Here is a 57,671-nt window from a genome sequence, read left to right as displayed (position 1 = left end):
AAAGAACCAGCAGGGCATCGCACAGGCAGACCAACGAGCCGAGCAGATCGCCGCCGAGCTGGACAAAATGGACACGGGAATCACCTGCTTTGACGAATTGACGGTGCGGCAGCTCGTCGGCGCCATCAAGGTGCTGGGTGAAGATAAACTGCTTATCCGTTTCAAGGATGGAACGGAAATCGAGCAGCTCATGTAACGGAGGAACCGACCATGATTTATATTACAGGAGATACCCACGGTAATTTCCGCAGGTTTGAAAAGGAATACTTTCCCGCAGGACAGAGCCTGTGCCGGGAGGATTATATTATTGTCTGCGGCGATTTTGGGATATGGGATGAAACACCCCAATCGAACCGGGATCTGGACTGGCTGAATGACCAGCCGTTCACCACGCTGTTTATAGACGGCAACCACGAAAACTTTGACCTGCTGAACCGTTTTCCGGCCATGAAATGGAGAGGCGGCGATGTCCATCAGGTGCGGGAGCATATCCTGCACCTGATGCGCGGGCAGGTCTTTGAGATCGGCGGGATGACCTTTCTTACAATGGGCGGCGCCGCCTCCCACGATATCAGCGCAGGCATACTGGAGCCGGATGAACCCGACTTCCTGTATCGCAAGCAGGTGCTAGACAGGCACAGGGCGCTGTACCGTATCAACCATATTTCATGGTGGAAAGAGGAACTGCCCTGCGATGAGGAATATGAAACGGCCCTGAAGAATCTGGAGAGCGCCGGCTGGCGTGTGGATTGCATCCTGACTCACTGCGCTCCCGATAGCATTGCGGCACAGGTATGCCATCCCTACAAGCCGGACCGTCTGACCGGCTTTTTGGAAACAGTCAAGCGCCGATGCAGCTTCGACTACTGGTTTTTCGGGCACCACCATGATAACCGCACTATTGAGGGACGATTCATTCTGCAATGGGAGCAGATGGTGGAAATACAATGAGGAAACATATGGAGGAAAAGAGTATGACAAAGGAAGAAACGATTGCCAAGGCTGAAAGCCGCTGGTACGAGGGGAAATCCCCACAGGAAATTGTGGAGTTTCAATTATATGAAGATCGGCTGTGCATGCCTCTGGAGCTTTATCAGGAAGCGGTGGCGAAAGTGCTGGGCCGGCCCGTGTTCACCCATGAATACAAAGAGCCTGAAAAGCTGATAGCCGAATATGAGGCTATCAAGGCTGCGGACGGCAGCCAATCAAAACAGAGCCATGAGATGGCCTGATAGGAGGAATCGTGATGTTTATGGACCACAAGCAGGTACAACGTATCAAGGACCAATACCCGCAGGGAACCCGCATCCGTTTGATTGGAATGGATGACCCCTATGCCCCCATTCTGCCCGGTACGGAGGGAACGGTGAATGTTGTGGATGACATTGGAACGCTTCACTGTACATTTGACAACGGGCGCACTCTCGGCGTCATTCCAGGCGAGGACAGCTTTTCCGTGATCTCGCGTCCGGAGCAGCCTGAATTGCAGGAAAGCGAATCCGAGCAGTTCGGCATGAAGATGGAATGAGGGTGAAATAGAATGGAAGAAAAAGATTTGCGGGCGGTCTATATAGACCGCCTGAACGCTATGCTTCCGACAGTGGAGTTCGCAAAGCTGGACCACTCCTGCAATTCGGACGATTTCAGCTATGCCAAAGAGATACTGAAACGGATGCATGACCTTTGCATTGAGGTATATGGCACGGACTATTTCGACGACTACACCTATGAAATCGTTGATCTTCCCGCCGTCATTCGAGGTAGCAACACCGGCCATATAGGGTTGGGCATCGTAACCCTTGATCTGGAGTCCTCCGGCGAGCATTGGGGAACCTTCTTTTTGACGCCGAAGGGTGTCATTGAACAAGGTGGCGAAACCATCTCGGCCACAGAGTCCAAGTACCTGTCAACGGTATATATTCCTTACGAATACTGGTACACCATCCCTGTCGAGGGGGATATTCATGTGGATTTCGACAATGTCCCGTGGAGGGTGCAGGATCTTCTGAACCATTGCTCTCCGGAACAACCGGAAATGGAACAGGACAGCCAACAGGCCAATGACCTCAATGCAAGTCAGCAAAACGGGCCGACTATGAATTAGCGCCGTACTTTTCCACGATTAATTTCTTAACCTGCAAGGGAACAAATGGAGGAACGATATGAAGCGTATTAAAATAGACGAACTCCGCACCATGACAGACCGTGAAGGGCTTGTTATCCAAGGATGTGGCGGTAACCTCTCGGAATGGGTAAACGGCATCAATGAACTGCTGACGCAGGAGGGTATCCTGCAAAACGGCGATACGTTCAAGGATGTTTCGGTCTTTGAGCATAACGGCTGCACCAATCTGCTGTTTTCAATGGAAAATGTGGATCTGGACATAGGAAAGCTCGCCATGTGGCGGCTGCAGAGCCATGCAACCTTTGGCGGCACCTGGCTGAGTGATTATCTCCCTAACCGGCTGGGTGTCGACATGAACGGGCCGCCTGTTCAAAGGGAAAAGCCCGACTGCGCCCTCATCGGGCAGGACGGAAACATTTTCAACCTGATGGGCATCGCCGCCCGAACACTGAAGGAAAACGGACTTGGCGATCAGGCAAAAGAGATGCGGGAGCGGATCACCACCAGCGGCAGCTATGACAAAGCACTCTGCATCATCGGAGAATATGTCAACATCACCTCTGCCGAAGATGCCCAGGAGCAGGACTGCGGCTTTGAAATGGAGCAAAGCTACTGATATTCCCTTTAGATTTTCACCGGCAGGACCGACTCTGCCGGGTACATAATAAAACAGGCTCACAATGAGCCGGAAAGGAGAAGCCCGTGAAAGCACTGAAAAATGAAAGCTCCCTCTATATGGAGCAGATCGCATCTACCATAACCGATTGCTACGAAAGCAATGACAAGCCATCCAACCAATCTCTGATGGAGCTTTATACCCTAATCGGCCGATGCATCTGCCGCCAGGGGGAAAAAGCCTTTGTCCCTCACTTGGCCGAAACCCTTGCCATCCGGTTACCATTGCTGAAAGGCTTCTCCCTTCGCAATCTCCGCAGGATGCGTAACTTTTATCGCACCTACGCAAACGACCCGGCTCTCATGGAAAAAGCGCAGTCTCTGAGCTGGACGCAAAACGCCGTTATACTGGAGTGCTGTGAAAGCGATGAGCAGCGTTCTTTTTATATCAGACTTGCGGCAACGCAGAATCTTTCCAAGCTGGCATTGATGAAAGCCATTGAGGAAAACACCTTTGATGCTTTATCTAATGAAGAAAGTCCTGCTGAACCCGGTATCCCCCCTGTACGCAATATTTCACCCGATACGGGCGTAGACACCACGGCAACCATTGAAACGGCGTGTGCGCCGTTTGTACCCGCGTGTGAACCGCTCCGCCAAGGGATTGATATGCCCAGCAGCACGGACAGGTTATCTACTGCGGTTTCCGCATGGAGAGAAAGCAATTGGCAGACCAAACGCAAAGCAGATAACGATCCGTCTCTGCTCAGTTTCATCAATTACCATCCACCTGCTCCTCCGCCTCTTGTGTTATGGGTTGACAAGCTGAAACCGCTGCAAAACTTTCCGCCCGGTATGCGACCTCGAATGGAAAATCTCCGGGAGCTTTTTATAACCACAATAAAACAAAACGCCCCCGCCAAATTGACGAGGGCAGTTTTGTGCCAGAACAACTTGTGTCTTTGCACATTATTATAATCCGCAGAGCCAGGATCGAGGCTCACCGAATACAAAGCGCCTCTCTGCATTCGACACCACAAGCATATATAGTTTGCAAAAAAATGTCAACAGGTTCTCCTTCGGCATAACTGCTGAACAACTACCAATAATTTTAGATAAGGCCGTGAGTTGCTTATATTAGATCTTCCTGATATAATATTAAAAGTCTTTACTGGAAAGGATTCACAGTTTTATACTCAGAAGTAAAACTGCTACTTGATTTTTAACGAACAGCCATTTTTACGGGGGTTCGAAAAAATCTTTTTTCCACGGTTTTCACAAATCAAATACCATCTATCGATAAAGAAATTTATCGGCAGGTGGTTTTTTGTTTGCCCGAAAATCTGCTGTTTGCGGACTTTTCTGCGTTTGGGTTTTTATCTTGTAATTGTTTCATTTCTTGATTGCTTCAAGTATGTCTATTTGATGAAGTAGGGACTTGAACCAAACTGTTTTTTACCTTTTGGGGTTCTTACTTCACTCATGTGATATCCTCCTTTTTCACTTCGTTTGGTTTATGTATTAACGTGTCTTAATGCCACTTTTTGCGACCATATCTTCACAAACACATATTCGCATTGTATAATTATAGTGTGTTTGTCCAAGAGTGGCTAGAAGCAGATAAATGGATAAGGCCGGGGGATGCGTCTGACGAACCCACGAAGAAACAGGAGGATACTGACAATGGCTGATCATCGGAAAGAGCAGGAACGGGCTGAACTCCACCGTACTATATGGGGTATCGCCAACGACCTGCGCGGAAGTGTGGACGGTTGGGATTTCAAGCAGTATGTCCTCGGCATCTTGTTTTACCGCTACATTTCCGAGAATATAACGGCTTATATAAATGAAGGCGAACGCGAGGCGGGCAACGCCTCTTTTGACTATGCCAAATTATCGGACAAGGATGCCGAGCAAGCCCGCGAGGACATGGTCTCGACAAAAGGATTTTTCGTCCTACCGAGTGAGTTGTTTGAGAATATCCGTATCAGAGCGGAACGAGACAACGAATGGGCAAAAGACCACCTTAACGAGACGTTGGAGGCGGTATTCAAGGATATAGAAGCGTCCGCGCAGGGAACACCTTCCGAAGATAACTTCAAAGGGCTGTTTGACGATATCGACGTTAACAGCAACAAACTGGGCGGCACGGTAGCGAAGCGTAATGAGCGGCTCGTCAAGCTACTGAATGGCGTGGGTAATATGAAGTTAGGTGATTACCGGGAAAACACCATTGACGCTTTCGGCGACGCTTACGAATTCCTGATGGGTATGTATGCAGGCAACGCCGGAAAATCCGGCGGAGAATATTATACACCGCAGGAGGTTTCGGAGCTGCTGACCCGCCTGACAATAGTCGGTAAAACCGATGTCAATAAGGTGTACGATCCTGCTTGCGGCAGCGGGTCACTTTTGTTGAAGTTTGCCAAAATACTGGGTAAAGAAAACGTTCGCAACGGTTTTTACGGGCAGGAAATTAACATTACCACTTACAACCTTTGCCGTATCAATATGTTTTTGCACGACATTGATTATGATGAATTTGACATTGGACACGGCGACACCCTCACTGAACCGCTTCATTGGGATGATGAGCCATTTGAGGCGATTGTTTCAAATCCGCCTTACTCAATTAAGTGGGCGGGCGACTCTGATTCGCTTTTGATAAATGACCCACGCTTTTCTCCTGCCGGGGTGCTTGCACCAAAGTCCAAGGCTGATCTTGCCTTTATCATGCACTCCCTTTCCTGGCTTGCCACCAGCGGAACGGCAGCGATTGTCTGCTTCCCCGGCATCTTCTATCGCGGCGGAGCAGAACAGAAAATTCGCCAATATTTAATTGATAACAACTTTGTGGACTGCGTGATTCAGTTGCCGGACAAATTGTTTTACGGTACTTCCATAGCCACCTGCATTATGGTGCTAAAAAAAAGCAAGAGCGAAAACTCCACGCTTTTCATCGACGCATCCCGCGAGTTTATAAAGGTCACTAACAGCAACAAGCTGACTCAGGAGAACATTGAGAAAATCGTCAAGATTTATACCGAGCGCGCCGACGTGGACTATACTGCCAAAGTAGTGCCAAATGGCGTGATCGCCGAACAGGACTATAATCTTTCGGTTTCTACATACGTTGAACAGGAGGACACCCGTGAGGTCATAGATATTAAAGTGTTGAACGCCGAGGTTGAGCGCATCGTTGCCCGCGAAGATGTTTTACGGAAAGAGATAAACGCGATTATTGCGGAGATTGAGGGGGCGCCGCAATGAGCAAGTTGGAGCAATTGTTGGCAGAACTTTGTCCCGATGGGGTGGAGTATGTGAAGTTGGGCGATATCGCCCCACCAACCAGAGGTGTGCGCGTCATCAGAAGCCAACTTGCATTAGATGGTGAATACCCTGTTTATCAAAACAGTATGACCCCGTTAGGGTATTATGGGGAAAGTAACTGCCCCGCAAATACAGCTTTCGTCATCAGTGCAGGAGCGGCGGGCGAAATTGGTTATAGCTCTGCGGATTTTTGGGCGGCTGACGATTGCTTCTACTTTGTTTGCCCAGAAAATCTACAAAGTCGTTTCCTGTATTATGCTTTGATGTGTCAGCGAGAGTATTTGCTTTCAAGAGTTCGCAGGGCGAGCGTTCCGAGATTGGCGCGTTCTGTTATAGAGGGTTTAAAAATCCCCGTCCCCCCACTCCCAATCCAGAGCGAAATTGTCCGTATTCTGGACAATTTCGCAGAGCTTACAGCAGAGCTTACAGCAGAGCTTACAGCGAGAAAAAAACAATATGAATATTATCGGGATCTTCTGCTTTCTTTGCCTAATGTGCCGAGGATAATGTTGGGTGAGGTAGCAACGATAACGAGAGGTAACGGTTTACAGAAATGCGACTTTACCGAAAGCGGTGTGCCGTGCATCCACTATGGGCAAATTTACACTTATTACAGCACATTCACCAAAAAGACGAAATCGTTTGTTTCTCCACAACTAGCTATGGGTTTGAAAAAAGTTAGCAACGGTGATATTATCATTGCCGTGACGAGCGAAAATATTGAGGACGTTTGTAAGTGCGTAGCGTGGCTTGGTGATGAGGACATCGTAACAGGCGGACATACGGCCATCGTCAAGCACAATCAGAATCCGAAATACATAGCTTACTGGTTACAAACGATGGAGTTTTTTGGACAAAAACGCAGGATAGCTCACGGGACAAAGGTAATAGAGGTAACTCCAAGAAAACTGGAGAATATCGAAATCCCCATCCCGTCCCTCGAAGAGCAAGCCCGCATCGCCGAAATCCTCGATAAGTTTGATGCCCTGACCACCGATATCACCGCCGGACTTCCTGCTGAAATCGCGGCGCGGCAAAAGCAATATGAATACTACCGCGATAAATTACTGACTTTCAAGGAGAAAGTAGCTTAATGAAAAAGTATATTGCTTATGTATTGCTTTGCGATGATGGATCTCTCTACAAGGGGCATTGCAGCGATATAGAAGAAAGATACAAACGTCATTGTGCGGGATACGGGGCAAAGCATACAAGAGAGCATAAACCCATAAAAATTGTTCTGATAGAGGAGTTTTCCACAGAACAAGAAGCAATAGATAGAGAGAAATACTTGAAATCAGGTTCAGGGAGGAAATGGCTAAAAGCCAAATTTGCCAATGGATAAAAAATCACGTTTAAGCCTGCCTGCCGGCAGGCAGGGAGAAGGTTTCATGAGTACCTATAATATCGTTTCAAGTGACAACGACTCAACCGTCGTTGCTGAATATGCCGCAGAGTACCGCACCGGGAAGGATTACCAGTCCGAGGCACAGTTGGAGCGGGATTTTATCAAGCAGCTTGGGGAGCAAGGCTACGAATACATCAGCGTCACCGATGAGGCGGGGCTGGTCTTAAATCTGCGCCATCAGCTTGAAACTCTTAATGGATATATATTCACTGATTCCGAATGGACACAGTTCTTTGCCAATGCTATTGCCAACAAAAACGAAGGTATCGTAGAAAAGACCCGCAAAATTCAGGACGACTATGTGCAAATTCTCAAACGGGACGATAACACCACAAAAAACATCATACTCATTGATAAAAAGAATATCCACAATAACCGTCTGCAGGTGCTGAACCAGTACGAAACAGCAGACGGTATCCGCGCTAACCGTTACGACGTTACTGTTCTTGTGAACGGTCTGCCCCTTGTGCATATCGAATTAAAGCGGCGCGGCGTGGCAATCCGCGAGGCGTTCAATCAGATTAATCGCTATCAGCGCGAGAGCTTCTGGGCATCAAGCGGACTGTTTGAGTATGTGCAGCTATTTGTCATCAGCAACGGGACGCATACGAAATATTATAGCAATACCACCCGCTTTCAGCATATCAAAGAATCCGGCGGCGATACCCGAAGGAGCAAAAAGAAAACGAGCAATAGTTTTGAATTCACATCCTATTGGGCGGACAGCACAAACAAAGTCATCGCCGACCTTTTGGATTTTACAAAAACTTTTTTCGCAAAGCACACGATTTTGAACATCCTCACGCGCTACTGCGTGTTTACCGCTGAGGAACTTCTGCTTGTCATGCGTCCATATCAAATTGCCGCGACCGAGCGGATTTTGAACCGCATTGAGGTGGCGAACAATTATAAGAAATATGGCAGTTTGGCAGGCGGCGGCTATATCTGGCACACTACCGGCAGTGGTAAGACTTTGACCAGTTTTAAGACCGCGCAGCTTGCGACGGCTCTCACGTACATAGATAAGGTGCTGTTTGTTGTTGACCGCAAAGATCTCGACTACCAGACGATGAGGGAATACGATCGCTTTGAGAAAGGTGCGGCAAACTCCAACACGTCCACGGCAGTATTAAAGCGGCAGTTGGAAGACCCGACCGCCAAAATCATTATCACAACGATTCAGAAACTCGGCGTGTTTATCGGCAAGTATAAGAATCACGCAATTTTCGCCAAGCGTATCGTCCTTATTTTCGATGAATGCCATCGTTCCCAGTTTGGCGATATGCACCAAGGGATAACAAAAGCGTTCAAGAAATACCACCTCTTCGGCTTTACGGGCACACCAATATTCTCCGTGAACGCAGGGACCGGCGGCAATCCGCTTTTACGCACAACTAAGCAGGCTTTTGGCGATAAACTGCACACCTACACCATTGTTGACGCCATCAATGATGGTAATGTACTGCCCTTCCGCATCGACTACGTCAACACCATCAAAATGACCGATAACATTCAGGACGCGCAGGTTCGGGCGATCGACACTGAAAAGGCGATGGCGGCGCCGGGGCGTATCACTGAAGTGGTATCCTATGTCCTTGAACATTTTGACCAAAAAACCAAGCGGCAGAGTTTTTATTCCCACAGGGGGCGGCATGTAGCGGGATTCAACTCCATTTTCGCTGCCTCTTCTATCCCATTGGCGTGTCAATATTACGCCGAATTCAAACGTCAGCTTGAAGAGAGCGGACGCAATCTCAACATTGCCACGATTTACAGTTTCTCGGTCAACGAGGAAGAGCCGGATGAAGAATTTGACAACGATAAGTTGGATAAAACCTCACGAGAGTTTTTAGAAGCAGCTATCGCCGACTATAACGTGACATTCGCAACCAACTTTAATACATCAAGCGATAAGTTCCAAAACTACTACAAAGACCTCTCCCTTCGGGTAAAGAACCGTGAGGTGGATTTGCTTATCGTAGTTAATATGTTCCTGACAGGCTTTGACGCCACCACCCTTAATACTCTGTGGGTAGATAAGAACCTGAAACACCATGGACTGATTCAGGCATTCTCCCGCACCAATCGAATCCTTAACAGCGTCAAGACGTTCGGTAATATCATCTGCTTCCGTAATTTAAAAAAAGCCACCGACGACGCAATCGCCCTGTTCGGCGACCGTGAAGCGGGCGGCATTGTCCTTTTAAAAACATATGACGACTATTATAACGGATATGACCTGCCTGCCGCCCGCTTGCCGGACGGGCAGGGCGAGGCAGGGCAGGACGGCAAACATAAAGCAGGTTACAAAGAGTTAATCGAGCAACTCCTTGCGGAATACCCTCTCGGTATCGCCATACTCGGAGAAACGGCAAAAAAGGCATTCATTGCCCTCTTTGGTGCGATCCTGCGACTGCGTAATATCCTTACAGCATTTGACGAATTCGCGGGTAACGAAATTCTATCTGAGCTTGATCTTCAGGATTACCAAAGTCTGTACATCGACATCTATCAGGAGTTCCGCCCTAAGGACGACAGCGATAAGGAAAACATCAATGACGATATCATATTCGAGATTGAACTCATCAAACAGATAGAAGTCAACATCGACTACATCCTTATGCTTGTGGCAAAATATCACGAAAGCAACTGCACCGATAAAGAAATTCTTGCCGCCATCGATAAGGCTGTTAGTTCGAGCATCGAACTGCGGAGCAAAAAGGAACTCATCGAGGGCTTTATCTCCCGAGTCAATACATCCACGCAAGTGGACAACGATTGGCGTAAGTTCGTGGAGGAACAAAAGGAATCCGACCTCGCTGCCCTCATTACTGATGAGAAACTAAAGGAAGAGGAAACACGGCGATTTATCGGTAATTCCTTCCGCGACGGTGCGCTAAAAACAACCGGCACGGATATTGATAAAATCCTGCCCCCGGTGTCACGCTTCGGTGGCGGCAACAGGCAGGAAAAGAAGCAGGGTGTGATTGCGAAGCTGTTCGGATTCTTTGAGAAATATTTAGGGCTGGTTTAAGCATTGGACGAAAGCAACGGAGGTGCTTGCGACGTGGCATTTTGAATAAAACGCTGAGAGAAGCAAAGCCTTCTGCCTCAACTCGTGCCCGCAGAAAGTCTTTAAAAGGTTTAAAGGTGTGTACTTCAGCTAGAAAGTGAGACTGCATAGAAAGGGGGGATTAAGCTATGCCCTTTAACATCGTCCGGCAGGACATCACAAAAATGAAAGTTGATGCCATCGTCAACGCCGCTAACACCGGCCTGCAAAAAGGCGGTGGGGTTTGCGGAGCTATATTCAAAGCGGCGGGAGCGGCTCAACTTCAAGCTGCCTGTGATAAACTTGCCCCAATTAAGACGGGTGAGGCGGTTATTACACCGGGCTTCTCCCTACCCGCTAAGTTCGTCATCCATGCGGCTGGTCCCGTCTATCGGCATTGGAACAAGGAACAGAATGAGCAGCATCTCCGCGCCGCCTATACGAACTCGCTGAAAAGAGCCGTGGAAAACAAGTGTGATAGCATAGCATTTCCGTTGATTTCGAGCGGTATCTATGGTTATCCGAAAAATGAGGCGCTTCAAGTTGCAACCTCAGCCATTCAAGATTTCCTTGCTGACCACGACCTTGATGTGACACTTGTGGTGTTTGATAAATCAGCATTCACCATCAGCCGCGAACTACTCGGAGCAGTCGAAAGCTACATTGATGAGCATTATGTTGACACGCACCAATTAAAGCGGCGGCAACTGCTTGATGTAGAGCGGGAAGCCTTAGACGAAGCCGATGAGACTGTTAGCAAATTTAACGAGACTATTTTCGAAGAGATGCTCGCTCCGTCCGTCGGTGTGCCTGCCCCGCTTGATGATTTAGTCGGGAAACTTGACGAACCATTCTCCCAGATGCTCCTGCGTATTATTGATGTTAAGGGAATGACGGATGTTGAGGTTTATAAACGTGCCAACCTCGACCGCAAGTTGTTCTCTAAGATTAGGACGGGCAAAGGCTATATGCCGGGTAAACGCACGGCGATTGCTCTTGCCGTGGCACTGGAATTGTCCCTCGACGAAACCGACGACCTTTTGGAGCGGGCGGGGTATGCTCTCTCCCACGCCGTCAAGTTTGATGTTATCGTAGAATATTTCATCACAAACGGCAAATATGACGTTTTCGAGATAAATGAAGTGCTGTTCGAATACGATCAGCCGTTGTTGGGTGGGTGAAGCGGTTGGAACATGAGATCAGAGACAAACAGAGTATCCTAAGATCATCAAATAATTCTTAGGAGGCTACGAGAAGGCAGGTTCAAAATGCCGGACGATTTGGGATTGCACCTGAGAGAGCGGTTGACTATCTCGCCAATTCAGAGGGAACGCAATTGAAATACACAGTAATGGCACAGGCTGTGGCAACTTTCCGTGAATCGGGTACTGTGGACGAGGTTTGTTTTGAGAAAATTCGCAAGGATGTCAAGCGGTGTACGCCACATTGGCGTCTAGGCACATATCGGCATAGCACGGATCGAAGAACAGCCAGCACATAATTTGCATATGATACACGCTTTAGGGACGGCTCTTGTTTGATAAGACCTCATCAGTTAGGTAGCATACTGATGAGGTGATTTTTTATGGAATAGGGAATAATATTCTTGACCATATGGTATAATTATGACATAATAATGGTACGGGAAGGAGTTGATATTTATGCCAAAAATAATCCCTATTCGTGACTTGAAAAATACAAGCGAAATCTCTCAAATGTGTCGGGAGGCATCTGAACCAATATATATTACTAAAAATGGTTATGGTGATATGGTGATCATGAGCGTAAAAATGTACGAAGAAAAATTGTTTATGCTGGATATATATAATAAAATGGCTGCAGCTGAAGTGCAAATAGCCGAAGGAAAAACACTTGAAGGAGATTTTTCCTTGAAAAGCATAAGAGAAAAATACGATGTATAAGTTAGTTGTATCGGAACTTGCTCATGAGGATTTGGAAGATATCGTAGGGTACATTGCTGTCGATCTTGCAAACCCCTTAGCTGCTGCAAATTTACTTAATGAGGTTGAAAAATGCTATAGTTATTTAAAAAATAACCCTTTTTTATATGAACGGTGTAATGATGCTCACTTGGGGGAGAAAAACTACCGAAAAGCAACCTTTAAAAACTATGTACTGGTTTATAAGGTTGATGAACCCAATAGATTGGTTATTGTATCGAAATAAATTTAAGGGGGAATTAAATTGGGTAGGTTAATGGCAATTAAGGTCAATGGAAGAACTGCAAATGCTCCACTTGTTCAAGAAATATTAACAAGATATGGATGCAACATCAAGACACGAATTGGATTTCATGAAGTAAATGAAGATCATTGTTCAATGGATGGGATTATTATACTTCAATTAACAGGACTTGAAAATGAAATACAATCCATGTTTAATGAATTGGCACAGATAGATGGCGTCCAGACAAAAATGATTGAATTTTAAAATGTCCCGATGAATGGTTACCAATAGCACGAACCCGTGCAAATATTGTTGCAATTTCGCTTGACAAGCAATAAAACACGGGAAACCGCTGTCTGGACGAAAGTCCGCCACTGTGATGCGACATCATGGGAAGGTAGGTTACAGCTACAGGGAGTATCAGCTTCCTGAACGCAAGTCAGGAGACTTACACTTTCTTAGCTTTTGCATTTAGTGTTGAAGTGCAATTGTATGCATACAAAAACGGGTATGTTAATTTCCAAATCGGAAATTAACATACCCGTTTTTTGCCCCTATCCACTTAAAGGAGTCGGTGATTGATATGATAAAACGGCAGTTCACTAATCGGTTCATCCAAATCCTTATTGTTTTGTTCGGTGTCAGCTTTTTAAGTTTTCTGCCCACATATATTGCGCCTGGTGATACAAAGAACAAGGTGGTAAGCACGATTATGTGCTTACCACCTTGCATTGATTGCTTACGCCACGTTATAGATTCTCACATCGGGATCTGCGCTCCATAGGGGTTTGCAGATGCTCTGCAAAATTGGCAACACAGATTTCCCCTTATCAGCCAGGGCGTATTCCACTTTTGGCGGTATCTGCTCATATTGTTCCCGGATGTGGATAAATACACATTTGTGTCCATATCCTCACAAACGCATATTCGCATTGTATATTTATATAATGTTTGTTCAAGAGTGGTTAGAAGTAGATGAATGGGTGGATAAGAATCGGTCATCTTCTACTTATCTAATCTTTCAGTCTCAATGGAAATAGGTGCAGCAAAGCCGATAAAGACAAAGCGGTCATTTCCTGTATTTCTCATGCCATGAGGTTGTCCAGGTTCAGCGAGAACGACCATACCTTTGGAAATGGGCACCTCCTTGCCTTCCCCTACAAAATACGATCCAGACTCACCTTCCAAGCAAACCCACACATCATCGGCATTGGGATGCACATGTAGGAATACCTCTTGTCCAGGTTCTAAGCACCACATACCAGCAATGGTGTGTTCAGATTTGTAGACCATAACCTTTTGAGGTTCATTGGTATCAAACTTTGCCATCTTCGTTAAATCAAACAATCTTTTTTCCATTATAACCAACTCCTATGCTATTTACTATTGGGAAATGCTCTAAACATCTTGTACCAGATTAATCAAGAGAGGCAAGGAATTTCCTCCCTCCAGGGGCTATTTCATGCGCTCCCTCGCCATATTGTAGACGGTTTCATCGTCGCGCACCGAGATTACGATAATTCTCATGATATTGCCTTCGCGCACAACCTTGTAAATCACCCGCAGGCCCAGCTTCAGGAGCTTGATCTTCAGGTAACCGGTCAGATTGTTGCCACTGTGGCTGCCCAAGGGCTTACCGAGGCCACCCTCGTTGGCGGGTAAAGGATTGGTGGAGACTTTCTCAATGGCCTTGAGCACCTGAACACGCTGGGTGTTATCCAAAGTTCGCAGGTCGTTTCGCGCCGCAGAGAGGTATCAGATACGCCATTCGCTCATTCAATTTCCACCTCGGCATCTTCAAGATCTTGATCTTGGATACCAAATTCCCTCTTAATTTCGGCGTGGGAAAGCGTTTCGGCACCGGAGGCCTTCACGCGCTGCTCAGCCTCGAAAAATAGGGCGTAATCCTCCAGCGCTGCCACCATTTCATCATAGCGTTCGGGGTTCACCAGCACGCAGACCGCAGCGTTGTTTTTAAGTACGACCTTTACGCCACGCGCGTTGACCTCATCAAAAATTTTATTTGCCTCGCCGCGGTTAAACCGGGAGATGGGGACGATGGCATCCATCGTCTTTCTGATGGAAGTATTTCGCTCGTTCATCAATACACACCTCGTTTCTATAAAAGTATATGCTGTTCATACTACTACTATATGCAAGGTCAATCAATTTGTCAACTTATACATCTACATGGGACGGGGAACGGGGGATAGTTCGTTGTTTCACAAGACTTCATTAGTATGGTAGCATACTGACAAAATGATTTTTTTTGCACGAACAGCAAGAGAAAAAAGAAAAAATAGAACTCCGATGTAGTTATGGTGCTGAAGCGAGGGCGCATAATTGAAAGAGGTAGTCATGGCAAGCTGATTGCTGAACTGTCTCTCTTTTAATTCTTGGTTATTGCTTTGTTGAGGAAATGTAGGTTACGTTGGGCACTTGCCTTGGGAAGCAATTATTAAAATAAATTTAGGGGGAATTAAATTGGGTAGGTTAATGGCAATTAAAGTCAATGGAAGAACTGCAAATGCTCCACTTGTTCAAGAGATATTAACAAGATATGGATGCAACATCAAGACACGAATTGGATTTCATGAAGCAAATGAAGATCATTGTTCAATGGATGGAATTATTATACTTCAATTAACAAGACTTGAAAATGAAATACAATCCATGTTTAATGAATTGGCGCTGATAGATGGTGTCCAGGCAAAAATGATTGAATTTTAAGGAAGCTTAGCAAATCTGGAAAAGTTTTATTGACAAAAGGAGTCCCGCCCGCTACTTTTAGAAAAGCAACTTGCGAGACTCTTTTTTAATAGGACAAAAAGTAAAAGGGACACGGGTTTACGGTTTATTGGCCAAGTTCCTTTTTCATTCTGTTCAGTTCCTCATCTACCGAAGCAGAACTGGAAGAAGCATATTTTTCCTCCAAGGCTTTGGCATCATCAACCGGCCCTTCGTTCAGGTCGGCCATGGCATTGGCCTTATCCAGCATTCTATCGGCCTTATCTTCCATGCGTTCGAAGGCTTGTATGGTACCCTGGGTTCTTTCTGTTGCACTGCTTAACTCATTCATTTTTTCCTGGGTTTTGGCCACGGCTACTTTAGCCTTAATCATTTCCCGTCTCGATTTGAGGGTTTCGATGTCGGTAACAAGCTTATCATGCATCTGACGCATTTTCTCTGCATTTAGTCGAGCAGCATCATAGGCTGTCTGAAGGCCTACAGCTAAGCTTTCTAATTCCTGTTTTTTGGCAATAAACACCCGGGCATCACCTTCATTATTGGCCGACAGGGCTTTTTTCGCTAAAGCAGCGTATTTGTCAATCTCAGCCTGGTTTTCGTCCACCATGCGTTTTGTGCGAGTTTCCTCAGCCATAACCCCGGCGGTGCTGCGTTTGACTTCCGCCAGGTCTTCCATCATGTTGTTCATATACTGATCAATCATTTTTGCAGGGTCTTCCATCTTATCCAATAATACATTGATGTTTGCTTTGATAATGTCTCCAAACCTATCCAGAATCGCCATAAAATCTCCTCCTCCTCATCATGATTATTTATCGCCTTTTTCACAAAGGCCGGGGCTCAATGAAACCTATGATTTATCATCAGGATCCTGATATTTTTTTGCCAGATCTTCCGCTTCTGTATTACCGAATTTCTCCAGGGGGGTTTCCAATATTTCCTTAGCCTTTTCCGCTTTCAGTATTTTTTGTTTCTGGGCATTTCTCCACCAGACGAAAAGGATTAGGATCAGAGCCAGGATGCCCAAAATGATCCAAACAGAAATCCAAGGGGAGCGGGTAACGGTCATAATTCGATCTGCCGCATCGCTGAATGATTTGCTAAAAAATTCTTCATCGGACAAACCTTCTTGGTAATAATAGCGATCCACATAATCCAGCAGAATGTCCGCTGCTTCCCGGTCGATAACGGTTTTTGCCTGAGTGCCTAGCACATAACGATCCATATACTCATTGTTATATTCAAAAAAGACAAACAGGAGATGAGCCTCATCGGTAAATAGCTTGTCATAAAGGGTACGGGTGTATGCATCCAGTTCTTCCGCAGAAGGGTTATGGGACCCATTAACATTGTCTGTAATGTATAGATAGGGCTGAACCCCGGTTTTTTGGTAGAAGTTTTTCAGTCCTGCCAGAAGCTTGGTTTCATTTTTAATCCAACCCAATTCATCGGTATAATAAGCGGTTTCGTTCACCGAACCGGCAGGCAGGGGTTCTCTGGCAACCGTGGATTTGGTGACTTCAGAGACTCCTGGGCTTCCTCCTTGGCCGGAGTCACTGTAAAAAATACCGGTTACGGATGACAAGATAAAAACCAGCAGGAAGATGGCCAGCAAAATGAATATAATAGTTAGGCAACCGGGCATACCGCCATTTCTGCCCCTGGCTGGACCGCCGGAAAAACCGCCCCCACCGAGAGGACCTGGTATACGGTTTCCGGGCATGCGCGGAAAGGAACTGCCGCTTTTTCTACCGCCGCCAAATATGCCCCCACCGGGAAAGCCGCTGCCAGGAAAACCACCCCTTGAGGATCCGGAACTGCGGCCCCATCCGCCCCGACCCGGTGAACTGCTGCGACCGCCGCTGCTTCTGTTGCCGCCAAAGGATCCGCCGCCGCTGCGACCCCCTGAACCACCGCTTCTGCCCATGTCACACCCTCCTTATTTAGGTTTGGTCAGAAAACATGTTCCATTTTATTCTTGTTATTCTTCAGTTAAATTATATCATAACCACCCACTGGTTGATATTATTTTTCCGCAAAATTCCTTCGTTTCTGGAGTTAGGGGAAAAGATCAGACACCGGAAAGAATAGAATGGACATCCACACCATAGCGTCGAACCATATCCTGCTTGGCTTGCCGGTAGGCTTCCCTCTGACCCTTTTTGGTGGTCCGGTCCACATACAGGCGGGCCAGTTCATCGGTAATCACATCCAGGAGAAGTTCCGCCAGTAAAAGCCGGGCCCCGTCTTTAAAACGACCCTGTCCATCCACATAGAGGCGTACCGTGGGTGCCTCCGTATTAATAATAATCAGCCTGTCTTCCGGGCTGTAAACAGCCCGGTCCACTTCGTTGTTTAAATTGCGCAGCTCGTAACCCCGGAACAGAACCGAAGCGTTATCCATATGCCAGGGGAGGGCGGGGTTTTCGGCAGGATGCTCATAACCTTTGCCCTGGGCATTTTCTGCTATAACAATTTCTCCTGTTGCGGAATAAGGACCGCAGCTGACGGTGATTCTTCCCCGGGCATCCACTTCGTCTCCGATAACCTTCCACTGAAAGCGTCCGTCTTCAGGTATATCCCTGGCGCTTAAAACTGTTGGATCAGGCTGTACCAGAATGCTTGGCGGCAAGTTGTATTCAACTGTGATTTCCTCTCCTTCCGGAAGAGCATCTTGATTCACCAGCAGGGATACATGAAAAGCTTTTGCTACCTTGCGGTAATAAAAGGGGGTGCTGAAGCGCAGCACAGCCGGACGGCCTGTATCAAAGGGACCCGGTTTGCCGGAACCCGGACCGGGTGAAATCATGATATTTAAATCCTCAATGGCAACCTGGTTCATCTTCTGTAAAACCTGTCCAATGAGATTTTGAGTGCGACGGGATGTTGTGGCCCGCTCAATATGACTGAGACGCTGTCTTTCCCTGTTGACAGGATCCCGGATCAATTCACTGACCCCATCGGAAAAAGCAAGCACAAAAGGATCCTTGAGGTTCAGACCTTCCCGTTCATCGCTGATAATAGGGACGCCTTCTGCCATCATCTCGCTGAGCCCGGGGCAGCGCACCGTGCCAAAAAGGAATTCCGTACCCAGTTGATTTTCAAAATTAAGAAACTGGCAGTCAAAGACGGCGGTACCGGAAATAATTAATAATCCATTGGTGCGTTCGTCCCCCTTCAAAACCAGCTCTTCGTCCAAGGATTTTTTCAAGGTGAGGTAAAAAGGAAAGGCTTTTTCCTCGTAAATGAAGGATCCGAGGAAGTCCGGTCCCACCAGCACTTCTGCTTCCGGTTCCTCAAAAGCCAGAGTCAGGGAGATTCTCTTTCTGCCCTTCAGGTTGCGGTTGGTTATTTCTACAGAGCGTCGGAATAAAATGTCCCGCAAATAGATATTGTTGCTGATGGTAGCGGAAAGGGAGGAAAAATAAGGGATATTGGTCTGAGGATTGTCCACCACAATGGTTACCATGCTGCCTGTGTCTCCGGGGGTAAGATGAAGGCGATGGTAGTCTTTTTCTTCCGCCGGCCGATCAGTATCTCCGTCGTCAAAAAGATAGCGGCCGTCCTCGCCCCGGAAAAGATCTACCCGGCTGTATCTGCCTTCAAAAATGGATTCAATCCAACCGTGACCCAAACCGAAAATAGCCTGTTTCATGCCTCGGCCGAAAAACCCCCGGCCCCCGGATACTCCTTGGGACATAAGACTATGTGCTCCGCCATAAGAAAGCACAGAACGTATGCGGTCAAAGGACATGCCTTCAGCCTGATCACTGACGGTGAGAACAGAGCCATTTTTATAGCGTTTGTAACTGATGCCAATTTTTCCGGCCACCATGAACCCCTTGCGTTCCAGCCGCACATAGCTGTCATCGCAGTTGGTAATCAGTTCCACCAGGGCTTTTTCTATCGAGGCGAAACGTCTGGAATCAATGTCAATTACCCGTTGATCTACTGGCAGTGCCAGTACTGTCATGACCATCATCCTTTCCCAACAGTATTTCTAAAATAGATGCTGCCGCCTAATTTGTGTTTTTATCACAATCTTGGAGAAACTCATCCATAGCTTCAATTAGTTCTTCCTCGTCCGGAACTTGTGTCTCAAAAGCCAGCATTTCATTAATGGTTATTGAAGGAATGACAAGAACGTTCAGCTCCTTTTTACGGTCTAAGCCTTCCCGCGTAAAGCAGTTTCTCATTTGCAAGGTAATACGATCTGTAATTTCAATCGGTAAAGACCTTACCGAATCGGCCATTAAAGCCCCGCGCACTCAGTTGCCGTTTACAAATATCTCAACGTTTAATTTTTGCATCAATATCAACTCCTATTATTTAAACCTACACTATCTACACTATAATGAAGCACTAAGGTTTAACGCAAAAATGGTTAGCTAAGTTATCTGCCAAATAACCGCAATCCTATAAGAAGAACAAAGTGTTGCACCTGTTTTTGATAATTATAAAACCTTTCCCTTCAGCTCGTCAATTAATATCTTATCAATTAGTCACAGATCTAAAAGGAAAAGTATGCCCTTTCCGGAAAGGACATACTTTTCTTTTTGATGAATCTTACCTTTTACGTATTCTTCTGGATGATCAGGGAAAGGGCATCATAAAGACGGGTTAATTTTCCTAAAAAGAGACTGCCTTTCCCGATAATCATTGCTTGCTTCATTTCTCCGTCTAATATCCTCTGACAGGCATGACCGATAAAAGGGATTCCTGAAGGGATGTGCCCTTGATTGGGAGCATAACCCGGTACCCCGAAACGGTTTATTTCTTTGCTGATCTGATCCGGGCCATATTCACCCTGGAGCACCCCTAAAGAGGCAATCATTTGATAATTTCGCTTCGTCACATCACCGCAGCCGGTAGGTTCAATAATCTCAGGGTTCACCAGTTCGGCAGCAAAGCGGTCAATTTGGGATATTTTATAACCGCCCCGAGCCAGGGGTTCACGCACCAATTCTTTGAAGACATTTTGGGGAGAATCCCCGCAGGATACTTTCATACGGCCAATCAGATCGGTGCGTATCACAGGATGAATATGATCATTGGTGCTGATCAGACAGGCAAAAGAACCCAGCATATCCTCCAGCAAGGGCATTTGGTTCTTGAGATGCACAACCCCATTCATGCCCAGCTTGGCAGTGCATCCTCCTCCGACCACCACCACGTTTTGAAATATTCCTGCCTGAACCAAGGCGGCACCCTGCATCATCCCGTGTACCGGAGCGGCACAAAAAGCGCGAATATCGGATCCGGTGGCATTCGTGCAGGAACAGGCTTCAGCAATGGATTTCGCAAAACCACCGCCCCCTTTTTGACCGTCATCGCCGCAGGATTCTTCGGATACTTCCAGGACATAATCCACTTCTGACCGTTTTAAGCCTGATTGCTGCAAAAGAAGCTGCAGGGCAAGCACCCCGGAAGCCTTGGCGGCCAAGTTTTCCCTGATGTGCCGGGCGGTCAGGGCATTATCTGTGGTATGGCCCTTTTTGACGCAGCCTTGAATGGTGCCTTCACAGGTTAGGGGCACACAGGCCTCTTCTTGAATCATTCTTTTAATTTCCTGCATTTCATATCCCGTATCTTGGGGCACCTGGACACCTTTTAAGCTTTGAAGTGCCGGGTGGGCGGCAATTTTTTTAATAGTTCTTTCCTGGAAGGATTTTTCCAGACAGACAAGACCATAAACATCTACTGCCTTCATCAGGGCGAGGAATTCTTCTTCAGGCAATATTTCACCAAATTTCCCCTTGCGCTTAGCTTGCGCTAAAAGCTGTCTAAACCAGGGGCGAGGGAGCTTTGTTAATTCCTCAGGGGCCATGTTTCCGATAAATACCTGATTGGGCAGATAGGCGAGGACTTCTTCAAAATTTCTCACAGATGACTTTTGAGTTGATGCTAAAGGGATGCCTTTATGGCGCATTTCCTCTAACATCAGTCCCGGTGTATGGATTAAAGCATAGGCGGTGCTTTTGATAATCGGAAAGCTCATGGTTTTTTGCTCCTTTGCTCTTGCCGATGGTTATTATTCAGTTGATTTCTTACCGCAGAAACATCTCGACTGATCCCCGTAACATCAAGCACCATTTCCATCATGGCCATATGACCGGCGTATACCTCAGGTGGAACTTCTGTTTTTATGACATCTTCCACAATATGATAGGCGGGGAGTCCTAACTGGACTCCTGCTAATGGACCTATACGGCTAAAATCTCCCATGGCTACAGTTTCCGCCAAAAGGGCGGACATTTCCGGCTCTCCGCTGCCTAATACCACCACGATTTCTTCCCGGGGGTATTTGGCCGACAAAGCCTTGATCTGAGCTTGGTTTTCCTGGTCCATTGCTCCGGCGGAAGTTCACACATAACAATAGGTGGCAGCAAAAATCACTTCACCCCCGGCGCTGACAACCATCTCTTCCAGAGCCTGGGCGGGGACTCCGTCCCGGTCACCGATCACCATCACTTTGTTTCCCTTTAGCATTAAGCTGCTCCTTCCTTCGCTATTTAAAGCTTTATTTCAAGTTCCCTTCCTTTATTATCTTTGATATTTTTAAAACTCGTCGCAGCTGGTATTGACTATGCCCACATTGTTGCAGGAGCACCAGGATTCCAAGCGATAATTAAGGTCCAGAGCTTGGTGAGCAGGATAGAGCACACCCCCTTCTTCCGGATAAAGGCGGATCATATCTCCCCCTACCACCCGATCCACCGGCGGATAGTGGATCGCCCGATCAAGACTGCCGGTGCTCACGATGCTGTTCACCTCCGGTTCAAAATAAAACAGAGGATTGTCCCTGCCATCAGCTCCCCCGTGTTCATAGGTAACCAGAACGGTTTTTATGCCCATCTGTTCACATTCCTTTAAGTAAAGCATGGTTTCCATAAAGGTGTTGCCCCCGCATTCCCAGGTGGCAATCACCCCTTGCGCCTGCATCATTTGCGCCATACCTGCCACCAAGTTGGCACAGCGGTACTTGCTGTCAATGTCTTCAAAATGACCCCGGCACACAATCACTCCGTTAAAGTTCCAGCTTTTGCCGTGCCTTTTGTATAACTCTTCCACAATGGGGTTGTTGGTCTGATAATAAGTGGGGGTCTGAACCGCCGTATGGGAATGGAGGGCATTGACGATGGCTCCATCCATCAGTTCATTGGGATGAATCATGGTAGGCAGCAGATCATCAAAACTCATGCCATAAAGATAATTGCGTCCATAAAGACCACAGGATTCCAATTGGTTAATGTAGATCACATTGGGTAAATCCGGGTTTTTTTCGTCAGTGGAGTAAAGCTGAAGGGAATCCGGTGTTAATTCCCGCATAACCTCACCTAAATAACGGGCGGCAATGACCCCGGCATTGCGCAGCGCCTTTTCATATGTTTCTTCATCCAAGCCGGACTGTACCGTAATCACAGGAACCACATTCCAGGTTTCGGAAAAAGGGGTTAATGGTGCATTCGGCCCGGCCATATCTAAAATTCCTTCCCGGGCAATGTAAAGGCCGCCGGCTTTCCTCAAAGGAATCAGGCAGGAGGTGATCACAGCAACCCCATCCAGGCGGTATGTGGTGCCGGAACCCCCGCGGTAAACAGGAGCTTCAATGCCCGGATAAACCACGTCGCCGCCCTTAATTTTTATTCTGGGCTCCACTGCATCCATGATATGGATAATACGGGCATTCTCTCCGGGGCCGACGATTTCTATCTTAACCTTTGCCAGGGCCGGATCTTTTAAAAGCAATTCCTCCAGCTCCCGGGGATTGATATATAATGTTCTTTGCTCTAAAAATGTTTTATTATCTAAGATAACTTTTTCAACATGAAAGGTACCCATTTCAAGGGACATGGGATAACCCCCTTTCTTAAATTGATTCTTAAACAGGCTGAAACACAACAGGCTCTTGAACTTCTCTTTGCAGTAAATCCAAAGCAGCCTGGAAAATCTTTTCCTCAATGCGTTGATTATTCTCAGGGCTTAAGGAGGGATCGCCCCATGGATGGGGAATTTTTACTCCTTTGACAATTCGGTGTGCCCCCACTTGTTTTGCCAGAGGGATCATTGCCGTAAACAATACCACCGGGATACCCTGTTTTTCAATTTCTTTAGCCAGCACAGCTCCGCCGCGCGTATCCGTACCTCAGGTGCTGGTCAGGATCACACCATCTGCTCCCATATCTGCCAAAGCTTCCGCCATCTCATGACCCATTCTTTGAAAAACATGAATGACACCGCCGCAGCCGGCTGTGACAAAATACTGATCAAAAAGGGCACCGATTTGTCCCTGCTCTTGCTGCTTGTATGCTGTTTGCACAGGGACAACGAATTCTGCCCGGGCATTAATATAGTCGGGGTTAATTCCTCCATGAATACATTCGTAGTCCCGGGATAAGAGCAAATCCAGAGGATATTTGGCCCAGTTTTCTGCATTTAAGGCTTTAATTTGATCCGGATTACCTTTGGGAACAACACCAGCCGTTGTTACAAGAGCAATTTTTGCCTTTGAGATATCACTAATTGGTGCCGGAGGGGTGACTTTTTCAAAAACAGGCAAAACCAATTCACTCTCATATGTTCTGCCCTGAAGTCTGGCTTCCAGCATTTCTACAGCCCTTTTAGCCCCTGTTTCCTCACGAAAAATTACCTTGCGGATGCCCCGGGGAAGATAGCCTTCTTTTTTGGCCGGTCCTATTTCTTCCCCCGAACTGATCCTTTGGGCAAAAGCAGCCATTTTGATGAGAGCATCCTTCATGCCCCGCATGGTTTTCGTTGTGGGCAGCATATAGATGCGTTCATTTTGCCGATACATCTCCACTCCAGGGTTGTCCGGGGAAATCCCCATCAAGGCAAAAATATCCAAAGAGTTGGTAAGATGATCACAAACAGCACCGCAGGCGATGCCATAACGGCCTGCGCCAAAGGCCGGTCCGGCCACAATTAAATCCACATCGGAATTTTGCAGCTTCTCTCTTAACTCCCCCAGAACCTCTTCCTGATTTTCCTGAAAATAGTTATCACCGCAAATAGCTGTGCTGCTCATAACAAAATCCGGCCCCAGCAACCGGGCAAGATCCTCGCCGATGCCGATGGCCCCTGCACGGAACTCCAGAGGGGCATCGCCTTTTTCTTCACCCCCAATCCCTCCATAAAATTGATTCAAATAGTGCAGGACATTTATTTGCTTTTTCATTGATGACCCTCCTGATCATTTTTGGGTATTTGCCCCAGTGAATAAATCTCCAGCATTTGCTCTGTAGGTTTTTTACCAAATAAGGTGGCCAAAAGAATCAAAACAATCGTTATCGCCAGGGCAGCGATCATTTCATGAATCCCCGTCGGCCGGGATAAAAACATTTTCCAAGCAATATAGATGATAGGACTTGCTGTCAAAGCGATCATGGCACCGGATAGATTGGCCTTTTTCCACATCACGCCTAGAAATAAAGGGATGCCGAAAATAAGGGCATATCCGCCGAAGGCAAAAGCGTTGATTTTTAGAATTAGGTCCGGTGGCTTAAGAGCCAAAACGAAGGAAAGCACACCGATCACCAGAACCATCAGTTTTGCCCCATAAAGTACCCGGGGATCGTCTTGATCTTTAATAAATAAAGGCAGAATATCATTGCTTACCGAACCGGCAGCTGTTAAAAGCAAGGAATTTGCTGTGGTCATCATGGCGGCAATAAGGGTAAAAAACAACAGAGCGGTATAGAATACCGGCAAGCCGTTGATTACGCTGGGCATAGCCATATCAGGCGATGCAAGACCGGGGTGCAGCACCCGGGCAGATAAGCCCACCAATCCGGCGCCGAAGGACCAGATCACACCAAGAATCATGGAAATAGGCAAAGCCGAACGCAGTGCATTGCTATCTTTTAAGCCCCATACCCGGGCAGTAAGATGGGGTTGTCCCCAAAAGGCCACCAGGTAAGAAACAATCAGTCCGATTTGCAAAGAAAGGGGCATGTTACCGGTAAACTGAACCAGACTCGGATCAATGGCGGCAAGCTTAAGGTTTAAATTAGTAAATCCCCCCATCATTTGCAGAGAAAGATAAACCATGACAATGGTTCCTATGGTCATAATAGATCCTTGCAGGGTATCCAACCAAGCAACTCCCATATAACCGCTTAGTTGTGTGGAGATGGCTACTGTCAAACCGATAATAATCATACCCCAAAAATAGTTCAAGCCCAGTGTGGATTCGATTAAATAGCCGGCGCCCACGAATTGCACAATAATCATGGGAACAATAAAAACCAAGGTCCAAAAAGCGGAGATTATTTTTATTCTTTTTTCACCGTAACGCATAACTAAGTAGTCCGGCGTTGTTAAGATCGAACGGCTGACAGCTACCCGTCTTAGTTTGGGAATGACAAAAACCCAGCTGATAAACATGCTGCCAAATACACCGATCAAATACATTAACCCCGCCCATCCATATTGATAGGCCAAACCGGCTGCACCTAAAAAGAGTCCCGCACTGGCAGCAGAAGCAGTCCAGGTAAAAGCTGAAACCGCACCGCCTACGTTGCTGTTACCAATTAAATAATTTTTCAGATTGCCGGTATGTTTTTTTGCCAGAAAAGTTACCACGATAATACTGGCAAAGAAAAGAATTGTACCGATGATCATTTCCAAGCTCATAAAAATCACCCTTCTCTTCATGTTTCATGAAATTTTTTATAATTTAAATAAATCTTTGCAAAACAGGGAAATCCCAATAGACGCCACCAGGAGACATAGAATCACGGCGGTTAAAAACGTCCCTGCACTTGAACCAAACATGAGCTCACCTCCTTTGGAATAGAATAAAAAAAGTCCTACGACAATTAAAAATTGTCGTAGGACTTTACCTTCATCCTCATACTTAATGTTAATAAGGCAGGTCTCCTGGCTCATGGGTCATCGCATTCATCGAAAAGAACCTTCCCAGTTCGAAACCAGTGGTTCATCTTCAAGCTCACCAATTACAGTGGTGGGTCCGCTCCGTTCTTCATTACCAAAAATTCTGTGGAATGATCCGGATTCCCTATTATCCCCAGTTGGGGCACCTTGTTACAATGTTATATAGGTTTTTCTTATGTAAATTAAATAAGAAAGCGGTTTGTATTATGGGCGTAATTATATTATGCCCCCAGGATAAAGTCAATAGTAAAGAATACCAAAGGTTGATTATTATCAAGCGCTAATTATCTGTTGACTATTAACATGAAGTTGCATATTATTATAGCGCAAAATGAAAATTCTATTATTAGCACAATCCTTAGGAATATTTGTTAATGAGGAGCAATAAATAATGATATTTTTAAATGAAAAAGAAATTAAGTCGGCAGTAACTCTTAAAGAAATGATGGATACCATTGAAGAAGCCTTTGATACTTTCAGAAGCGGTGAGTTTTATATGCCGGAGCGTATTAATGTGGAACACAAAAACAAGAATATGCTTTATATGCCTTGTTTTACCAAAGATATGATTGGCACTAAAATTCTTTCACTATTTCCTGAGAATCAAGAAAAAAAATTACCCCTCATATACGGATTGATGATGTTAAATGATTATGAAACCGGGCATCCTTTGGCGATCCTTGATGCCCAGACATTAACTGCCTTACGTACCGGGGCTGTTGGCGGGGTAGGCATGCGGCATTTTGCTTATCCTGACAGCGAGAGGGTAGGTGTTGTCGGCTGCGGAGTCCAGGGATTCCATCAGATTCTTTATGCCTGCGACCTAAGACCAATTAAACATATCTACTTATTTGATGCTTTTAATAAGGATCTTGCGGATTATATCAAAAGGCTTAACCAAGCACTGGCCCCAAAAAATCCGGAAATCACCATTTGTAATGATACTGTAGAATTATTAAACAAAAGTCAAATTGTTATCACCACGAGTCCGGCGACTGAACCGGTGCTGCCCAATCGGCCGGAGCTTTTGGAAGGAAAGTGCTTCATCGCTGTTGGTTCCTGGAAGCCTAATATGCGGGAATTACCAGATGCCATCTGGCAAGTGGTGGATCAGGTCTATACAGAACTTCCTTATGCCTGCGAGGAGAGCGGTGATCTGAGTCAACCGCTGGCGGACGGCATTCTGACCATGGATCGGGTGAAATACATGGGAGATTATCTGGCAAAAAAGTCGGCCGGGGAAACTATTCAGCTGGGGAAAACCAGATATTTTAAATCGGTAGGTATGGGATTGTTTGATCTCACGACAGCCGACCTCATTTACAAAAAGGCTTTGACAAAAGGGATAGGACAAAAGATTAATCTATAGTACTCTCACGATTTGGATTATTTAATAAAGGAGGTCAATGAAAATGCATCAGCCGGCAAGTATTTTTAATGATGTCATTGGGCCGATCATGATAGGGCCTTCTAGCTCCCATACAGCTGCCTCTGTGCGCATTGGACAGATCATCCGCAGCATGATGGGCGGAGAAGTGAGCAAAGTGGTTTTTCAATTTTCCTCTCAGGGATCCCTAGCTACCACCTTTTCCGGCCAAGGATCCGCGTTTGGTCTTGCTGCCGGAATCATGGGATTTGCAGCGGATGATCCCCGGGTGGCAGATGCCTTGGAAATAGCCGAATCCGCCGACATAATAATTGATTTTCTCATTACCGATGAGCCTTGTGACCATCCCAATCTCTATAAGGCTGTCATGTGGGACCGTAACGGTAACAGTCTTACAGCAGAGATGGTATCAATAGGCGGCGGCATGATTCAGGTGAGAAAGATTGGGGAAATTCCCGTGCATATGGACGGTGGATATTATGAAACTGTCTTCCTTTTGGGTAATTTACCTGCAATGGAAGCAAGGATGGTCTATGAAGATATGGTAACTGCTTTAGCATCAACGGAATTTTCTTATGATGAAATTTTACTTAGCCATAATACAAAAGATGATTATCTTTTAAATATCAAGTCCCAGGCAGATTTGGGGGAACAGGTGGGAGGATTGATTTCCCAAGGGAGGCGTTTAGATATTCTCCCGGTGCTCCCTGTGTTTTCTCATAAAAATTATCAGGGACTGTTTAATACTGCCGAGGAAATGCTGGCTATTGCCGAAAAAGAGAAGCTTGCCCCCTGGGAATTAGCGGTAAAATATGAGAGCCTGCGGGGAGGTATTTCTCATCAGGAAGTTTTTGATCAAATGAGGGAAATTGTACGGATTATTCGGCGTACGATGGAGCTCTCGGAACAGGAAGAGAAGGAATATCATGATCGCATCCTGGGCCGCCAGGCTTATAAATTAAAGGCGGCAAAACTTTTGTCAGGATCCGTCATGAATGAGGTGATCAAGGGTATCACGCTGATGATGGAAGCAAAAAGCTCCATGAAAGTAATTGTGGCGGCACCAACGGCCGGATCCTGCGGCATAGTACCCGGAACCCTTTGGGGTGCGGCCGTTGTTCTAAAAGCTGGGGAAGAAGAATTAGTTAAGGCAATGCTCGCTGCCGGGCTCATTGGCATCATTATCGCCGAACATGCTACCTTCGCCGGGGAAATGGGCGGGTGCCAGGCTGAATGCGGCTCCGCGTCCGGTATGGCTGCCGCCGGTATAGTACAGTTAATGGGGGGCACAGTAGAACAGGCACTGGATGCAGCCTCAATGGCTCTGCAAAATGTGTTAGGCATGGTCTGTGATCCTGTGGCGGATCGGGTGGAAGTACCTTGCCTGGGGAAAAATATCATGTGCGGTTGTAATGCACTGGCCATGGCCCAGCTTTCCATAGCGGGATTTGATAAGGTGATTCCATTAGATGAGACAATTAAGGCCATGGCCCAGGTGGGAGATATGATTCCCATGGAATTATGCTGCACGGGCAAAGCCGGGCTATCTGAGCAAAAAACCAGTAAGGATATCTGGCAGAAATTAAATTTAAGATCCATGTAAACAGAAGACCTTCTAAGGGAAAATCCTGTTACTTAACAGACCCTTGATTCCGAGTTGCCTGCACCTTGAGGATTCTTTTACCGCTGATTTTTTCAACACTAAAGACGAAGGGGCCGTATTGGATGGACGGGTTTTCCGTGTGACCGGGGATGCGTCCCAGTTGGCCAAGAATAAAGCCGCTTAAAGTGTCATATTCATCTGTAGGCAACTCCAGATCCAGAGTTTCCTCTACTTCATCCAGACTGATCTCGCCGGCAAATAAATAGGTATTTTCATCAATTTGCTCAATTTCTTGCCATGGGGTATCATACTCATCAAAAAGGTTGCCCACGATTTCCTCCAGCAGGTCTTCGATGGTGACAATTCCTGCGGTGCCGCCAAAATCATCAATGACCACCGCCATCTGGATACGATTTTTTTGCATTTCTAAAAACAAATCGTCATTTTTGATGGATTCAGGGATGAAATAGGGCTTGCGCATGATTTTTTCCAGGGAAAAATCATTTTTGGTGTTTGTATTCAGATAGGGGAAGACATCTTTTAAATAAAGTATGCCTATGATATGATCTATTGTTCCTTCATACACCGGTATGCGGGAAAATTTCTTTTCATTAAAAAGATTCATGATGCTGTCAAAATCTTCATCCAAGGAGATGCCTACAATATCTGTGCGATGAGTCATGATCTGAGCGGCATCTGTATTGTCAAATTCGAAAATGTTGTGGATCATTTCTTTTTCAATCAAAGGAATGACGCCTTTTTCTTGTCCTGCATCCACCATCAAACGAATTTCTTCTTCGGTGATTTTTTCCTCGTTGACAGCAGGGTTGGCGCCTAAAAGGCGCATAAAAAAGTTGGTGGACAGGGAAAGAAAGGCTACAAAGGGGCGGGTAAACCTAAAGAGATATGTAAGCGGCAGCGCAGCAAACATGGCGATGGATTCTGCTTTTTGCATGGCAATTCTCTTAGGTACCAGTTCACCGAAAACCAGGGTTACATAGGATAAAATCAGGGTGATCAAGGTGATGGAAAGGGTATTTAATACTCCCTCGCCGATAGGTAAACCCAATAGTTTGATCAGAGCAACCAGCTTTCCGGCGAAGCTTTGGGAGGCGAAGGCGCTGGCTAAAAAACCGGCTAAGGTGATGCCAATTTGTATCGTGGCCAAAAATTTGCTGGGGTCCTTGAGAAATTTCAAGATCAATAAAGCTTTTTTATGACCTTCCTCACCCATTTTTTTGATTTTATTATCATTAAGGGAAATTATGGCTATTTCTGAAGCGGCAAAAAAAGCATTGAGCAACACGAGAATCAATAAAAATAACAGTTGATAAAACAAGGAATGTCGCCTCCCCTAATTTTATTAATTTAAATATATGGAATGCTTCTTCTGGCTGATGTCAAAAAACATATTAATGTCTATTATAAAAGGTTTTCTTTTGTTTATCCATCTCTTTTTAAATTTAATTGAGGGGGTACTGGAAATGGTCTCCGGAGATAATTGGCAAATTACAGGATAAATGGGAAGAAAAAAACTAAAAAAACAGAGTAAAGTTGACAGAGGAAAGAATATTTAATATAATTTGGCTAATTGAACAAATATAAAGCAATGATTGGAAGCAGTAGACGCCAAAAGGTTTTCAGAGAATTGCCGGCAGGTGCGAGGCAATAGCTTTTTTCGTTGAACTCGTCCATAAGTTATGAGGGTGAATGGATTAACTCTCATCGGGCAAAGCCCGTTATCAATGGCGAAGCGGATAATTTGGTGGAATACCTTATCAATCTGGGTGGTACCGCGGGAGATTCTCTCGTCCCAATGGACGGGAGTTTTTTTATGCTTTCAGGAAGTAAAAAATTTAAAGGTTGAAAGTATAAGTGCAACTAAGGCTTTCGCTTTGCCTTCGGCTTGGCGCAAGCCAAGTTTTCTAATTTTTTTAGTTGCATGTAATGCAAGGAGGTTGTTTAATGGATATGAAATATGATTTTAAATCCTTAGAGCCTAAATGGCAGCAATATTGGGATGAAAACGGGCTTTATCATGTTTCCGAAAACTCGGAACGGCCCAAATACTATTGCCTGGAAATGTTCCCCTATCCTTCGGGAAATTTGCATATGGGACATGTACGTAATTATTCCATTGGGGACGTGATCGCCCGTTTTAAGACTATGGAAGGATATAATGTCCTTCATCCCATGGGCTGGGACTCTTTTGGATTGCCCGCGGAAAATGCAGCAATTCAACGGGGTATTCATCCTGCCAAGTGGACGGCAGACAATATTGATAAAATGAGGGAGCAGCTTAAATCCATGGGCATCAGCTATGATTGGGACCGGGAAGTTGCCACCTGCCTGCCGGACTATTATAAATGGACCCAATGGCTCTTTCTTCAATTATATAATAATGGCTTAGCCTATAAAAAGAAAGCATTTGTCAACTGGTGCCCTTCCTGTGCCACCGTTTTAGCCAATGAACAGGTGGTTGAAGGTGCTTGTGAACGATGCGGTGCTTCAGTTGATAAAAAGGATTTGGAGCAATGGTTTTTTAAGATTACCGATTATGCCCAGCGTCTCTTGGATGATCTGGAAAAATTACCGGGCTGGCCGGAAAAAGTAAAAACCATGCAGAGAAACTGGATTGGCCGGAGTGAAGGGGTGGAAGTGGAGTTTAAAGCGGCAAAATCAGGGGCTCACTTACCGGTCTTTACGACCCGGCAAGATACCATCTTTGGCGTAACCTATATGGTTTTGGCGCCGGAACATCCCATGGTGGCAGAGTTGATTACCGGAACGGAATACGAGCAGGATGTAAAAGCCTTTATTAAAAGGGTGCAGCAGCTGAGTAATGTGGACCGCACCTCCAACGAACTGGAAAAGGAAGGCATGTTTATCGGAGCTTATGCCGTCAACCCTGTGAATGGAACGGAAGTACCCATCTGGATCACCAACTATGTGATTATGGACTACGGTACCGGGGCTGTGATGGGGGTACCGGCTCATGATGAGCGGGACTTTGAATTTGCTCAAAAATACTGTTTGCCTATTAAAGCGGTGATTTGTCCTCCGGGAGAGGACCTTTCCGGGGAAACCATGACGGAGGCCTATATAGACCCGGGTGTGATGATCAACTCTTTGAGCTTCGATGGTATGGAAAATACAAAGGCCATGGCAGCCATAGCTGATATGATGGAAGAAAAGGGCATCGGAAAACGGGTGATCAATTACCGCCTGCGAGACTGGCTGATTTCCCGTCAGAGATATTGGGGGGCACCTATTCCCATCGTTTATTGTGAAAAATGCGGCGTGGTACCTGTACCGGAGGATCAGCTGCCGGTGATTTTGCCTACGGATGTGGAATTTAAACCCAACGGGGAATCTCCCTTGAAAACCAGTCCTACCTTTCGGAGGACCACTTGCCCTAAGTGTGGGGGGAAGGGGAACGGGAACTGGATACCATGGACACCTTCGTTTGTTCTTCTTTTTATTATCTGCGCTATTGCGATCCTAAGAATGAGGAGCAGGCTTTTGCCAAAGATAAGACAGATTACTGGATGAATGTGGACCAATATATCGGCGGGGTGGAGCATGCTATTTTGCATTTGATGTATGCCCGTTTCTTCACCAAGGTCCTGCATGATTTGAATCTTGTCACAGCGGAAGAACCTTTTGAAAATCTTCTCACTCAGGGCATGGTATTAAAGGATGGCGGCAAGATGTCCAAGTCCAAAGGCAATGTGGTTAGCCCCGAGGATATCATCACTAAGTATGGGGCAGACACGGCCCGTATGTTTATTCTCTTTGCAGCACCGCCGGACAGGGATTTGGAATGGAATGATTCCGCTGTGGAAGGTTGTTATCGATTCCTGAACAGAGTCTGGCGCTTGATGACAACCCATATGGAGCAGCTGCAAAAAGGGGCAGATCAGATTGATCTCGCAATGCTTACTCCGGAGGATCGGGATTTAAGAAGAGCGGTGCACCAAACGGTGAAAAAGGTGACGGAGGATATCTCCCAAAGATTCAATTTCAATACGGCCATCAGTGCCATTATGGAAATGGTGAACGCCATGTATACCTATCAGGAAAAGGTGGGCAGTGGAGGAAACCCGGCTGTTTTCCGGGAAGTCGGCGAGAAGCTGTTGCTCCTTTTGGCCCCTTTGGCACCTCATATTGCGGAGGAATTATGGCACCTGCTGGGCAAAGAGGGGAGCGTTCATCAGGCAGACTGGCCTCAATTTGAAGCAGAAGCTTTAAAGCAGGATGTGGTGGATATTGCCGTTCAGGTAAATGGGAAAATTCGTGACCATATTGATCTTTCTCCAGAGTTGGATGGGGAAGGGATGAAATCATTAATCTTAGCCCATCCAAAACTAAGCCAATGGATTGGGGAGAAAAATATTGCAAAAATTATTACTGTTCCGAAAAAGTTGGTAAACATTGTAATCAAATAGCAAAATTTGCAGGAATTTGACAGCCTCTTGCCGTATATTACGTATATTACTCTGTTAATAACGTATGACGGGAGGCTGTTTTTTTATGTTTTCCCAAGTTAATAAGCAGTATCTGATTATTTTTGCTCTTATGCTGTCACTTATTTTTGGCGGAGGCGTTAAATACGGACAATATTTGGAACAGAAAACTCCTCCGCCCGTCGCAATTAGTGTGGCGTCAAAGATTGATTCCGAAGATGCGGAGCAAGAGATGCCGGATGCAAAGGAAAAACCATCCCAGGATCTGATGATTCATGTCACGGGTGCGGTTTTGAAACCGGGAGTCTATACCTTGCCTGAGGGCAGCCGTGTTATTGATGCAGTGCAGTTAGCCGGATTAGATCAAGATGCCAATTTAGATCAGATTAACTTAGCGAAAAAAATCACAGACCAGGAAATGATTCAGGTTCCCGGAGAGGATAGCAGCTCTGAAATCATCGGCGGCGCTCAAGGGTCTGTCGGGAATAGCAACATTCCGGCAGCAAATTCCCAAATGGGAGGGCTTATCAATATCAATACGGCGGATCAAGGGCAGCTGGAAACCTTGCCTGGAATAGGACCTGCTAAGGCTGCCGCCATTATTCAATATCGGGAAGAAGCGGGTTCCTTTAAATCCCAGGAAGATATTCAAAATGTTTCCGGAATTGGACCGGCAACTTATAATAAATTAAAAGATCAGATCACGATTTAAAAGGAAAAAGACCCTTTCGTTGGCGGAGGGAAGAGATGACAAGAATCCTGGTTTATCATACCTTGGGATTTATGCTGGGCATTTTCCTGGGGGATTTCTTTCATGTTCCTTTAGGAGCAGCTTTTGCATTATCATTGGCTGCTCTTTTATTTGCTTTGTTTGTGATGGGAAAGCGAAGAGATCCGAAATTACTTCTGGTCTTTACCCTTTTTGCGGGGTTGTTTTGGGGGCAGGTTCATCATCCTGAATTTCAACCTGATTTGTTCAAAGGCGAAGATGACTTTCATGGAGCGGGCCTAGTAATCAGTGACCCCAGGCCTACGGCTACGGGACAGATTTTTACCTTTAAACCGGAAGAAGTGAATCATCTGCCCGTATCATCCATTAAGCTGCAGGTGCTTTGCTCCTCAGAAGATAAGGTATCATACGGGGATCAGCTGGTGCTTTCCGGAAAAGTGCTGCCTGGGTCCCGGGCATCCAATCCGGGGCAATTTGATTATGATGCTTACTTAAAAAGACATGGTATTGGGGCTACAGTCAGTACCCTTTATGGTGGTCAAATCGAAGCAACCGGAGTCAACAGGGGAAATCTCTTTCTTCATGGAGTTTATAAAATTAAGGATAGAATGGACTTGGTATTGTCTTATTTGCCTGTTCAGCAGTCTAATTTTATTGGCGGGATGCTCTTTGGCAATAAAGGAGATCTGACTTTTGCTGAACGTAATGTCCTGTCACAAACAGGGCTAATGGATGCCTTTGCCGTATCCGGAGTTCATGTGGGCTATGTTATTTTATTTACCCTTTATTTTGCTCAGCTCCTGCACTTGGGTAAATGGGGCAGGTTGTTGCTTGTCGGTGCAGCGATGCTTTTTTATGCTGCCCTATCAGAGTTTACTCCTTCGGTACTTCGTTCCGGTTTCATGGCTTTATTGGGTCTTGCAGCCTATTCCTTAGGAGAGAGGAAAGACTTTTTTACAGGTTTAGCTTTGGCGGCAATGCTTCTTTTGATCTGGCAGCCTCAAATGCTTTATGATGCCGGTTTTCAACTGTCCTTTGTTGCTGCTTGGGGTGTTGTTTATTTGACACCAACAGTAGGGAATTGGCTTCCCAAAGGGAAAGTTTGGGATGTCCTGGCATCTACCATTGCTGCCCATTTGGCTATTACGCCTCTCATCGCTTACTATTTTAATCTAGTTACTATTTCCGGTTTTTTGGTGGGTATTTTGGCCACCGGCTTAGTTGGGCTGGTGGTTTTACTGGGTCTCTTTTCAGTGTTTTTAAGTGTGATAAGCATTAATCTTGCTGTACTACCTGCTTATGGAGCAGGTCTGGTGGTGGCAGGAATTTGGCATGGGGCTCAGCTGATTGCTCAAATTCCCGGTGCTTATCTTACTGTTAAAACACCGGGATCGGGTGGGCTTGCACTAATTTATATATTTTTAATTGCTCTGCCTTATATTGTTCAAAAACAAAATAGGCGCATCTATGGAATCCTGGGGATCCTGGTTCTGGCCTTTTATCTGCTGGTGCCTTTACCCTCCAGCAATCAGCTGCAGGTTACCTTTTTAGATGTGGGACAAGGTGACTGCATTTTTATTCAAAGCCCTTCCGGACGCACCTGCTTAATTGATGGCGGTGGCAAAACAGCCCAACAGGAGGATCGCGTAGGGGAACAGGTGGTGGTACCTTTTCTCAGGCATCTTGGTTTGGGCAAATTAGATTTGGCCATACTCACCCATCCCCACGATGACCATATGAGAGGTATGGAAACTGTTTTAAAGGAGCTCCGGGTAGATCATTTGGTGGTAGGAGAAATTTTTTTAACGAATGAAGCAATCCAGCCTTTATTAACGGTGGCAGAAGAGGATCAAGTACCTATTATTCCTGTTAAAGAAGGGCAGGAAATAGGTCTTGACGGTGAGATTACTCTTACGGTGTTAAATCCCCCTAGGGGGGATGCCGGAAAGGTTCTGGAGGAAGATGAGATGAATAACGAGTCCGTCGTTTTAATGCTGAACTATCAAGATGTGTCTTTTCTGCTGACAGGGGATGTGGAAAAAGAAAGGCTGGCAAGAATATCTCCCCGGGAGGATGTAAGTGCCCAGGTCATTAAATTACCCCATCATGGCAGTAAGACCGGCCTCTTGCCATCATTCTATGATCAGGTTGATCCCCGGGCAGCGGTGATTACCGTGGGCAAAAATTCCTTTGGCCATCCCAACCGGGAGTTCCTGGCTTATTGGGAGGATAAGGGGATTCCGATTTATCGCACGGATCATCATGGCGCTATCACCTTTACCACAGATGGTCAAGAATTATGGGTGGAAACTTTTCTTGACAAAGCTCTTGAGGATGAAGACAATTTAAAGCAGGATAACTTTTAAATGGAGGAGATCATTTAAATGTGGTCAAATTTTTTGTATGAGGAGCATACTAATGGATGGAACATCGATTTTGAAGGACGTTAAAAGAGGAGTTGTTTCACTGATCTATCTTTTTTATGGACAAGAACGTTTATTGCTGGAAGAAGCAGTGACAGCTCTGACTCAACTTTTAACCCCCGGTGGTACGGGAGACTTTAATTATGAAAAGTTTGACGGAAAAACATCAACTCCTGCTCAAGTAGTCAATGCGGCCAATATGCTGCCGGTTTTTGCCGAAAAAAGATTGGTGATAGTTACCGATGCTCCCTGGTTTAGTTCTGAGAAAGGAGAGGAAGAAGGAAGCCAAAAACATCTCTATTTGGATCCCCTGATTGAGTATATCGGAAACCCTTCCCCTTCAACCTGTTTGGTTCTGGTAGCTGGGGAAAAGGTGGATGGAAGAAGCAAGGCGGTCAAAGGGATAAAAAAAGTCGGCCAGGTGGTGGAATTTACCTCCCTGCGCGGCATGGATCTTAACAAATGGCTGGATAAGAGCTTACGCCAAAGGGGAAAAAAAGCTCAGTCCGGTGTATTTGATTATCTCACCCTGGCTGTGGGCAACAATATGTCCGCTTTAGAGCAGGAGCTGGAGAAGGTTTCCTTGTTTGTGGGGTCGGCGGAGGAAATTACGATGCAGGATGTTAAGGAAACAGCCAGTGTGAACAGTACCTTGAATGTATTTAATTTAATAGACGCCGTGAGTAAGAAAGATGGTTCCGCAGCAATTTTGCAGTTGAGGGAATTGTTACGAACAGGAGAATCCGATCGAAAGATTTTTTATTTACTGGTACGCCAGATGCGAATTTTACTGCAAATTATTCCCTTAAAAAAAAGGGGAGTTACGGAAGCTCAAATTGCATCTGAATTGGGTTTGCATCCTTATGTAGCCAAAAAAGGTGTGGAGCAGAGTCGAAATTTTACGCCCCAGGAACTCATTCAAGCTTTAGAGATTTTACGGGACGTGGATGAGAAAGTTAAGACGGGCAGAGGTGATTCTCTGGCTTTAATTGAAGGGGCAATTATGCGCATGTGTGTAAAATTAACTGACAAATGAACTCATTCAGCTAAAGCTGAGCATCGGTCTTTCTTTTGGAAGGCAGAATTAAAAAAGGACGGTTAAATAACCGTCCTCTTAGACCAAAAGCAATAAATTTCCCGATCTGTTTATGTTAGTTGGCCTTATTAAAAGCCCTTTGCAATTTGGATTTTTTACGCGCTACAGCTTTCTTATGAAGAATACCTTTACCCGCAGCTTTATCCATTTTCCGAATCGCCTGGGTTAATAGGGATTGAGCATTATCCTTGTCGGTGGAAGGATCAACTTCAACAAACTTTTTAATGGCAGTTTTTACGCTGGATTTTACGGAAGCATTTTTCATTCTGCGGCTTTCCGCGATTTGAACACGTTTTTTTGCTGATTTAATATTAGGCATTGCAATGTCACCTCCTTAGATAACCTCTATCATAAGCACAGATGTATACGCTTAATTATAGACATCTCAAACAGGATATATCTTATCATGTAAACTCACAAAATGCAAGGAGTCAGATGAATCCTTTGTCCAATTATCAGGAAAAATTTTTCCTTGATGTATAGGTTCATAATTTTTGGTTACCATAAGTTCAGCAGTAAAAAATAAACGAAGGAGTTGAGTATGCTTGATTGGCCTAATTATAAGATTTGTTGTTTCCGCATTGGTGTTAATGGTGATTAGCTGGCTTTTGCCCGGCATCTCAGTAAACGGTTTTGTTGGCGCTCTTTTAGCGGCAGTGGTCATCGCGGTGTTAGGTTATGTGGTAGAAAAACTAATGGGAAAAAACATTTCTCCCTATAGCCGGGGTTTTGTAGGTTTTATTGTTTCTGCGATTGTCATTTACTTAGCCCAGTATATTATCCCCAATTATCTGTCCGTCAGCTTAATCGGATCACTATTGGCTGCTTTAGTCATCGGCATCGTGGATGCTTTTGTTCCGACAGCATTAAGATAAGCTGTCGTGTAAAGTAAAGCAAAGGACGGTTTCTTTTGCACTCCTGAACCAGGAAGCAAAAGAAACCGTCCTTTGCTTTTTATTTGTTCTATTTCCCTTGCGTCATGCATATGAATAGTATGATTGAAAGGTCTGGACAAGAAATGAAAGCAGATAAAATCTAATGAAGGAGGCAGACAAAATGGCATGGAAGATTTGTCGGAGCAGACGCAGAACCTACTTTTATGATCTTAAGATCATCAGAATTTTTGTGATTGCCGGGATTCTTTTTGGCATGCTTTTTTTAGGTTTTGAAGCGGGGAGCCGGGTGAAAGCTGCCGAAACAGAGAAAACGTCTGCCTGGCGTTTGGTTGGTTTTCAGGAAGGGGATTGGCAGAAGATGATCAGCCAGGTGCTGCCTATGGCTTCCTATATGCCTGATTATGTGGAAGATGAATCGGCAGGAATCATAATTACCGCAATGAAGGACATTACTGCCTCGGATTTAAACAACCCGGTCAGCTTTATAAAAAACCAGATTGCTTATTTTGATGCCCGGGCGGTGAATGCAGAACCTGAGTTTATTCCGGAACCAGGAAGTGAAGCGGAGCCCCCTGCCATCGAGCCGGATGCAAAATTAGAACCGGATAAAGGAATCATTCCCGATGGGACACAACCTTTAGTAGGTATATACTGTACCCACAGTGCGGAAAGTTATCTTCCTTCTCAGGGAGCAGAGAAGCTGGAAGGTAAAAACGGGGGTGTTTTTATGGTGGCTAGTCATTTAAAAGAAACTCTGGAGCAAGAATATGGCATAAAAGCGGTATTAAGCGATACGGTTCATGATTATCCTGATTGGAGTAAATCCTACGCTAATTCTTTAAAAACCATAGAAAATATGAAAAGAAATTATCCTTCCATCCAATTATTTATTGATGTGCATCGGGATGCTAATACGCCAAAAGATAGCACCACCGTTAAAATTGACGGTCAAAAAACCAGTAAGATTATGCTTATCGTAGGCAGCGATCATCGTTTGCCCCACCCTGCCTGGAAAAAGAATCGGGATTTTGCTCAGAATGTCGCGGCACAAATGGAAGATTTATATCCCGGTTTGCTGAAAGGGGTTCGGATCCAAGACGGACGGTATAATCAGCACGTTTCTTCCCGGGCGATTTTACTGGAAATGGGTGGAACGGAAAATACTCTGGAAGAAACAAAAAGATCTGCCGAGATGTTTGCCGGTGTGATAAATAAAATGGCCAAGAGGAGGTAATAATAAAATCCGGAGGTGACTCTTTGTGAAAAGCGGTTCCAAATTCGCAAAGGTTCTGATCATAACCGGATGTTTCGTTTTTTTAGGTTTGAATATGGCTGCTCAAGGTGTGGAAAAAATGTCCCCTGAAATTTCCCAGGTGATCTTTCGGCTAACGACAGAAAATCAAATCGTCCATGTATCGGCTTTAGGACGGGAATATCAATGGGATTCAGGGATAGCTCTAAGCAGGATCCAAATGATAAAGGATCAGGGTCGGGAACTTTATTTCCAAGCCAAAAAAATTGTATTTTTTTGGGGAAAAAAGTTGTTGAACACTGGTCACAATGATTATCTTGAGTTATAATGAATAAATCAGTATCTCCTCCCGCCTTTATAGGCGGGATTCTTAATTCGCTGAAAGATGAATTTTCTTTCTTGTTGGATCAGTGAAATGCAAGGAGCAAAGTGAATGTCACAAAATAATAGAGTAGTAAAAGCGGCAGGCTTTCTGATGGTTACCATGGTCGTTTCCCGTATCCTGGGCTATCTGCGGGATATTATTATTTACGCTCAATATGGACAAAACAGAATTACAGATGCCTATAATGCCGCCTTTTCCATCCCGGATTTTCTATATATGTTATTAGTGGGCGGGGCTTTAAGCTCTTCCTTTATCCCGGTATTTTCCGGTTATATCGCGACCCAGCGTGAAGAGGAAGGATGGCAGGTCGCCAGCGTCGTTATCACCCTAATTATGATGCTCTTAGGAATCGGGATTTTTCTGGGCTTTATTTTTACACCGGAATTAATCTTGTTATTGGTGCCTGGTTTTGATCCGGCAGCCATGGAATTAACCGTGACCTTGACCAGAATTATACTGCTTCAGGTTATTTTTATGGCCTTATCTGGGATATCCATGGGAATCTTGAATTCCTACAAGATTTTCACACCTTCCGCCATCGGCTCCGTATTGTATAATTTAGGGATTATTGTTTGCGGGGTCTTATTTGGAAAGTGGATTGAATCCATTTGGCCGGGGTATGGCATTGCCGGTTTCTCTATTGGCGTGGTGCTGGGTGCGATGGCCAATTTTGCCGTTCAGGTTCCGGCCCTCTTAAGAATCGGCTTCAGATTTAAGCCGAATTTTAATATTTTTCACCCCGGTGTCGTCCGCCTGGTAAAATTAATGGTACCTGTTTTGATTGGGTTATCCATCAGCCAAATCAATCTTTTTGTCAACCAAAATCTGGCCTCCTCTCTGCCCGCCGGAGGCATCGCTGCTCTGAATACCGCACAAAGGTTAATGCAGCTCCCGGTGGGGATTTTTGCTATTGCCATTGCCGTGGCGGTCTTTCCTACCCTAACGGAGCAAGCTGCCAAAAGGGAAAGGGAAGCATTTAAAAAAACATTTTCTTTAGGCTTAAGGTCCGTTATTTTTATTACCCTGCCATGTGCCGTGGGTTTGGCTGTTTTGAGAGTGCCGATCATCCGCTTCATGTTTGAATTTGATAACGGCAAGTTTACCCATCAGGATACTTTGGCTACTGCCTACGCACTGCTTTATTATTGTATCGGTCTTTTTGCCTATTCTGCCATTCACGTGGTGAGCCGAGCCTTCTATGCACTGCAAAATACCATGATTCCCGTATTTGTAGGCGCTTTGGCCATTGCGGCCAATATCACCTTAAGTATTTTATTGGTAGGTCCCATGGCCCAGGGAGGATTAGCTCTGGCTTATTCCCTGGCGGGAATTTTAAATATGCTCATCCTTCTTTGGATGCTGCGCAAAAAAATCGGTGCCATGAACGGCCGGCAAATGATCCGTTCCTTTGGCCAGACTTTGCTGGCATCCTCCATTATGGGTATCGCTTGTTTTTATACAGCTCGGTTTTGCGTGATGATCTGGGGTGTGGAAACAAAATTAGCTCAATTGTTGCAGCTGTCTCTTAGTATCGGCGTAGGGATCGTTGTTTTTGCCGTCTTTGCAATTGTTTTCCGTATGGAGGAGTCAGAGTTGGTTTTAGGTATTCTCCGCCGCAAATTGCGCAGGAAAAGTGCCTGAGGAACAACTTTTCAAGGGGCTGTCAGGAAAGAAAAATAAATGATATAATGTATTAATATGATAAAATTTGTTACGGAAACAGGAGGCTGAGGGGTGGTAATGATGACAAACCGGGAAACTACCCGGAATTTTTGTATTATTGCACATATAGATCACGGGAAGTCTACTTTGGCAGACCGGATTTTAGAATATACAGGCGCTTTATCTGCTCGGGAGATGGAAGCTCAGGTATTGGATCACATGGATCTGGAAAGAGAACGCGGGATTACAATTAAAATGAAGGCGGTGCGTATTCAATATCAAGCCAGGGATGGCAAGGAATATACCTTGAATTTGATTGATACTCCGGGGCATGTAGATTTTACTTATGAAGTTTCCCGAAGCATGGCCGCCTGCGAGGGGGCTCTTTTAGTGGTGGATGCCGCCCAGGGCATTGAAGCCCAAACCCTGGCTAATGCTTATATTGCTTTGGAAAACGATTTGGAAATCATTCCGGTGATCAATAAAATTGATTTACCCAGTGCCGATCCGGAAGGGGTACGAAATCAGATTGAAGATGTTTTAGGACTAGATGCCAGTGAGGCGATTCTTTGCTCGGCGAAAAGCGGACTTGGTACGGAAGATATTTTAGAAGCCATCGTTCATCGAATCAAACCCCCGGGAGGAGACCGGGAGGCGCCTTTAAGGGCTCTGATTTTTGATTCCCATTTTGATGCTTATAAAGGGGCTATTCCTTATATCCGGGTGATGGACGGCAAAATTGAAAAAGGAACAAATATAAAAATGATGGGCACAGGAAAAACCGCGGAAGTAAAGGAAGTGGGGATTTTCACTCCAGCCGTTAAAACTGTGGATACCCTGGCGGCGGGGGATGTAGGATTCCTGGCCGCCAGCATCAAGAATGTGAAAGAAACCCAGGTGGGGGACACGGTAACAGATCAGGATCGACCGACGGATAAGCCTTTGCCGGGATATCGCAAGGCAACACCCATGGTTTACTGCGGCTTGTACCCCATTGAGAATAATGACTATGGGGAATTGAAAGATGCTTTGGAAAAACTGCAGTTGAATGATGCCTCTTTAATCTATGAACCGGAGACCTCGGTAGCCTTGGGCTTTGGTTTTCGCTGCGGCTTTCTAGGCCTTTTGCATATGGAAATTATTAAGGAACGCTTGGAACGGGAATACGGATTGGAACTAATTACTACTGCCCCCAGCGTAAACTATCGCATCACAAAAACGGATGGTACGGTGCTTCAGATTGATAACCCGTCCAATATGCCAACGCCTCAGGAAATTGCGATTATGGAAGAGCCCTATGTCAAAGCGACCATTATGGTACCTACGGAATTTGTGGGCAGCATTATGGAAATTGGCCAGGAAAGAAGGGGTCAATTTACCCATATGGAATATATTACGGAAACCCGGGTGATGCTCACTTATGAGCTGCCCTTATCGGAAATCATTTTTGATTTTTTTGACCAGCTGAAATCCCGCACCAAGGGTTATGCTTCCTTGGACTATGAATTTAACGGCTACAAGGAGTCTGATCTGGTAAAGTTGGATATCTTAGTGAATGGCGACGTTGTGGATGCCTTATCCTGTATTGTTCACAAGGACAAATCCTATCATCGCGGGCGGGCCTTGACAGAAAAGCTTAGGAGTCTTATTCCCCGGCAAATGTTTGAAATACCAATCCAAGCGACCATCGGGAACAAGATTATTGCCCGGGAATCGGTGAAAGCTTTGAGAAAAAATGTTTTAGAAAAATGTTACGGGGGAGATATTACCCGGAAAAGAAAGCTTTTAGAGAAGCAAAAAGAGGGTAAAAAACGAATGAAACAGATCGGTAGTGTAGAGATACCCCAGGAAGCATTTATGGCTGTTTTGCAAATAGATTAAACAACTTCTAATTCAGATGGAAATGATTTTACTCCATCTGAATTTTTTAAATGCTGCTGATGATTCTTATATTTGACCACAAAAGGAAAAGGAGACCAAGATGAGTTTAAGCGAAGTTAAAGAACCATTGGGTATGACAGGAGCTGTCTTGCCCCAGATCGAAGCTCTCTATGTCCATATTCCCTTTTGCCTGAGAAAGTGCAATTATTGTGATTTTGTTTCATATCCTTTAGAGATTTTATCGGGGCAGGAATATTGTCAGGCTCTGGTTCAAGAAATAAAGCTGTATCATAAACATCTTTCTCCCCGCCAGAAAAAAATCAAATCCATCTATTTTGGCGGAGGTACGCCCACCTGTCTTCCCGTATTCGCGCTGATCTTTCTGTTAAGTGAAGTGCAAAATCTCTTTCCTGTGGCTGCAAATGGAGAAATTACCGTGGAATGTAATCCTCTGACGGTAAATCAGGAATATTTGACAACGCTGAAAGAGGCCGGTGTCAATCGTTTGTCCATCGGCGCCCAGTCATTTGATGAGAAGCTCCTGAAAGAGATGGGGCGTAGCCATGGCGTAAGAGATATCATTAAAACCGTAGAGGATGCCCGGGCGGCAGGCTTCACAAACATCAGTCTGGACCTGATTTATGGACTGCCCGGCCAGACCAAAGAACAATGGGACGATACGTTAAAAAAGGCAACCGCCCTTCCCGTCACCCATTTATCTGTGTATGGACTGCATTTATCCTCTTTATCCCCATGGGGGAAAGGATTTGAAGACGGCTCATTAACCCTGCCCTCGGAGGACGACTCTGCGGACTTGCAGGAGATGGCAATGGACTATTTGGAAACAAAAGGGTTTGATCATTACGAGATATCCAATTATGCTTTACCCAAGTTTTTTTCTGTCCATAATAGGGTATACTGGAACAATGGAAACTATTTGGGTGTGGGCCTTGCCGCCGCCTCTCATTGGGCTGATATCCGGCAAACCAACACTTCTTCTTTGGCGGGATATATGAGCAAGGTTCAAGCAGGAAAATTCCCCGTTAAAGACTGGGAAAGACTTGATCGGGAGACCATAATGGCAGAAACGGTTTTTTTAGGATTAAGACTACTGTACGGTTTTGATACCCTTTCTTTTAAAAAACATTTTGGTGTGGATTTTATGGAGAAGTATCAGCCTCAAGTGATTAAGTTAAGCCGTTTAGGACTGATAAAACAGTCCGAGAGCCGGGTCAGTTTAACGAAGCAAGGTATCTTTCTTGCCAATGAGGTGTTTATGGAATTCCTGCCATAAGGGTTGACAAATAAAATATTTAATGGTATTTTTTAATTAGCACTCAACAAGCTAGAGTGCTAACAAGGGAGGGGATTAATTTGGATGAGCGGAAAAAGCAAATATTGCAAGCTATTGTGAACGATTATGTTACGACCGCAGAACCTGTTGGTTCCCGTACAATCTCCAAGAAATATGGTTTAGGGGTTAGTTCGGCAACGATCAGGAATGAGATGTCCGATCTGGAGGAATTAGGCTATATAGAGCAGCCTCATACTTCAGCGGGCAGAATTCCTTCCGATAAAGGCTATCGTTATTATGTGGATTGTCTGATGGAAAAAGAAAAATTAACACCGACGGAAATAAAACAGGTAGAAAATTTTTTTGCCCAAAAAAACACGGATTTGGAACAAATTGTTCAAGCCACCTGTCATCTTTTGTCACAGCTGACTAATTATACGGCTATTATTTTGGTGCCCAAGCGGGGAGACGGTTCTTTAGAACGGATTCAATTAATCCCGGTGAGCTTATATCGGGTGATGGTGGTGATTGTATCCGATACAGGCTTTATTAATCATCGGGTTTTAGATTTGCCTCATCCGATAGAGCCGCAAAGACTGCAAGAAATCAGTGATTTCTTGCAAAAAAAACTATTTGGCCTTAATATGGAAAAAGTTAATGGTACCCTATTAAAAGAAATATCTCATCAATTCAGCAATCATGGCGACTTTAAAAATCTGACCTTAGAACTATTGGAGCAAGTGCTAACCAAGTCGAAGGATGATCGGGTTTTTTGAACGGTATACTGAATATGTTGAACCAACCGGAATTTCGGGACCTGGAAAAACTGAAAGCCCTCTTCACCAGTTTGGAAGAAGACCAAATAGTGAAAAGTATTTTAATGAGGAAGAGAAAAGACGGTACTGATATCACTATCGGGGAAGAAAATTCCATTCAAGGTATTAATCAGTGCAGTGTGATTACCACCGATTATAAAATCAATGGGAAAATCATCGGGTCGATTGGGGTTTTAGGGCCTACGCGCATGAATTATTCCAAGGCAGTCACCGTCTTGGAGTATGTGACGGATCAATTGTCCTGGCTTTTAGAAAAATACTAAGGAAATAGGGTGGAGTTATCTTGTCTTTAAAGCAAGTAAGTGAAAACTCAGAAGTAGATGAAAGATTGGCTGCTTTGATCAATAATGCCGGTGCAGTGCGTGCTATTTCCACGGCGGTGGAAGGAACCATAGGACCCAAGGGCCTGGATACCATGCTGGTGGATAAGTATGGCAATGTGGTCATTACCAATGCCGGGGTTACCATCCTGGATTTAATGGAGGTCAGTCACCCTGCCGCAAAAATGCTCATTAATGTTGCCAAGGCCCAGCATCAGGAGATTGGTGACGGAACCACCACCGCTACCTTAATGGCAGGTGCCTTAATTACCCAGGGAGTGGAACAGGTGATGAAAGGAGTGCCTGTCGCCCGAATTATTGAAGGGATGCGCATTGCTGCCCAAGAGGTTTTGCAGGTTTTTCATCATCAGAGCAAGAATATTACAGATGTGCATGATCCCGTGTTGAAACAGGTTGCCTTGGTGGCCGGACGGGAACATGAGGATATTGCCCAATTAGTTGTCCAGGCCGCCGTTCTCATTGGCAAGGAAAAGTTATTGGAGCCCGGTTTTAAACTGGCGGATACCATTTGTTCCACTTTAGGCGCAGAAAATCAGGTTTTTTCCGGTGTTATCCTCAATAAGGAGCGTATGAACCGGCAGATGATTACCCGGTTGGATCAAGTGGGAATTTTGATCATTGATGATGCTTTAGAACCGGAAGAATTAGAGGATGAGGCTCTGAGTACGGAAGCGGGCTTTAATCGTTATTTAACCCTGCGTCAGGAATTTGAAGACCATGTGCGTAAAATCGGCGCTTTAGGCGTAAACCTGGTGCTGACAGACCGGGGCATCAATGACCTGGCGGAAGAAATCTTTTTGGATCTGGGCATTATGGCAGTAGAAAGAGTTTCTCATAAAGAGCTGCGTCGGGTGGCCGAGCATACAGGAGCCAGGATGATCAAAAGAAGCGGACTGAAAAAGGAAAGCTCCGAGTTGAAAAATTATTTGGGCTGGGCCGGGCAAGTGCAGGAAGATGAAAAATTAGGTCAAATTTTTATTAAAAATGGCAGGGGAAAATCTATGGCCACGATCCAGGTGGGAGCATCCACAGAAGAAGTGGTCGGTGAGAGGGAGCGTATTGCCAAGGATGCAGCAGCTGCCGTACAGGTTGCGGTACAAGGCGGCGTGCTTCCCGGTGGGGGAGCGATTGAATTGGCTGCTTTACGGGAAGTTGAGGGCAAGCGCTCTCAGGTAAGGGGTATGGCCGCTTATGGTATGGATTGCGTGGCGGAGGCTCTGAAAAAACCTTTCAGCCAGATTGTAGCTAATGCCGGCTTTAATCCTCTGGAAAAGCTGGGGGATGTGGTAGCGGCGCAAACGGAGGGAAATACCTCCTCTTTGGCGATAAACTGTGACACCGGAGGGGTGGAGGATATGTTTGCCTTGGGGGTAATTGATCCCGCTTTGGTTAAAATACATGCTTTTCAGGCAGCAAGAGAGGTTGCCGAGGCCATATTACGCATTGATACGATCATAAAAATGAAAACCGAGGAAAATATTGAGATATGATAAAATTTTGCAAAGGTAGGTGGTTAGAGTGACCATGCATGATGCAAAGGAAAAAGATGTTATCACGGAAGATCAAATCCTGGACGATGCTGATCTGGCACAGAATGACCAGGAAAAAACCTCTTCCGAATCAGTTAACCAGGAAGAGGAGTTACGGAATCTGGTTCAGAAGCTGGAGGAGGAAAAAGGAGAACTTGTTAATCTGACCCAGAGATTGCAGGCCGATTTTGAAAATTTTCGCCGACGTACCAGAGGGGAAAAGGAAGAATTGATAAGGTATGCTGCTGAAGGTGTTATTACCCAATTACTTCCTGTATTAGATAATTTCGAACGGGCGATCATGGCGGCCAAGGATGGAGAGGAAGGAAAGGGTTACCTGGATGGTGTGGAAATGATTTATCGCCAACTGCTTCAGGTTTTGACCAATGAAGGTCTTGAAGTGGTGGATGCGGTGGGATGTGCCTTCGATCCCAATTGTCATGAAGCCGTGATGCAAATCGACGGTGGGGAGGCACCTAAGGATACGGTGCTGGAAGAATTACAGAAAGGGTATTTTTTGAAAGGAAAACTAATCAGGCCCAGTATGGTAAAAGTGGCTAAATAAATAAACTTTAATAAATTTTAAGGAGGATTTTTATATGGGTAAAGTAATTGGGATCGATCTGGGGACAACAAACTCCTGTGTTGCAGTGATGGAAGGGGGAGAGGCGGTAGTAATTCCCAATGCGGAAGGCGGCCGGACGACTGCATCTGTGGTAGCCTTTTCCAACACCGGTGAACGTCTGGTGGGTCAGGTGGCAAAAAGACAGGCAGTGACCAACCCGGATCGTACGGTGTCTTCTATTAAACGTCAGATGGGTAAGAAATTTGAAGTCAAAATCGGTGATAAGACCTATACCCCCCAAGAGATTTCAGCCATGATTCTGCAAAAATTAAAAACAGATGCGGAGGCTTATTTAGGGGAGACTGTTACCCAAGCGGTTATTACCGTTCCGGCCTATTTCTCCGACAGTCAACGTCAAGCCACCAAGGATGCGGGTAAAATTGCCGGGTTAGAGGTTTTGAGAATTATCAATGAGCCTACGGCAGCTGCTTTGGCTTACGGTTTGGATAAGGGAGAAGACCAAACAGTTTTAGTATTTGACTTAGGGGGCGGAACCTTTGACGTTTCTATTCTGGAATTAGGGGATGGAGTTTTCGAAGTTAAAGCTACCAGCGGGAATAACCTGTTAGGCGGAGATGATTTTGATCAGCGGATTATTGATTATTTGGTAGCGGAATTTAAAAAATCAGACGGGATTGATCTGAGTAAAGACCGTATGGCGGCACAACGTTTGAAAGAAGCAGCAGAAAAAGCTAAACATGAACTTTCCGGTGTGATGAGCACCAATATTAATTTGCCTTTTATTACAGCAACTGCTGACGGACCGAAACATTTGGATGTAAATTTGACCAGAGCAAAATTTGATGAATTAACGGCTGATCTGGTAGAAAAAACCATGGGTCCTACCCGACAGGCCTTGTCCGATTCCGGTCTTACTGCTGATAAAATCGATAAAATTCTTTTAGTAGGTGGTTCCACGCGGATGCCTTCCGTACAAACCGCCATCAAACAAATTTTAGGGAAAGAACCCCATAAAGGGATTAACCCGGATGAGTGTGTCGCTCTTGGTGCTGCCATTCAGGCCGGCGTATTGGCCGGTGAAGTGAAGGATGTTTTACTCCTTGATGTGACGCCTTTATCTTTAGGAATCGAAACCTTAGGCGGTGTCTCTACCCGGTTGATTGAAAGAAATACTACGATTCCTACTAGCAAGAGCCAGATTTTCTCCACAGCTGCAGACAGCCAAACATCTGTAGAAATCCATGTGCTCCAGGGCGAACGGCAAATGGCGGCGGATAATAAGACTTTGGGCCGCTTTACCTTAACCGATATTCCACCGGCGCCGCGGGGGATTCCTCAGATTGAAGTAAAATTCGATATAGATGCCAACGGGATCGTTCATGTAACGGCTAAAGATCTGGGAACCGGTAAACAACAGGATATTACCATCACCGCGTCCAGTGGTTTAAGTGATCAGGAAATTGATCAGATGGTGAAAAATGCGGAACAATTCAAGGCCGAAGATGAGAAGAAAAAAGAAGCGGTGGAAGCAAAAAATCAAGGGGATTCCCTGGTTTACCAAGTAGAAAAAACCTTAAAGGACCTGGGAGATAAAGTGGATGCCACTGAAAAGGCAGAAATCGAACGGGAAAAGGATGCTTTGAAAGAAGCTTTGACCAAGGATAACACCGAGGATATTAAACAAAAAACGGAAGCTTTGGCTCAGTCACTTCATAAGGTTTCGGAACGTATATATAAAGAAGCAGGTGCCGAGGCCGGTCCTCAGGATGGACCTCAAGGAGCGGAGGGTGCCGGGGCAGGGCAGGAACCCCAAGACAATGTGGTGGATGCGGATTATGAAGTAATGGACGATGACAAAAAATAAACCGCCCAGGAAGGTGGCCCAATGAGTAAGCGAGATTATTATGACGTTTTGGGTGTATCCCGGACAGCAACAGAAGATGAGGTCAGAAAAGCTTATAAAAAACTGGCGAAAAAATATCATCCGGATCTGAATCCGGACAGTAAAACTGCGGAAGAAAAATTCAAAGAAATTAACGAAGCTTATGAAATTCTAGGGGACAATGAAAAACGTGCCCGATATGATCGTTACGGTCATGCCGGAACCGGCAATGACTTTGGTGATTTTAACGGACAGGGTGATTTCGGTGGTTTTGGCGACATCTTTGATATGTTTTTTGGTGGGGGCGGGGGCGGCTTTGGTGGGGGCGGCGGCGGCCGTCCGGCCGCCCAGAGGGGAGCGGATCTTCGTCTGGATCTTTCCATTTCTTTTGAGGAAGCTGCCTTTGGCGTGGAAAAAGACGTAGAAATCCCTCGCATGGAAAATTGTGATGTTTGTGGCGGATCCGGTGCAGAACCGGGAACCAGCCCCAAAACCTGTGATGTCTGCGGTGGCCGCGGACAGGTAAGAAGTACCCAGGCAACGCCTTTTGGCCAATTTCAGACTGTAAAAACATGTAACAACTGTCATGGCACAGGCTCGATCATCGAAAAGATGTGCCGGCATTGCGGCGGCAGCGGACGATTAAAGAAAAATCGCAAGATCAATGTGAAAATTCCCGCCGGTGTAGACAGTAATTCCCGCCTGCGTATTGCCCACGAAGGTGAAGCAGGAACCTTAGGGGGTCCTCCCGGTGATCTTTACGTTTATGTGTCGGTACGTCCTCATGATACCTTCAAGAGAGAAAACGATGATGTCATTGGCGAATTTCCCTTATCCTTCGTTCAGGCAGCCCTGGGCTGCGAGGTAGAGATACCGACCCTGGATGGCAAGGTTAAACTAACGATTCCGGAAGGAACTCAAACAGGTACTTCCTTTCGCTTGCGGGGTCGGGGGATAACCAAGCTGAGAGGCTACGGGAGAGGGGATCATCATGTACGTGTTAAAGTGGTCACCCCCACCCATCTTACCGAAGAGCAGAAGGAGATACTGCGTGATTTTGGGAATTTACCTTCTGAAGAACATGAATCTGATAGTCACCGTGCTGATAAAGGAAAGGGTTTTTTTAATAAGGTAAAAGATGCTTTTAAAGGTTGAGGTGCTTAATTTGAATTATTTAGAAGTAACCGTTACAACAACAGAAGAAATGTCTGAATCCCTGGCGAATTTGTTTTGGGAATTAGGAGCCGGGGGTGTTGTGATTGAAGAGCCTTTTGCCATGCGCCGAAATATTGATGATCAGAGTTGGGATGCTTGGGAGATCTCTCCGGAGCTTTTAGATGCAGAAAATGTGATCATTAAAGGCTATTTTCCCATTGATCATCGTTTAGTTGAAACCATGGCAGCCTTTAAAAAGCAATCGGAGGAAATCAGATCTCTTTTTCCTGAAGGAAGGCTTCAAATTACCGAAACTGAGGTTGCTACTGAAGACTGGGCTACCTCCTGGAAAGCCTATTACAAACCGGAGAGAATTGGTAATCGGGTCGTGATTAAACCTTCCTGGGAATCATACCAGGCCAAAGAAGGAGAAATCATCATTGAAATGGATCCGGGCATGGCTTTTGGCACAGGAAATCATCCTACGACAGCCATGTGTATCCGGGCCTTGGAAGAATACGTTTTCCCAGGTTGCCGCGTTATTGACGTTGGTTCCGGTTCCGGTATTCTGGCGCTGACTGCTGCTAAATTAGGAGCAGGAAAGGTGTTGGCCATTGACCATGATCCGGTGAGCATTGATGCCACCAGAGATAATATTACCTTGAATGGAGCGAATGCGCGTGTTTCTGTTGTTCAGGGGGATTTAGCTTCCGGTATCAAGGGAACAGCAGATATCATCGTAGCCAATATTATCGCAGATGTTATTATCCGTCTGATTCCTCAGACTCTTGCTTTACTCGAGAAAAATGGAATTTTCATTGCTTCCGGTATCATAAAAGAGCGATTATTAGATGTAGAAACTGTTTTAAAGGAACATGCATTTTTAATTGAGAAAGTGATGCATGAGGGAGAATGGGTGGTTGTGATCGCCCGGCGAGGTTGATGTTATGCATAGGTTCTTTGTTTCTCCCACTCAGATTATGGATGAACTTATTACCATCACCGGGAGTGATGTGCATCATATCAATCGGGTACTGCGCTTGAATCCGGGTGACCGCATGATCGTCACCGATGGAGCAGGAACCGAATATTTGGCGGAAATAATCTCCTCCTCCCCCCAATCAGTGGAGGCAAAGATATTGGAACGGGTTTCCTCCAGCCAAGAGCCTCCTGTGGATGTTTTTCTCCTACAAGGGATACCAAAGGGAGAAAAAATGGAACTTATTATTCAGAAATGCACGGAAATCGGCATCAAGAAATTGATCCCGGTGCAAATGAAACGAACCATTGTCAAACTTTCTTCAGAAAAAGAAGAAAAACGGCGGGAAAGATGGCAGCGGGTGGCAGCAGAAGCAGCTAAACAAAGCCAGAGATCCGTTGTACCTCCAATTCTTCCGATTTCTGATTTGGTGGCAGCTCTACGGCAATTGCCTCCGGAAACCACCTTGATCATGCCTTGGGAAGAAGAAAGGCAGTCGGGATTGAAGGATTATTTCCGCAGTTACCCTCAGATTACCGGCCCCTTTGCCTTGCTGATCGGTCCGGAAGGAGGGATTTCCTCTGAGGAGGCAGAGCTGGCCATGGAGTGGGGTGCCCATAAGGTTTCTTTGGGGCCTAGGATTTTACGCACGGAAACCGCCGGATTTGTTGCGCTTTCCATTATTCTTTATGAACTGGGTGATTTAGGTGGCAAGAGAAATCAATAAATCAAAGGTGGCCGTTTGTACATTGGGCTGCAAGGTGAACCAAAACGAAACGGATGCCATCGTGAGCAGCTTAATCCAGGCAGGTTTTCAAGAGGTACCCTTTGAAGAAAAAGCTGATCTTTATGTCATCAATACCTGTACCGTGACCCACTTGGCAGATCGTAAATCCCGTCAAATGGTTCGGCGGGCGATCAAAAATAATCCGGCCGCCATGGTGGTGGTTACCGGCTGTTACGCTCAAACTTCTCCCGGGGATGTTTTGGGGATTAATGGAGTGGATTTAGTCATCGGCACTCAAGATCGTCATCGTTTGCTTGACCTGCTGGAAGAGGCCAAAGCGGCGCGGAAACCGCTCAATGTTGTCGGGGATATTATGCAGGCGGATGACTTTGAGGAAATAACCGGAGAAGAGCTTCATCCTCATATGGTCCGGGCCTATCTGAAAATTCAGGAAGGCTGTAATCAGTATTGCTCTTATTGTATTATTCCCTATGCCCGGGGCCCGGTGCGGAGCAGGCCTTTAGAACGGGTCTTGGAGGCGGCAAAACAACTGGTTTACAGCGGATACAAGGAAATAATTCTGACCGGAATCCATACGGGAGCCTATGGGTCTGATTTAAGGCCACAAATGGATTTAGCCGGTTTGGTGGGGGAATTAGTCCGGATATCTGATTTAAAAAGGCTGCGCATCAGTTCTTTAGATCCCAATGAAATTAATGAGGAATTACTCCAGGTGATGACGAGTTCTCCTATCTTATGCCCCCATCTTCATATTTCTTTACAAAGTGGTGATGATGAGATCTTAGGTCGGATGAACAGACACTATGACACCGCCTATTATTTATCCTTAGTGGAACGGATTCGTAGGATACTTCCTGATATCGCCTTTACGACAGATATTATGGTAGGTTTTCCGGGAGAAACAGAGGAAGCTTTCCAAAACACCTATGATCTGGTGGAAAAAATCGGGTTTTCCGGTCTTCATGTTTTTAAATATTCTCCCCGCAAGGGCACAGCGGCAGCCTCTTTTCCGGATCAGATTTCCCCGCAGGTGAAAGAAGAGCGCAGCAAGCGATTGATTGCTTTAGGGGAAAGATTGTCCCGGGAATACGCACGGAAATATTTAGGAAGAACCGTGGAGGTTTTAGCGGAGCAAAGGGTAGAGATTAACGGAGAAAATTTTTGGGAAGGCCATAGTGGCAATTATTTAAAAATCTTGTTTGCCGAAAATGGTGATTATAAAGGTCAGCTGGTCTCGGTTTCTTTGGAACGTTATCAGGATAATGTTATTTTTGGCCATCTTAAAAAATAAAAGGGGTGAAATCATGGATTGTATATTCTGCAAGATTATTAACAAAGAGATTCCTTCCCAGATTGTCTATGAAGACAAAGATATTTTTGCTTTTAAAGACATTAATCCCAGGGCACCGGTACATATTTTAATCATTCCCAAACGTCATATACCTGATATCTCTCAGATTGAGCCGGAAGATGCCGATTTAATCGGACGAATCCATGTGGCGGCTGTTAAAATCGCCCAAGAAGCTGGTATTGCTGAGCAGGGATATCGCTTGGTAAACAATTGCAAGGAAAATGGCGGTCAGGAAGTTTACCACCTGCATTTTCACTTAATCGGCGGCAGAAAACTGGGAGCCTTTGCCGGATAGGGTTGACTGAACGGCCTATTTCCGATATAATATAAATTGAATAATTTCCAAACATATATTTATTCCAATCCTAGAATAACTCGCATCTATATTCGCAGCAACATGGATAGTAGCGGAGGGAGGGAGATCAAGGTTGAGTGAAGTTCGAGTAGGCAAAAATGAATCGCTGGATAGTGCGTTGCGTCGCTTTAAACGTACATGTCAGAAATCAGGTGTCATGGCTGAAATCAGAAAGCATGAGCACTATGAAAAACCCAGTGTGAAAAGAAAGAAAAAATCAGAAGCAGCCAGAAAACGCAAGTTCCATTAAACCCTCCTGCTTAAGTTTAGGTAAAAAGTCCGCCCGGTATTTGTCATAAATACCGGGCTTTTAAGTATCAGATTGGAATAATAATTTACATATCGGGAATTTTTATTAGGAGGTGGTATGATGTGTAAATTAAGAACTCAATGGTTTTGGATCCTGCTGATTCTGTTGATTTTATCTGTTCCGGCGCTGGCTCAACCAGGTGATGTGGTTTATATTATTCCTATTGAAGGAAATATTGACCCGGCTTTGGCATCTTTTGTGGAACGAATCTATGATGAAGCGGAAGAGGCTGATGCTGCCAGGGTAATATTAGAAATTGATACCTACGGCGGCTACATTGATGCGGCAATTCTTATTAATGAACGGGCACTGCGCTCTTCTGTACCCACGACAAGTTTTGTGACCAAGAAAGCCATTTCTGCCGGGGCTTTGATCACTCTTTCCGGGGAAAAAATCTTTATGGCGCCGGGAACAACCATTGGCGCAGCGGAACCTAGATTAGGTGATCAAAAGGCGGATGAAAAAGTAGTTTCCATGTGGTCCCAAAAGCTGCGGGCTGCGGCGGAAACTTATGGCCGGGATGGTAATATTGCTGCTGCGATGGCAGATGCGGATATTGAAATTGAAGGGCTAAAGGCAAAGGGAAAGCTGCTCACTTTAACGCAGCAGCAGGCCCTGGAGTTAAAGATGGCCGATTTCTCTGCAGCTAATCGACAGGAAGTACTAAACCTTTCAAACTTAAGTGACAGCAGGGTGGTGGTAGCAGAGGCCATCTCTGCCGAAAACCTTGCCCGTTGGGTTACTAACCCTTATATAAGTCCTATTTTGTTAACAATAGGTTTTGCCGGGATTATTCTGGAGCTCCTGACGGTAGGTTGGGGTGTATCCGGATTGCTGGGCTTAACATCTCTGGGACTGTATTTTGGAGGCCATTTTATCGCCGGTTTTACCGGCTGGGAGTCTATCCTGCTTTTTATCATTGGGATTATCCTTATGCTGGTCGAAATATTTGTAGTCCCGGGTTTTGGCATTGCCGGAGTGGCCGGCTTGGGGGCGATGATATTTAGTATTATTTTAACGGCGACAAGTTTGGAGCAGGCCATCATTTCCTTAATTATTGCCCTTTTGGGCACTGTGGTTTTGGTGGTAATCAGCTTTAAATATATGAGAACAAGACGCTTGTGGAATCGATTGATTTTGGGGACGAGACAGGAAAAATCGGAGGGCTATGTGGCGCCGGAAGAAAATCTTTCCGAATTATTGGGGGCACAAGGAATATCCCTTACACCTCTCAGACCATCCGGGACGGCAGAGATTAACGGTAAGCGCATCGATGTGGTCACGGAAGGTGGATTTATCCCACGGGACACAGAGGTTCAGGTGGTGCAAGTAGAAGGGACACGAGTCGTGGTAAGAATGAGTAGATAATCAAGAGGAGGTTACTATGCTAATTCAATTAAGCGGTATTATCATCTTTGTTTTACTGTTGCTGGCTGTTGTAATTATTTTCAGCTTTGTTCCTGTAGGTCTGTGGATCTCGGCTTTAGCAGCCGGTGTCAAAGTGGGTATTGTGGACTTGATTGGTATGCGCTTGAGAAGGGTGGTACCATCCAAGATTGTTAATCCCCAGATCAAAGCAGAAAAAGCCGGTTTATCCGTTAATATTGGCAAATTGGAGGCCCATTATTTAGCCGGCGGGAATGTAGACAGAGTAGTCAACGCTCTCATTGCTGCAGAGCGAGCGAATATTGCCTTAGCCTTTGAACGGGCGGCAGCCATCGATTTGGCCGGTCGAAATGTTCTGGAGGCGGTACAGATGAGTGTTAATCCCAAGGTCATTGAAACACCTCAGATCGCGGCGATGGCGAAAAACGGAATTGAGGTAAAAGCCAGAGCAAAGGTGACGGTACGTGCAAATATCGATCGTTTAGTCGGGGGAGCAGGAGAAGAGACCGTCATTGCCCGGGTCGGAGAGGGGATCGTTTCTACGGTGGGCGCTAGTGAATCCCATAAAGACGTGCTGGAACACCCTGATAATATCTCTCATACAGTACTGAACAAAGGGTTGGATGCCGGCACAGCCTTTGAAATTCTTTCCATTGATATTGCCGACGTGGATGTGGGACGAAATATTGGTGCTGAGTTGCAGACAGATCAGGCGGAAGCAGATAAGAGGATTGCTCAAGCTAAGGCGGAAGAGCGACG

At 45.6% G+C, this 57,671-nt stretch carries 52 protein-coding genes, 3 pseudogenes, 1 riboswitch and 1 other annotated feature (2 of these 57 cut by a window edge); of the genes and pseudogenes, 40 read left to right on the top strand and 15 right to left on the bottom strand.

What is annotated here, in order from left to right:
* The 15 genes from CEQ75_RS00545 to CEQ75_RS00470 form a co-directional block, all read left to right on the top strand.
* Positions 1 to 196 carry the 3' portion of a recombinase family protein gene (locus tag CEQ75_RS00545; RefSeq protein ID WP_089608612.1) on the top strand. 1,424 nt of this gene lie to the left of the window's left edge, so 196 of the gene's 1,620 nt are visible here — the last part of the coding sequence; its start codon lies beyond the left edge, outside the window; the stop codon is at positions 194 to 196.
* Positions 197 to 210: 14 nt separating this feature from the next.
* Positions 211 to 951, top strand: a complete 741-nt coding sequence (locus tag CEQ75_RS00540) for a metallophosphoesterase family protein (protein WP_089608611.1) — start codon at positions 211 to 213, stop codon at positions 949 to 951.
* Between the two features lie 23 nt (positions 952 to 974).
* Entirely contained in the window at positions 975 to 1,232 is a 258-nt protein-coding gene (locus CEQ75_RS00535; protein WP_089612446.1) for a DUF7736 domain-containing protein, read from the top strand.
* Between the two features lie 14 nt (positions 1,233 to 1,246).
* Positions 1,247 to 1,528, top strand: a complete 282-nt coding sequence (locus CEQ75_RS00530) for a DUF4314 domain-containing protein (protein ID WP_089608610.1) — start codon at positions 1,247 to 1,249, stop codon at positions 1,526 to 1,528.
* A gap of 12 nt (positions 1,529 to 1,540) precedes the next feature.
* On the top strand, positions 1,541 to 2,104 hold the full coding sequence (locus CEQ75_RS00525) for a hypothetical protein (RefSeq protein WP_089608609.1): 564 nt from the start codon (positions 1,541 to 1,543) through the stop codon (positions 2,102 to 2,104).
* 58 nt (positions 2,105 to 2,162) lie between these two features.
* The gene (locus CEQ75_RS00520) at positions 2,163 to 2,741 is read left to right on the top strand and encodes a hypothetical protein (RefSeq protein ID WP_089608608.1); all 579 of its coding nucleotides are present in this window, start codon (positions 2,163 to 2,165) and stop codon (positions 2,739 to 2,741) included.
* An 86-nt stretch (positions 2,742 to 2,827) separates the two neighbouring features.
* Complete coding sequence (locus CEQ75_RS00515; RefSeq protein ID WP_089608607.1) at positions 2,828 to 3,718, top strand: DUF1016 N-terminal domain-containing protein; 891 nt, start codon at positions 2,828 to 2,830, stop codon at positions 3,716 to 3,718.
* A gap of 705 nt (positions 3,719 to 4,423) precedes the next feature.
* The gene (locus tag CEQ75_RS00510) at positions 4,424 to 6,010 is read left to right on the top strand and encodes a type I restriction-modification system subunit M (protein WP_089608606.1); all 1,587 of its coding nucleotides are present in this window, start codon (positions 4,424 to 4,426) and stop codon (positions 6,008 to 6,010) included.
* Positions 6,007 to 7,164, top strand: coding sequence for a restriction endonuclease subunit S (locus CEQ75_RS00505; RefSeq protein WP_089608605.1), 1,158 nt, complete (start codon positions 6,007 to 6,009; stop codon positions 7,162 to 7,164). Before CEQ75_RS00510 ends, CEQ75_RS00505 begins: the two co-directional genes overlap by 4 nt.
* Positions 7,164 to 7,415, top strand: coding sequence for a GIY-YIG nuclease family protein (locus CEQ75_RS00500; RefSeq protein WP_089608604.1), 252 nt, complete (start codon positions 7,164 to 7,166; stop codon positions 7,413 to 7,415). The genes CEQ75_RS00505 and CEQ75_RS00500 overlap by 1 nt, the downstream gene beginning before the upstream one ends.
* Before the next feature lie 46 nt (positions 7,416 to 7,461).
* Positions 7,462 to 10,512, top strand: coding sequence for a type I restriction endonuclease subunit R (locus CEQ75_RS00495; protein WP_089612445.1), 3,051 nt, complete (start codon positions 7,462 to 7,464; stop codon positions 10,510 to 10,512).
* A 167-nt stretch (positions 10,513 to 10,679) separates the two neighbouring features.
* Positions 10,680 to 11,711 (top strand): macro domain-containing protein, encoded by a 1,032-nt coding sequence (locus tag CEQ75_RS00490; protein WP_089608603.1) that lies wholly within the window; start codon positions 10,680 to 10,682, stop codon positions 11,709 to 11,711.
* Positions 11,712 to 12,191: 480 nt separating this feature from the next.
* Positions 12,192 to 12,452 (top strand): type II toxin-antitoxin system prevent-host-death family antitoxin, encoded by a 261-nt coding sequence (locus CEQ75_RS00480; RefSeq protein ID WP_089608602.1) that lies wholly within the window; start codon positions 12,192 to 12,194, stop codon positions 12,450 to 12,452.
* Complete coding sequence (locus CEQ75_RS00475; RefSeq protein ID WP_089608601.1) at positions 12,445 to 12,717, top strand: type II toxin-antitoxin system RelE/ParE family toxin; 273 nt, start codon at positions 12,445 to 12,447, stop codon at positions 12,715 to 12,717. The genes CEQ75_RS00480 and CEQ75_RS00475 overlap by 8 nt, the downstream gene beginning before the upstream one ends.
* An 18-nt stretch (positions 12,718 to 12,735) precedes the next feature.
* Positions 12,736 to 12,981 carry a CPF_0552 family protein gene (locus tag CEQ75_RS00470; protein ID WP_089608600.1) on the top strand — a complete coding sequence of 82 codons (246 nt, stop codon included), beginning with the start codon at positions 12,736 to 12,738 and terminating at the stop codon, positions 12,979 to 12,981.
* A gap of 475 nt (positions 12,982 to 13,456) precedes the next feature.
* Here CEQ75_RS00470 and CEQ75_RS00465 read toward each other — a convergent pair.
* From CEQ75_RS00465 to CEQ75_RS00450, 4 genes and pseudogenes are all read right to left on the bottom strand, one after another.
* Positions 13,457 to 13,597 (bottom strand): annotated as a pseudogene (locus tag CEQ75_RS00465) (winged helix-turn-helix transcriptional regulator); the annotation flags it as partial.
* A 125-nt stretch (positions 13,598 to 13,722) separates the two neighbouring features.
* Positions 13,723 to 14,076 carry a cupin domain-containing protein gene (locus tag CEQ75_RS00460; protein WP_089608599.1) on the bottom strand — a complete coding sequence of 118 codons (354 nt, stop codon included), beginning with the start codon at positions 14,074 to 14,076 and terminating at the stop codon, positions 13,723 to 13,725.
* A gap of 96 nt (positions 14,077 to 14,172) precedes the next feature.
* Positions 14,173 to 14,439: a type II toxin-antitoxin system RelE/ParE family toxin gene (locus tag CEQ75_RS00455; protein ID WP_338031984.1), complete on the bottom strand. Its 267-nt coding sequence runs from the start codon at positions 14,437 to 14,439 to the stop codon at positions 14,173 to 14,175.
* 50 nt (positions 14,440 to 14,489) lie between these two features.
* A complete protein-coding gene (locus CEQ75_RS00450) occupies positions 14,490 to 14,819 on the bottom strand; it encodes a type II toxin-antitoxin system Phd/YefM family antitoxin (RefSeq protein ID WP_089608597.1) in 330 nt (109 codons plus the stop codon).
* A gap of 382 nt (positions 14,820 to 15,201) precedes the next feature.
* Between CEQ75_RS00450 and CEQ75_RS00445 the strand changes: the two genes are divergently transcribed.
* Positions 15,202 to 15,447: a CPF_0552 family protein gene (locus tag CEQ75_RS00445; RefSeq protein ID WP_089608596.1), complete on the top strand. Its 246-nt coding sequence runs from the start codon at positions 15,202 to 15,204 to the stop codon at positions 15,445 to 15,447.
* Positions 15,448 to 15,571: 124 nt separating this feature from the next.
* Here the strand turns inward: CEQ75_RS00445 and CEQ75_RS00440 are convergent, their stop codons facing one another.
* The 9 genes from CEQ75_RS00440 to CEQ75_RS00395 form a co-directional block, all read right to left on the bottom strand.
* Complete coding sequence (locus CEQ75_RS00440; RefSeq protein WP_089608595.1) at positions 15,572 to 16,249, bottom strand: PspA/IM30 family protein; 678 nt, start codon at positions 16,247 to 16,249, stop codon at positions 15,572 to 15,574.
* A 66-nt stretch (positions 16,250 to 16,315) separates the two neighbouring features.
* Positions 16,316 to 17,392: a hypothetical protein gene (locus CEQ75_RS00435; RefSeq protein WP_089608594.1), complete on the bottom strand. Its 1,077-nt coding sequence runs from the start codon at positions 17,390 to 17,392 to the stop codon at positions 16,316 to 16,318.
* 144 nt (positions 17,393 to 17,536) lie between these two features.
* Positions 17,537 to 19,438, bottom strand: coding sequence for an ATP-binding protein (locus tag CEQ75_RS00430; protein WP_089608593.1), 1,902 nt, complete (start codon positions 19,436 to 19,438; stop codon positions 17,537 to 17,539).
* Positions 19,439 to 19,484: 46 nt separating this feature from the next.
* On the bottom strand, positions 19,485 to 19,718 hold the full coding sequence (locus tag CEQ75_RS00425; RefSeq protein WP_089608592.1) for a hypothetical protein: 234 nt from the start codon (positions 19,716 to 19,718) through the stop codon (positions 19,485 to 19,487).
* A gap of 320 nt (positions 19,719 to 20,038) precedes the next feature.
* On the bottom strand, positions 20,039 to 21,463 hold the full coding sequence (gene grdC / locus CEQ75_RS00420) for a glycine/sarcosine/betaine reductase complex component C subunit beta (RefSeq protein WP_089608591.1): 1,425 nt from the start codon (positions 21,461 to 21,463) through the stop codon (positions 20,039 to 20,041).
* A complete protein-coding gene (gene grdA, locus CEQ75_RS00415) occupies positions 21,460 to 21,954 on the bottom strand; it encodes a glycine/sarcosine/betaine reductase complex selenoprotein A (RefSeq protein ID WP_089608590.1) in 495 nt (164 codons plus the stop codon). The genes grdC and grdA overlap by 4 nt, the downstream gene beginning before the upstream one ends.
* Positions 21,955 to 22,023: 69 nt before the next feature.
* Positions 22,024 to 23,319: a glycine/sarcosine/betaine reductase component B subunit gene (locus CEQ75_RS00410; RefSeq protein WP_089608589.1), complete on the bottom strand. Its 1,296-nt coding sequence runs from the start codon at positions 23,317 to 23,319 to the stop codon at positions 22,024 to 22,026.
* Between the two features lie 28 nt (positions 23,320 to 23,347).
* A complete protein-coding gene (locus CEQ75_RS00400; RefSeq protein ID WP_242965337.1) occupies positions 23,348 to 24,661 on the bottom strand; it encodes a glycine/betaine/sarcosine/D-proline family reductase selenoprotein B in 1,314 nt (437 codons plus the stop codon).
* On the bottom strand, positions 24,658 to 26,118 hold the full coding sequence (locus CEQ75_RS00395; protein WP_157677240.1) for a sodium:solute symporter family transporter: 1,461 nt from the start codon (positions 26,116 to 26,118) through the stop codon (positions 24,658 to 24,660). Before CEQ75_RS00395 ends, CEQ75_RS00400 begins: the two co-directional genes overlap by 4 nt.
* Positions 26,119 to 26,337: 219 nt before the next feature.
* Positions 26,338 to 26,544: riboswitch (cobalamin riboswitch) on the bottom strand.
* Between the two features lie 226 nt (positions 26,545 to 26,770).
* Here CEQ75_RS00395 and CEQ75_RS00390 point away from each other — a divergent pair.
* Together CEQ75_RS00390 and CEQ75_RS00385 are read left to right on the top strand one after the other, a co-directional pair.
* On the top strand, positions 26,771 to 27,748 hold the full coding sequence (locus CEQ75_RS00390; protein ID WP_089608585.1) for an ornithine cyclodeaminase family protein: 978 nt from the start codon (positions 26,771 to 26,773) through the stop codon (positions 27,746 to 27,748).
* Between the two features lie 43 nt (positions 27,749 to 27,791).
* Positions 27,792 to 29,369 (top strand): L-serine ammonia-lyase, iron-sulfur-dependent, subunit alpha, encoded by a 1,578-nt coding sequence (locus CEQ75_RS00385; protein ID WP_157677238.1) that lies wholly within the window; start codon positions 27,792 to 27,794, stop codon positions 29,367 to 29,369.
* A gap of 28 nt (positions 29,370 to 29,397) precedes the next feature.
* Here the strand turns inward: CEQ75_RS00385 and CEQ75_RS00380 are convergent, their stop codons facing one another.
* Entirely contained in the window at positions 29,398 to 30,708 is a 1,311-nt protein-coding gene (locus tag CEQ75_RS00380) for a hemolysin family protein (protein ID WP_089608583.1), read from the bottom strand.
* 261 nt (positions 30,709 to 30,969) lie between these two features.
* Positions 30,970 to 31,188: a binding site (T-box leader), on the top strand.
* A 146-nt stretch (positions 31,189 to 31,334) separates the two neighbouring features.
* Here CEQ75_RS00380 and leuS point away from each other — a divergent pair.
* From leuS to holA, 4 genes and pseudogenes are all read left to right on the top strand, one after another.
* Positions 31,335 to 33,817, top strand: a pseudogene (gene leuS, locus CEQ75_RS00370) (leucine--tRNA ligase).
* An 85-nt stretch (positions 33,818 to 33,902) separates the two neighbouring features.
* Entirely contained in the window at positions 33,903 to 34,547 is a 645-nt protein-coding gene (locus CEQ75_RS00365; protein WP_198306595.1) for a ComEA family DNA-binding protein, read from the top strand.
* A 35-nt stretch (positions 34,548 to 34,582) separates the two neighbouring features.
* Complete coding sequence (locus CEQ75_RS00360; protein ID WP_089608580.1) at positions 34,583 to 36,931, top strand: DNA internalization-related competence protein ComEC/Rec2; 2,349 nt, start codon at positions 34,583 to 34,585, stop codon at positions 36,929 to 36,931.
* Positions 36,932 to 36,983: 52 nt separating this feature from the next.
* Complete coding sequence (holA, locus tag CEQ75_RS00355) at positions 36,984 to 38,024, top strand: DNA polymerase III subunit delta (RefSeq protein WP_157677236.1); 1,041 nt, start codon at positions 36,984 to 36,986, stop codon at positions 38,022 to 38,024.
* A gap of 115 nt (positions 38,025 to 38,139) precedes the next feature.
* Here the strand turns inward: holA and rpsT are convergent, their stop codons facing one another.
* Positions 38,140 to 38,403 (bottom strand): 30S ribosomal protein S20, encoded by a 264-nt coding sequence (gene rpsT, locus CEQ75_RS00350; protein ID WP_089608578.1) that lies wholly within the window; start codon positions 38,401 to 38,403, stop codon positions 38,140 to 38,142.
* 226 nt (positions 38,404 to 38,629) lie between these two features.
* Between rpsT and CEQ75_RS00345 the strand changes: the two genes are divergently transcribed.
* From CEQ75_RS00345 to floA, 18 genes and pseudogenes are all read left to right on the top strand, one after another.
* Positions 38,630 to 38,959 carry a phage holin family protein gene (locus CEQ75_RS00345; RefSeq protein WP_089608577.1) on the top strand — a complete coding sequence of 110 codons (330 nt, stop codon included), beginning with the start codon at positions 38,630 to 38,632 and terminating at the stop codon, positions 38,957 to 38,959.
* A gap of 181 nt (positions 38,960 to 39,140) precedes the next feature.
* Positions 39,141 to 40,214: a stage II sporulation protein P gene (gene spoIIP / locus CEQ75_RS00340; protein WP_157677234.1), complete on the top strand. Its 1,074-nt coding sequence runs from the start codon at positions 39,141 to 39,143 to the stop codon at positions 40,212 to 40,214.
* 25 nt (positions 40,215 to 40,239) lie between these two features.
* Entirely contained in the window at positions 40,240 to 40,560 is a 321-nt protein-coding gene (locus CEQ75_RS00335) for a hypothetical protein (RefSeq protein WP_089608575.1), read from the top strand.
* Between the two features lie 105 nt (positions 40,561 to 40,665).
* Positions 40,666 to 42,258: a murein biosynthesis integral membrane protein MurJ gene (gene murJ / locus CEQ75_RS00330; protein ID WP_089608574.1), complete on the top strand. Its 1,593-nt coding sequence runs from the start codon at positions 40,666 to 40,668 to the stop codon at positions 42,256 to 42,258.
* Between the two features lie 99 nt (positions 42,259 to 42,357).
* Positions 42,358 to 44,160, top strand: coding sequence for a translation elongation factor 4 (gene lepA, locus CEQ75_RS00325; RefSeq protein ID WP_089612444.1), 1,803 nt, complete (start codon positions 42,358 to 42,360; stop codon positions 44,158 to 44,160).
* A 100-nt stretch (positions 44,161 to 44,260) separates the two neighbouring features.
* A complete protein-coding gene (gene hemW / locus CEQ75_RS00320; RefSeq protein WP_089608573.1) occupies positions 44,261 to 45,454 on the top strand; it encodes a radical SAM family heme chaperone HemW in 1,194 nt (397 codons plus the stop codon).
* Between the two features lie 56 nt (positions 45,455 to 45,510).
* Positions 45,511 to 46,553, top strand: a pseudogene (gene hrcA, locus CEQ75_RS00315) (heat-inducible transcriptional repressor HrcA).
* A 20-nt stretch (positions 46,554 to 46,573) separates the two neighbouring features.
* Positions 46,574 to 48,121: a TCP-1/cpn60 chaperonin family protein gene (locus CEQ75_RS00305; RefSeq protein WP_089608570.1), complete on the top strand. Its 1,548-nt coding sequence runs from the start codon at positions 46,574 to 46,576 to the stop codon at positions 48,119 to 48,121.
* Positions 48,122 to 48,155: 34 nt separating this feature from the next.
* The gene (gene grpE, locus CEQ75_RS00300; protein ID WP_089608569.1) at positions 48,156 to 48,725 is read left to right on the top strand and encodes a nucleotide exchange factor GrpE; all 570 of its coding nucleotides are present in this window, start codon (positions 48,156 to 48,158) and stop codon (positions 48,723 to 48,725) included.
* Positions 48,726 to 48,759: 34 nt separating this feature from the next.
* Positions 48,760 to 50,610 (top strand): molecular chaperone DnaK, encoded by a 1,851-nt coding sequence (dnaK, locus tag CEQ75_RS00295; protein WP_089608568.1) that lies wholly within the window; start codon positions 48,760 to 48,762, stop codon positions 50,608 to 50,610.
* A 21-nt stretch (positions 50,611 to 50,631) separates the two neighbouring features.
* Positions 50,632 to 51,783 (top strand): molecular chaperone DnaJ, encoded by a 1,152-nt coding sequence (gene dnaJ / locus CEQ75_RS00290; RefSeq protein ID WP_089608567.1) that lies wholly within the window; start codon positions 50,632 to 50,634, stop codon positions 51,781 to 51,783.
* A gap of 10 nt (positions 51,784 to 51,793) precedes the next feature.
* On the top strand, positions 51,794 to 52,726 hold the full coding sequence (gene prmA / locus CEQ75_RS00285; RefSeq protein ID WP_089612443.1) for a 50S ribosomal protein L11 methyltransferase: 933 nt from the start codon (positions 51,794 to 51,796) through the stop codon (positions 52,724 to 52,726).
* 4 nt (positions 52,727 to 52,730) lie between these two features.
* Positions 52,731 to 53,489 carry a 16S rRNA (uracil(1498)-N(3))-methyltransferase gene (locus CEQ75_RS00280; RefSeq protein ID WP_089608566.1) on the top strand — a complete coding sequence of 253 codons (759 nt, stop codon included), beginning with the start codon at positions 52,731 to 52,733 and terminating at the stop codon, positions 53,487 to 53,489.
* Positions 53,470 to 54,801 carry a tRNA (N(6)-L-threonylcarbamoyladenosine(37)-C(2))-methylthiotransferase MtaB gene (gene mtaB, locus CEQ75_RS00275; protein ID WP_242965335.1) on the top strand — a complete coding sequence of 444 codons (1,332 nt, stop codon included), beginning with the start codon at positions 53,470 to 53,472 and terminating at the stop codon, positions 54,799 to 54,801. Before CEQ75_RS00280 ends, mtaB begins: the two co-directional genes overlap by 20 nt.
* 10 nt (positions 54,802 to 54,811) lie before the next feature.
* Entirely contained in the window at positions 54,812 to 55,156 is a 345-nt protein-coding gene (locus CEQ75_RS00270) for a histidine triad nucleotide-binding protein (protein WP_089612441.1), read from the top strand.
* A gap of 133 nt (positions 55,157 to 55,289) precedes the next feature.
* Entirely contained in the window at positions 55,290 to 55,466 is a 177-nt protein-coding gene (gene rpsU, locus CEQ75_RS00265) for a 30S ribosomal protein S21 (protein WP_089608565.1), read from the top strand.
* A 117-nt stretch (positions 55,467 to 55,583) separates the two neighbouring features.
* On the top strand, positions 55,584 to 56,894 hold the full coding sequence (locus CEQ75_RS00260) for an NfeD family protein (protein ID WP_089608564.1): 1,311 nt from the start codon (positions 55,584 to 55,586) through the stop codon (positions 56,892 to 56,894).
* Positions 56,895 to 56,910: 16 nt separating this feature from the next.
* Positions 56,911 to 57,671 carry the 5' portion of a flotillin-like protein FloA gene (floA, locus tag CEQ75_RS00255; protein ID WP_089608563.1) on the top strand. The gene runs 241 nt beyond the window's last position, so only the first 761 of its 1,002 coding nucleotides appear in the window; the start codon lies at positions 56,911 to 56,913; its stop codon lies off the right edge, out of view.

Source organism: Dehalobacterium formicoaceticum, assembly GCF_002224645.1.
Classification (GTDB): Bacteria; Bacillota; Dehalobacteriia; order Dehalobacteriales; family Dehalobacteriaceae; genus Dehalobacterium; species Dehalobacterium formicoaceticum.
This window is presented reverse-complemented; position numbering and strand designations above follow the sequence as displayed.

What these genes read in the sequence shown, in the direction of transcription:
- CEQ75_RS00540 (WP_089608611.1), top strand. Translation starts at nt 211, where the DNA reads ATGATTTATATTACAGGAGATACCCACGGTAATTTCCGCAGGTTTGAA.
- CEQ75_RS00535 (WP_089612446.1), top strand. Translation starts at nt 975, where the DNA reads ATGACAAAGGAAGAAACGATTGCCAAGGCTGAAAGCCGCTGGTACGAG.
- CEQ75_RS00530 (WP_089608610.1), top strand. Translation starts at nt 1,247, where the DNA reads ATGTTTATGGACCACAAGCAGGTACAACGTATCAAGGACCAATACCCG.
- CEQ75_RS00525 (WP_089608609.1), top strand. Translation starts at nt 1,541, where the DNA reads ATGGAAGAAAAAGATTTGCGGGCGGTCTATATAGACCGCCTGAACGCT.
- CEQ75_RS00520 (WP_089608608.1), top strand. Translation starts at nt 2,163, where the DNA reads ATGAAGCGTATTAAAATAGACGAACTCCGCACCATGACAGACCGTGAA.
- CEQ75_RS00510 (WP_089608606.1), top strand. Translation starts at nt 4,424, where the DNA reads ATGGCTGATCATCGGAAAGAGCAGGAACGGGCTGAACTCCACCGTACT.
- CEQ75_RS00505 (WP_089608605.1), top strand. Translation starts at nt 6,007, where the DNA reads ATGAGCAAGTTGGAGCAATTGTTGGCAGAACTTTGTCCCGATGGGGTG.
- CEQ75_RS00500 (WP_089608604.1), top strand. Translation starts at nt 7,164, where the DNA reads ATGAAAAAGTATATTGCTTATGTATTGCTTTGCGATGATGGATCTCTC.
- CEQ75_RS00495 (WP_089612445.1), top strand. Translation starts at nt 7,462, where the DNA reads ATGAGTACCTATAATATCGTTTCAAGTGACAACGACTCAACCGTCGTT.
- CEQ75_RS00490 (WP_089608603.1), top strand. Translation starts at nt 10,680, where the DNA reads ATGCCCTTTAACATCGTCCGGCAGGACATCACAAAAATGAAAGTTGAT.
- CEQ75_RS00480 (WP_089608602.1), top strand. Translation starts at nt 12,192, where the DNA reads ATGCCAAAAATAATCCCTATTCGTGACTTGAAAAATACAAGCGAAATC.
- CEQ75_RS00475 (WP_089608601.1), top strand. Translation starts at nt 12,445, where the DNA reads ATGTATAAGTTAGTTGTATCGGAACTTGCTCATGAGGATTTGGAAGAT.
- CEQ75_RS00460 (WP_089608599.1), bottom strand. Translation starts at nt 14,076, where the DNA reads ATGGAAAAAAGATTGTTTGATTTAACGAAGATGGCAAAGTTTGATACC.
- CEQ75_RS00450 (WP_089608597.1), bottom strand. Translation starts at nt 14,819, where the DNA reads ATGAACGAGCGAAATACTTCCATCAGAAAGACGATGGATGCCATCGTC.
- CEQ75_RS00440 (WP_089608595.1), bottom strand. Translation starts at nt 16,249, where the DNA reads ATGGCGATTCTGGATAGGTTTGGAGACATTATCAAAGCAAACATCAAT.
- CEQ75_RS00435 (WP_089608594.1), bottom strand. Translation starts at nt 17,392, where the DNA reads ATGGGCAGAAGCGGTGGTTCAGGGGGTCGCAGCGGCGGCGGATCCTTT.
- CEQ75_RS00430 (WP_089608593.1), bottom strand. Translation starts at nt 19,438, where the DNA reads ATGACAGTACTGGCACTGCCAGTAGATCAACGGGTAATTGACATTGAT.
- CEQ75_RS00425 (WP_089608592.1), bottom strand. Translation starts at nt 19,718, where the DNA reads ATGGCCGATTCGGTAAGGTCTTTACCGATTGAAATTACAGATCGTATT.
- grdC (WP_089608591.1), bottom strand. Translation starts at nt 21,463, where the DNA reads ATGAGCTTTCCGATTATCAAAAGCACCGCCTATGCTTTAATCCATACA.
- CEQ75_RS00410 (WP_089608589.1), bottom strand. Translation starts at nt 23,319, where the DNA reads ATGTCCCTTGAAATGGGTACCTTTCATGTTGAAAAAGTTATCTTAGAT.
- CEQ75_RS00395 (WP_157677240.1), bottom strand. Translation starts at nt 26,118, where the DNA reads ATGAGCTTGGAAATGATCATCGGTACAATTCTTTTCTTTGCCAGTATT.
- CEQ75_RS00390 (WP_089608585.1), top strand. Translation starts at nt 26,771, where the DNA reads ATGATATTTTTAAATGAAAAAGAAATTAAGTCGGCAGTAACTCTTAAA.
- CEQ75_RS00385 (WP_157677238.1), top strand. Translation starts at nt 27,792, where the DNA reads ATGCATCAGCCGGCAAGTATTTTTAATGATGTCATTGGGCCGATCATG.
- CEQ75_RS00365 (WP_198306595.1), top strand. Translation starts at nt 33,903, where the DNA reads ATGTTTTCCCAAGTTAATAAGCAGTATCTGATTATTTTTGCTCTTATG.
- CEQ75_RS00360 (WP_089608580.1), top strand. Translation starts at nt 34,583, where the DNA reads ATGACAAGAATCCTGGTTTATCATACCTTGGGATTTATGCTGGGCATT.
- holA (WP_157677236.1), top strand. Translation starts at nt 36,984, where the DNA reads ATGGATGGAACATCGATTTTGAAGGACGTTAAAAGAGGAGTTGTTTCA.
- rpsT (WP_089608578.1), bottom strand. Translation starts at nt 38,403, where the DNA reads ATGCCTAATATTAAATCAGCAAAAAAACGTGTTCAAATCGCGGAAAGC.
- spoIIP (WP_157677234.1), top strand. Translation starts at nt 39,141, where the DNA reads ATGGCATGGAAGATTTGTCGGAGCAGACGCAGAACCTACTTTTATGAT.
- murJ (WP_089608574.1), top strand. Translation starts at nt 40,666, where the DNA reads ATGTCACAAAATAATAGAGTAGTAAAAGCGGCAGGCTTTCTGATGGTT.
- lepA (WP_089612444.1), top strand. Translation starts at nt 42,358, where the DNA reads ATGATGACAAACCGGGAAACTACCCGGAATTTTTGTATTATTGCACAT.
- hemW (WP_089608573.1), top strand. Translation starts at nt 44,261, where the DNA reads ATGAGTTTAAGCGAAGTTAAAGAACCATTGGGTATGACAGGAGCTGTC.
- grpE (WP_089608569.1), top strand. Translation starts at nt 48,156, where the DNA reads ATGCATGATGCAAAGGAAAAAGATGTTATCACGGAAGATCAAATCCTG.
- dnaK (WP_089608568.1), top strand. Translation starts at nt 48,760, where the DNA reads ATGGGTAAAGTAATTGGGATCGATCTGGGGACAACAAACTCCTGTGTT.
- dnaJ (WP_089608567.1), top strand. Translation starts at nt 50,632, where the DNA reads ATGAGTAAGCGAGATTATTATGACGTTTTGGGTGTATCCCGGACAGCA.
- CEQ75_RS00280 (WP_089608566.1), top strand. Translation starts at nt 52,731, where the DNA reads ATGCATAGGTTCTTTGTTTCTCCCACTCAGATTATGGATGAACTTATT.
- CEQ75_RS00260 (WP_089608564.1), top strand. Translation starts at nt 55,584, where the DNA reads ATGATGTGTAAATTAAGAACTCAATGGTTTTGGATCCTGCTGATTCTG.